The sequence below is a fragment of the Acidovorax sp. GW835-FHT14G06 genome (assembly GCF_058793595.1).
This window is the reverse complement of the sequence record NZ_JBXAGA010000008.1, coordinates 1-57,105: the sequence shown is the minus strand read 5'-3', so window position 1 is coordinate 57,105 and position 57,105 is coordinate 1. Positions and strand designations below refer to the sequence as shown.

The window sequence follows — 57,105 nt, the reverse complement described above, 5'->3', positions numbered from 1 at the left end:
CCGCCTGCCTGTCTGCCCTGATGCTGGCCGGGTGCGGCGGCAGTGATAGCGCACCCGCACAACCGCAGGTCATCGCGCACCGTGGCGCCAGCGGCTACCTGCCGGAGCACACGCTGGGCGGCTACGAGCTGGCCATTCGCATGGGGGCCGACTACATCGAGCCCGACTTGCAGATCACCAAGGACGGCGCGCTGGTCGCCATCCACGACGACACACTGACCCGCACCACCAACGTGGCCGCGCTGTTCGCGCAGCGCAACGGCGGCTACAAAGTGTCGGACTTCACACTGGCCGAGATCAAGACACTGACCGTAGTGCCCACCGGCACGGGCAAGACAAGCTACCCGGGCTTCACGCCCAGCTCTGCCAACGCGTTCGCCGTGCCCACATTCCAGGAAGTGGTGGACCTGGCCAAAAAGCAAAGCAGCGCCGTTGGACGCGAAGTGGGCATCTACCCCGAGGCTAAGCAGGCAGACCCCGCCATGGAAGACGGCATCCTCAAGACCCTGGCAGCCAATGGCTACAACGCCAATAGCAAGGTCTTCATCCAGTCGTTCAGCGATGCCACGCTGCGCAGCCTGCGGGCCAAGCAGATCGCGCAGAACAACAAGATGCCGCTGATCCTGCTGGGCGTGGCCACCACTGCACCCGACGGCACCGCACGCATGGGGGTCACAGGCGCCACCGGCGTGCAGGCACTCACGCTCAAGGATGTGGCCGCCTTCAACGAGGGCGTGGGCGTGCTCATCAACAACACTACATACCCAGTCACCAAGTCCTTCATCGACCAGGCCCACGCCGCAGGCCTGAAGGTGCACGGCTGGACGTTCGCACAGGCCGATGCCGCCCCTGCGGCCACAGAGTTCCGCAAGTACCTGGACATGGGCATGGACGGTATGTTCGCCAACTACCCCGACTTGGCCGTGATCGCCCGCAACGCCTACGTGCAGGGCAAGTAAGCACGGCGGAGCAAAAAGGGGGCCGTCCCACACACGGCGTGCCAGTGATCTGGATAGCCCCCATGCGACAACCGGGCGGGCGCATCTGGGCTAGTCTTGCGGCAACGCCCTGTGCTTGAGCCTCTCGACCATGTCCACTTCTGCCCCCACCCGATCCCTGCCCATGCGCGGCGCCACCAACTTCCGCGACCTGGGCGGCTACACCGGCCACGGTGGCCGCCCGGTGAAATGGCGCCGCATCTTCCGCTCCGACCACCTGGCGGGCCTGACGCCCGAGGACCAGGCCCTGCTGGCAGACCTGGGCGTGGCCCGCGCGGTGGACTTTCGGGGCCAGGCCGAAAGCGCCGCGTATGCCTACGCACTGCCCGGCGTGGCCTACCACCCACTGCACATCGAACCCACCGTGGTGCAGCGCGCGCTGGAGCTGCAACGCACCGGCCGCCAGCTCACGGCGCAAGACGCCGTGGCCCTGATGCAGGACACCTACCGGGGTTTTGTGCACGACAACGCCCCACGTTTTGCCGAGCTGTTTCGCCTGCTGCTCGCCAGCGATGCACCCACCGTGTTCCACTGCACCGCGGGCAAAGACCGCACCGGCTTTGCCGCCGCCCTCATCCTGCTGACCCTGGGCGTGCCGCGCGACGTGGTCATGCACGACTACCTGCTCACCAACACGCTCTACCAGCGCCCGCCGGGCATGGGCAGTCACGCACCAGAGGAAGTGCTGCGGGTGCTGTGGCGCGTGCAAGAGGAGTTTCTGGACGCCGCCCTGCACATGGTGGACAACGACTATGGCGGCCTGCAGCCGTATCTGGTGGACGTGCTGGGCATGGACGCCGCGGCGCAGAAAGAATTGGCAGGGCGCTACCTGCAGACGGCCTAAATCGCCGATGGTGCCCGCTGGCAGCGCCTGCCCGGCTTACCCCGGGCTGTGCTGCGGCCGCGCTGGCACCGCGCGCTGCTGGCGCACGCGCCAGAACAGCCAGCCCACGATCGACAGGTTCAGCAGATTCCACCCCATGCCGTTCACGAACGCCGCGCGGTAGCTGCCCGTCAGGTCAAAGATCCAGCCCGACATCCAGCCCCCCAGCGCCATGCCGATCAGCGTGGCCATGATCACCGCGCCCACCCGCGCCCCGGCCTCCTGCGGGGCGAAATACTCGCGGATGATGATGGCGTAAGCGGGCACGATGCCGCCCTGGAACAGCCCGAACATGGCCGAGATGACATACAGCGGCACCAGCCCGTCAAACGGCAAAAACAGCGCCAGCCCCACGCCCTGCAACGCCGAGCCCAGCAGCAGCGTGCGCACACCACCAATGCGGTCGCAGATCACGCCCGACACCAGGCGGCTGACGATGCCACAGGCCAGCATCAGCGATAGCATCTCGGCCCCGCGCGCTGCGCCAAAACCCAGGTCCGTGCAATACGCCACGATGTGCACCTGCGGCATCGCCATGGCCACGCAGCACGCGACGCCCGCCACACACAGCAATAGCTGTGCATGCAGCGGTCGCAGGCCGAACGGGCGGCTGCGGTCCAACGGCAGCGCCGTGGGCGCCACACCGTATGCCGCACCGTGCGCCGATGCGACGGGTGCGGCGGGTGGGGGTGCTGCATCCGTCTGCGCCAACGGCGCGCGCTGACGCATGCGCATCGCCAGCAGCAGCATGCCCACCCCACACACCAGGCCCAACATCACATAGGTGTGGCGCCAGCCGATCAGCTCGATGCCGCGCTGCACGATGGGCGGCCACAGCGCGCCCGCAATGTAGTTGCCACTGGCGCAGATCGCCACCGCAATGCCGCGCCGCCGGTTCCACCACAGCGCCGTGTCGGCCATCAAAGGCGCAAACGTGGCCGAGCTGCCAATCAGCCCCATCAGCCCGTGCGCCAGCCCAAACCCCCAGATGCTGCCCGACAGCCCCGCCCACACAAACCCGCCACACACGGCCACCGCGCCCACGCACAGCACCGGCATCAGCCCATGCCGGTCGGCCATGCGCCCGGTCCAGATCCCGCCCAGCCCCAGGCACACCATCATCAGCGTGTAGGGCAGGGAGGCATCCGCACGGCCCACGCCAAACTCGGCCTGCACAGCGGGCAGCACCACCGACACCACATACATGCTGCTGTTGCCCAGTACCACCAGGCCCAGCGTGGTCAGCAGGCGCCACGCGGCTTGGCGGGAGTCGATGAGGGATGCGGGGGCAGCGGCTGAGGTGGAGTCGGGGATATTGGGCATGCGGGGCAATTTAACTGAAGGGGCGGAAAGGCTGCACTTGGTGCAAGCTCACCGTCATTACGCCGCGCGCATCAGCAGACTCGGGCAGTCCGCAGATGCGTACTTGGCGGTCGGCGCGTGAATGGGACCCTTAGCGCTGATCTGCCATCCCAAAGCGCATCTCCTGCCCGCTATGCTCCCCACCCAATGAAACAAGACACACGGTGACCGCCATGCACGACATCATCTGCCCCCACTGCAACAAAGCCTTCAAGGTAGACGAAACCGGGTATGCCGACATCCTCAAACAGGTGCGCGACGCGGATTTCGCCACGCAGTTGCACGAACGGCTGGAGCTGGCCGAGCAGGACAAGCGCAATGCGGTGGCGCTGGCGCAGGCCCAGGTGGCCAATGAGCTGCAGAAGGCGGCAGCAGCCAAAGACGCGCAGATTCAAGCTCTGAAGGCGCAGCTGGATGCGGGCGCGGTGGAGCGCGACCTGGCGGTAGCGCAGGCCCTGAGCGCGGTAGAGAAGCAGCGCGATGCGCTGGCCAATGAGCTGGAGCGTGCGCGGCAGGCGCAGCAGGCAGCGGACCAGTTGGCCCAAGCACGGCTGGCGCAGCAGCTGCAGGGCGTGGCCGCCCAAAAAGACGCGGAGATTCAGCAGCTCAAATCACAGCTGGACGCTGCCGAGGTGGCGCGCAGGCTGGCGGTGTCCGAGGCAGTCACCGTGGTGGCGCGAGAGCGCGACGAACTCAAGAACGACCTGAACCTGGTGGTGGTGAAAAAGCAGCTGGAGGAAAACGCCATCAAGGAGCAGTACGCCTTGCAGCTGCGCGACCGCGACGGCGAGATTGCGCGGCTGCGGGACATGAAGGCGCGCCTGTCCACCAAGATGGTGGGCGAGACGCTGGAGCAGCACTGCGAGACGGAGTTCAACCGCATCCGCGCCACGGCGTTTCCCCGCGCGTACTTTGAGAAGGACAACGACGCGCGCAGCGGCAGCAAGGGCGACTACATCTTTCGCGACGCTGACGAGGCGGGCAACGAGATCGTCTCGATCATGTTCGAGATGAAGAACGAGAGCGACGAGACGGCCACGAAGAAGCGCAACGAAGACTTCTTGAAAGAGCTGGACAAGGACCGCAACGAAAAAGGCTGCGAGTACGCGGTGCTGGTGTCGCTGCTGGAGCCCGAGAGCGAGCTGTACAACACCGGCATCGTGGATATGTTCTACCGCTACCCCAAGATGTATGTGGTGCGGCCGCAGTTTTTCATTCCCATCATCACACTGCTGCGCAACGCTGCGATGAAGTCGCTGCAATACAAATCAGAGCTGGCGCTGGTGAAGGCGCAGAACCTGGACATCACCAGGTTCGAATCGCAGCTGGAGGAGTTCAAGGGCGCCTTTGGGCGCAACTGGCGCCTTGCGTCGGACGGGTTTGAGGAGGCAGTGCGGCGCATTGATGAGGCCATCAAGGACCTGGAGAAGACCAAGGAGGCGCTGCACAAGTCGGCCAACAACCTGCGCCTTGCCAACGACAAGGCCGAAGACCTCACGATCAAGAAGCTCACACGTGGCAACCCCACGATGGCGGCCAAATTTGCGGAGCTCAAGCAGGTGGGGCTTTTGGACGGGGAATGATGCAGCGCAAGGCAGGGCCTGCTGGGCTGAAACCATGGCTCAGCGATATGGTTGCTCATGTTTTTATAGCTTGCAGTGCATACAAAACCAGCGCCTGTGGCCAATTTGGCTGGATACGTTGCAAACCCCAGAGCTATCGCTTTAGCTGTTTGCACTGAGCCTGACGGAGCGAAGGCGTGCCGGCTCACACCTTCACCGCCACCCCCGTCGCATAAAACTGCCCGCCCGCCACATAGTGCAGCGTGCGCAGGTCATCCGGCGCGGTGTCGAACTCCCAGTGCCCATGGCGGAACACGCGGTCGTCCGCCCAGGCGGCCACCACTTCGCCGATGAAGAGGTCATAGGCCTGCTGGTTGTGCGGCTCGGGGATCACGCGGCACAGCAGCCAGGCGGCGCAGCCTTGCACCAGCGGGGGCGTGCTCTGCGCAGGGTAGCCGGGCGCTTCAAACAGCTGCACGCCATGGCGCTGTAGCTTGTCGGGCGTGGTCTTGGCGCTGTCGGTGCCCAGCGCGACGGTCAGCGCGGCCAGGGGCACGGTGGGCAGCTGCAGCGCAAAGCAGCCACTGGCCTCCACCAGCTCGCGCGTGCGCGTGGCCTTGTCGAGCACCACCGTGACCTTGGGCGGCGCAAAGTCCAGTGCGCAGGCCCACGATGCCGCCATGACGTTGTGCTGGCCTGCGTGTGCGGCCGACACCAGGACCGTGGGGCCGTGGTTGAGCAGGCGGTAGGCCTTGTCGAGGGGAACGGGCGCGAAGTGGGGTGGGGAGGCAGTGGGCAGCATGGGGGTGAGGGCCTGTTCAAAGAGCGATACCGAGCAGTGGGGCGCGGGGCGCAGAGCCAGTTTGCCTTGTGGATTTTTGCTATCAATTAGATAGCAATTCAGGCATGTTGTACTGGCGCCATGGCGCATTCTGGCTCCAAACCGGCCTCCACACAGCCTGTATGGCCGCTGCGGGGCCGTGGGGTGCTGCCCCTCAATGACGCTGATGTCCAGAGTGCCGCAGAGGGGCTTGTGCCACGCTCATGTGATGGCGATAGCCACCCGCTAACATGCCACCGCCAGTCCGTTGGCCACAACCCGCCCCCAGAGGGGCTTACAGGAGACGATGAATGTTCAGTCATGTGATGGTCGGTGTGAACGACCTGGAGCGGTCCAAGAAGTTTTATGACGCGCTGCTGGGGGCGCTGGGCGTACCGCCCGGCGTGGCCAACAAGAACCGCTATTTCTATCGCGGCCCCACCGGTACCTTTGGCATCACCACCCCCATCAACGGCGAGCCCGCCACCTTTGCCAATGGCGGCACCATCGGGTTTGCCATGCAGTCGCCCGAACAGGCCGATGCCTTCCACGCGGCCGGTGTCGCCAACGGCGGCACCACCTGCGAAGACCCACCCGGCTGGCGCGAAGGCCCTGGCGGCAAGCTGTACCTGGCATACCTGCGCGACCCGGACGGCAACAAGATCTGCGCGCTGCACCGCCCGGCCAAGTAAGTCAACGCGAACGCTGGCAACGCCCAGGAGGCGTTGTCCGTTGCGCGACGCGCCACATCACCAGAGCCTGTTGCAAGTCTTTGTGGCATGGCGCCACTGCCGCTGGGCCATACTCCCCGCCATAGACAAGTGGCCGGTGCCCTGCACGTGCAGGGGTGGCAGTGGCAGAAGGACTCCTCAGTGAAACCAGTGAGCGGCAGCGCGGACGCGGCCATTTTTGACGAGGCGTACTACCAGCGCTTTTACTTCGACAAGAAGACCAGCGTGGTGGACCCCGCGCACACCGAACGCCTGGGCGCGTTTGTGTGCAGCTACCTGCAATACCTGCGCGTACCCGTGCGGCGGGTGCTCGACGTGGGCTGCGGCATTGGTCTGTGGCGCGATGTGATCGCGCGGCATTTTCCGCAGGCGCAGTTCCATGGCGTGGAGTTCAGCGAATACCTGTGCGAGCGGTTTGGCTGGGAGCGCGGCTCGGTGGTGGACTACAAAGCCCGCACGCCGTATGACCTGGTGATCTGCCAGGGCGTGCTGCCCTACCTGAGCGAGGCCGACGTACAAAAGGCCATGCGCAACCTGGCGCGCCTGAGCCGGGGCGCACTGTATGTGGAAGCCGTCGCGCGCGAGGACTGGGAACAGGACGTGGTGGACGAGCAGGTGACCGACCCGCGCATGTTCCGCCACCCCGCGCAGCTGTACCGCCGCACCCTGGGTGAAGGCTTTACCGAGCTGGGCGGCGGCGTGTGGCTGAGCCCGCAGGCCGAGCTGCCGCTGTTTGCACTGGAACGCGCGGGCGGCCGGTGACCCATCCCACTGCGCCATGGACGACCGGCACGGCTACCACCGCCACACCGTCCGCCACACCACCTGCCCCACCGCATGCGGTGGCACGCCTGCGCGCCGAGCGCCTGGCCCGCAGTGCCAAGCCCTTTCTGGCCCGGGGCGGCCCCAAGGGCGAGCGCTGCGCGGGCTGCCGCCTGGTGCCCAGCCACTGCATCTGCGCGCTGCGGCCCGTGCTGCCCACGCGCGCAGGCATGTGCCTGCTGATGGCGGACATCGAGCCCCTCAAGCCCAGCAACACCGGCTGGCTGATCGCCGATGTGGTGGCCGACACCTATGCGTTTGGCTGGGCGCGCACCGAAGTGCACCCCGACCTGCTGGCGCTGCTGGCCAACCCGCAGTGGCAGCCGTATGTGGTCTTCCCCGGCGAGTTCGTGGCGCCCGAGCGCGTGGTCACGCAGGTTGCCACGGCTGAGGGCAAACGCCCGCTGTTCGTGCTGCTCGACGCCACCTGGCCCGAGGCGCGCAAGATGTTCCGCAAGAGCCCCTACCTCAACCAACTGCCCGTGCTGAGCCTGCAACCCGAGCAGCTCTCGCGCTACCACCTGCGCAGATCCACCCGCATGGACCACTTCTGTACCTCCGAGGTCGGTGCGCTGTGCCTGGAGCTGGCGGGTGAACTGCGCGCCGCGCAGGCGCTGGAGGCATACCTGGATGTGTTCACCCACCACTATCTGCAGGCCAAGCACCAGTTGCCGGTGGCTGCGGACGATGCCACGCACCTGCGGCTGCGCGCTGTGTGCAGCGCGGGCTGAGCAAAACGACATTTGGCACCCGGCTTGGTAGGGGGATTGCGACACACGGGCAAAATGCACCGATGAAAGCTCCCCCCCGCCTGCAGTCCCTCATCGAGGAAGGCCTGATCGACACCGTGGTCCGGCAACTCATGAGCGGCAAGGAGGCCATGGTCTATGTGGTGCGCTGTGGTGACGAAACCCGCTGCGCCAAGATCTACAAAGAAGCGAACAACCGCAGCTTTCGCCAAGCCGTGGACTACACCGAAAACCGCAAGGTCAAGAACTCGCGCTCGGCCCGTGCCATGGCCAAGGGCAGCAAGTTTGGCCGGCAAGAACAAGAAGCCGCCTGGCAAAGCGCCGAGGTCGATGCGCTTTACCGCCTGGCCGCAGCCGGCGTGCGTGTGCCGCAGCCTTACAACTTTCACGACGGCGTGCTGCTGATGGAGCTGGTGACCGACGCCCACGGCGATGCGGCCCCGCGCCTGAACGATGTGAGCTTTACGCCCGAAGACGCGCGCACCCACCACGCCACGCTGGTGGCCGAGGTGGTGCGCATGCTGTGTGCGGGCGTGGTGCATGGGGACTTGTCGGAGTTCAACATCCTGCTGGCCCACCTGCATGGCACAGAAGGTGAAGAGGCGGGCTACGACGGCCCCGTCATCATCGACCTGCCCCAGGCCGTGGACGCTGCGGGGAACAACCACGCGCAGCGCATGCTGCTGCGCGACGTGGCCAACCTGCGAGACTTCTTCGGCCAGTTTGCCCCCGAGCTGCGCACCACCCAATACGGCCCCGAGATCTGGAGCCTGTACCAGAGCGGGCTGCTGAGCAACGAGACGCCGCTCACCGGCATCTATGCACCCACGCATGCCGATGTGGACATGCAGGCCGTGCTGCGCGAGATTGACGACGCGCGCGACGAAGATGCCGCACGCAGGCTGCGCATGGCATCGGCTTGACGCGTTTGGGCCAAAGGAGGCGATGCGCTTTGGACAAGCCAGTGCGCCCTTGCTTTACAGTAGCCGCCCCGCACACACAAACCCACCCACATACCAGCCCACGACGGCTGCCACCCCATGACCAAAGACCTGGCCCGACAGAACGAACTCAAACCCATGGCCCTCTGCGAGCCCTGCCAGGGCATCCAGCGCAACTGGCGCAAGGCGCCGGGCCATGCCGAGCTGGTGCAGCGCGGCAACCGCAAGGAAGACCGTGAGGACGGCACCGTCACCATCACCCGCTATGTGTGCGACCGCTGCGGCACCGCGTGGGAGTACGAGAACGACAAGAACAACCAGCGGGCGGGCTGGTCGGTGGTGGGGCGCTGAGCGCGGCGGTTGTCGCACCGGTGGCGGTCGAGCCCCGCCATTGCCATCCCGCAGCCCCATGCAAATGCACCTATTTTGATAGCACCCAAGGCATATAACACCTGCGCTATCGCCCCAAAACCCGCAAACTTCTGGTAACAACGCCTCCAGCAAGCCTTGGGGCACCTTTTCACCGCCACGGTGTCACAACGGGTTTGACGGAGAGCGCCCATGCTGCATCGCAGACGATTCCTGACCCACACCACCCGGGGCCTCGCCCTGGGCAGTGCGGCGCTGCTGGTGGCGCGGGGCGCACTGGCCCAGCCCAGTTACACCGTGCCCCTGGCGCAACTGCAGGCCATGGTGGACCCCAAGTTCCCGCGCAACGTGCCCGTGCAAGGCCTGTTCAACCTGAGCGTGCAGGCGCCCCGCCTGCGCCTGCTGCCCGAGGTGAACCGGCTGGGTGCAGCCATGGCGCTGGATGTGGCCGGCCCAGCGCTGCGGCGCAGCCACCAGGGCAGCCTGGATGTGGAGTTTGCGCTGCGCTACGAGGCCAGCGACCGCACGCTGCGCGCCCACCAGATTCAGCTGGGGCATATGGAATTTCCCAGCCTGCGCCCGGCGGTGACAGACTTGCTTAACGCCTACGGCCCCCTGCTGGCCGAGCAGTCGCTGCGCGAGATTACGCTGCACCAACTTCGCCCGCAAGACACCGCTGTGTTTGACGGCCTGGGCCTGCAGCCTGGGCCCATCACCGTGACGGCCAAGGGGCTGACCGTGGCGTTTGTGAGCAAGATGCCCTGACGGACAGCTACGCTCAGGCGGGCGATGTTTTCAGGTAGGGCGCCAGATACCGCCCCGTATGGCTGGCCGGGTTGGCCGCCAGCTCCTCGGGCGTGCCCACGCCCACCACGGTGCCACCGCCTGCACCGCCCTCGGGGCCCATGTCGATAAGCCAGTCGGCGGTTTTGATGACGTCGAGGTTGTGCTCAATGATGACGATGGTGTTGCCCGCGTCGCGCAGCTGGTGCAGCACCTTCAGCAGCAGATCGATGTCGGCAAAGTGCAACCCCGTGGTGGGCTCGTCCAGGATGTAGAGCGTGCGGCCGGTGTCGCGCTTGCTCAGCTCCTGCGCCAGCTTCACGCGCTGCGCCTCGCCGCCCGAGAGCGTGGTGGCGGCTTGGCCCAGGCGGATGTAGCTCAAACCCACATCCAGCAGCGTCTGCAGCTTGCGCGCAATGGTCGGCACGTCCTTGAAGTACGCCGCCGCGTCCTCCACCGTCAGCTCCAGGATCTGCGCAATGTTCTTGCCCTTCCACTGCACCTCCAGCGTCTCGCGGTTGTAACGTTGGCCGTGGCAGATGTCGCAGGGCACGTACACGTCGGGCAGAAAGTGCATCTCCACCTTCACCACGCCGTCACCCTGGCAGGCCTCGCAGCGGCCGCCGCCCGAAGACTGCGACACGTTGAAGCTGAAGCGCCCCGGGCCGTAGCCGCGTTCCTTGGCGGTGTTGGTCTCGGCCATCAGCTCGCGGATGGGGGTGAACAGGCCGGTGTAGGTGGCGGGGTTGCTGCGCGGCGTGCGGCCAATGGGGCTCTGGTCCACGTTGATGACCTTGTCGAAGTATTCGATGCCCACGATCTCTTCGTGTTCGGCCGGTTCTTCGTGCGCACGGTGCACCTGCCGCGCCACGGCGGCATACAGCGTGTCATTCACCAGCGTGCTCTTGCCCGAGCCCGACACACCTGTCACGCAGGTGAGCAGCCCCACCGGGAAGTCCACCGTCACCCCCTTCAAATTGTTACCCGTGGCACCCACCACGCGCAGCGCCTGCACGGCACCCTGGCGCGCATGGTGCTCGGCCATGCGCTCGGCGCGGCGCTTGCTCGCCTCGGTTTGCGGAAAGCGCGATTTGGCCTTGGCCTCCACCACCGGCGCGGGCTGGTCCAGCACCGGCAGCCAGGGAGTGCGGCGCTGGGGCACGGCAATGGTGCGCGTGCCCGAGAGGTACTGGCCAGTGAGCGACTGGGCATTGGCGCGCACTTCGTCGTACGTGCCCTGCGCCATCACCCGCCCGCCGTGCACGCCCGCTCCGGGGCCCATGTCGATCACGTGGTCGGCGGCACGCATCATGTCCTCGTCGTGCTCCACCACAATCACGCTGTTGCCGATGTCGCGCAGATGCTGCAGCGTGGCAATCAGCCGGTCGTTGTCACGCTGGTGCAGGCCGATGCTGGGCTCGTCCAGCACGTACATCACGCCCGTCAGGCCCGAACCGATTTGCGAGGCCAGGCGGATGCGCTGGGCCTCGCCGCCGGAGAGCGTCTCGGCACTGCGGTCCAGGCTCAGATAGCTCAGGCCCACGTCGTTCAAAAACTGCAGGCGCGTGGCGATCTCGCGCACCACCTTGTCGGCAATCTCGGCCTTGGCACCGGTAAGCTGCAGGGCGTGGAACCATGCGTGCGCGTCGCTCAACGTGGCGTGGCTGACTTCGTAGATGGCGCGTGCCTGTTCACCCTCGCCCACCTTCACATGGCGGGCCTCGCGGCGCAGGCGCATGCCGTGGCATTCGGGGCAGGGCTGGGTGCTGCGAAAGCGCGCCAGGTCCTCGCGCACCACCACCGAATCGGTCTCGCGGTAGCGGCGTGCCATGTTTGGGATGATGCCCTCGAACGGGTGCTTCTTGGTGTGCGCCTTGCCCTTGGAGGCCCCGCTGTCCATGATGTAGCTGAAGGCGATTTCTTCCTCGCCCGAGCCTTGCAGGATGGCGTGCTGCACCGGTGCGGGCAGCGATTCAAACGGCGCCTCGATGTCAAACACGTAGTGCTTGGCCAGGCTCTCCAGCATCGCAAAGTAGTACCCATTGCGCCGGTCCCAGCCCTTGATGGCACCGCTGGCCAGGCTCAGCGTGGGGAAGGCCACCACGCGCGCGGGGTCGAACACTTCACGCTGGCCAATGCCGTCGCACGCGGGGCACGCGCCCATGGGCGAGTTGAACGAGAACAGCCGGGGCTCCAGCTCGGCCAGCGAATAGCTGCACACCGGGCAGGCAAACTTGCTGCTGAACAGGTGCTCCTGGCCCGTGTCCATCTCCAGCGCCAGCACGCGGCCGTTGCCCTCGTTGCCACCCACGCGCAGGGCCGCCTCGATGCTCTCGGCCAGGCGCTGCTGCAGGTCGGCACGCACCTTGACGCGGTCGATCACCACATCAATGTTGTGCTTCTCGGTCTTCTTGAGCTGTGGCAGGGCCTCATGCTCGTAGATCTGCCCGTCCACCCGAAAGCGGATGTAGCCCAGCGCCTGCATCTGCGCAAACAGCTCGGTGAACTCGCCCTTCTTCTCGCGCGCCACGGGGGCCAGGATCATGAGCTTGGTGTCCTCGGGCAGGGCCAGCACGGCGTCCACCATCTGGCTCACCGTTTGCGCGGCCAGCGGCAGGCCGTGGTCGGGGCAAAACGGCGTGCCCGCACGGGCATACAAAAGGCGCAGGTAATCGTGGATCTCGGTCACCGTACCCACGGTGGAGCGCGGGTTGTGGCTGGTGGCCTTCTGCTCGATGGAAATCGCAGGCGACAGGCCCTCGATCAGGTCCACATCGGGCTTGTCCAGTCGCCCCAGAAACTGCCGCGCATAGGCCGACAGACTCTCCACATACCGCCGCTGGCCTTCCGCATAGAGCGTGTCGAACGCCAGGCTGGACTTGCCCGAGCCCGACAGCCCGGTGATCACCACCAGCTGGTTGCGCGGAATATCCAGGTCAATGTTCTTGAGGTTGTGCGTGCGCGCCCCCCGGATGCTGATGCGCTGCTCGCGCAGGGCGCGGGCGAGGTACACACCATCGGCGGATCGGTCGTCGGCAACAGGGGGAGGGGTCACGGGCGGGCTCGGTGCAGGAAAACCCACCATGATAGGACACCCAAGCTTTGTCGCGCAGCCCCCCAGAATTGCCCCGCCATGCCTGCACCGCAGTCCCTACCCTCCACGCTCTTCATGACCGACCCACCGGCCAGTGAGGCCATGCCCCGAGCTGGCTTGCGACCTGCGGAGAGAACGAAACAAAGGCAAGGTGGAGCCCAACCTTCGCGCTATCGGTTTGCATCCCTCTGAGCAGGCACGCGTCCAATCGGCGAAAATCCCGGTTTTGCTTCTTCGGGCCTTAGCGCACCACCGTGCCGGATTCTCCTTCCTTGTCAGCCACCGCCGCCTCCCGGCACCCCACACCCAGTAGCCAGATGACCCCCCTGGAGCGCCGCTCCAGCGTCAGCCTGGCACTGATCTTTGCGCTGCGCATGCTGGGGCTGTTCCTGGTGCTGCCCGTGTTTGCCCTGGAGGCACGCAAGTACCCCGGTGGCGACGACCCTGCACTGGTGGGTCTGGCCATGGGTATCTACGGACTCACGCAGGCGGTGTTGCAGCTGCCTCTGGGCATGGCGTCCGACCGGTTCGGGCGCAAGCGCGTCATCGTGCTCGGCCTGCTCGTGTTCGCGGCTGGCAGTCTGCTGGCCGCGCTGGCGGATTCTCTGACCGGACTGCTGCTGGGCCGGGCACTGCAAGGTGCGGGGGCCGTGTCGGCCGCCGTGACCGCGCTGCTGGCCGACCAGACACGCGACGCCGTGCGCACCAAGGCCATGGCGCTGGTGGGTGGCAGCATTGGGCTGATGTTTGCAGTGGCGCTGGTGGCAGCCCCGGTGCTCACCGCTCACATCGGTCTGGCTGGGCTGTTTGGCCTGACCTGTGCTCTGGCACTGGCCGGTGTGGCCGTGGTGGTGTGGTGGGTGCCGCCCGAACCTGCGCTGCACCACAACGCATCCCGGGGCCGCCTGGCCGATGTGTGGGCCCACCCCGATCTGCTGCGCCTGAACCTGGGTGTGTTTGTGCTGCACACCGTGCAACTGTCCATGTGGGTTGCCGTGCCTGCGATGCTGGTACAGGCGGGCCTCACCAAGGACCACCACTGGCAGGTGTACCTGCCCGCCGTGGTGCTGTCGTTTGCCGCCATGGGCGGGCTGTTTGCGCTGGAGCGTGTGGGCAAACTGCGCGCCGCCCTGCTCGGAGCCATTGCCCTGGTGCTGGTGGTGCAGGCCGGGCTTGGCCTGCTTGCGGCCAGCGGTGTGCCTGCCACGCTGTGGATGCTGGGGCCGTTGCTGTTCGTCTTTTTCTGCGGATTCAATGCGCTGGAGGCCAGCCAGCCCAGCCTGGTATCGCGCATGGCGCCAGCCCAGCTGCGCGGCGCCGCGCTGGGCAGCTACAACACCCTGCAGTCGCTGGGCCTGTTTGCGGGCGGCGCGCTGGGCGGCGCGCTGGTGAAATGGGCCGGCGCTCCGGGCCTGTTTGCCGTGACCACGGCGCTCACGGCCCTGTGGCTGGTGCTGACCTGGCCGCTGCGGCCCGTGGGGCGCGGCGGGCACTGAGCGACAGGCCGTGCCACGCCGCCCGGGGTTCCATTGCCCCCCGGTTGCGGCACAATGGCGCGTTTGGCGCCTGGAATCTCTCTCCAAATCCGGCGCTTTTATCCCTTAAAGGCAAAGACAGCACCATGGCATCCGTAAACAAAGTCATCATCGTCGGCAACCTGGGCCGCGACCCTGAAATGCGCACCTTCCCCAGTGGCGACCAGGTGGCCAACGTGACGATTGCCACCACCGACAAGTGGAAAGACAAGCAGTCTGGCGAAATGAAGGAAGCCACCGAGTGGCACCGCGTGGTCTTCAATGGCCGCCTCGCCGAAATCGCCGGCCAGTACCTGCGCAAAGGCTCGCAGGTGTATGTGGAAGGCAGCTTGCGCACCCGCAAGTGGACCGACCAGAGCGGCGTTGAAAAGTACAGCACCGAGATCCGCGCCGACCAGATGCAGATGCTGGGCAGCCGCCAAGGCATGGGCGGTGGCGGACAGCAAGGCGGTGGATACGACGACGGTTACGGTGGCGACCAGGGTGGCTACGACCAGGCCCCGCGCCGCGCCGCCCCACCGCCGCGCCCTATGGCTGCGCCCGCACAGCGCCCTGCACCCGCTCCCGTGGCACAGGCACCGCGCGCGGCCTCCGGCTTTGACGACATGGATGACGACATTCCGTTCTAACGCCTTCCGGCTCCGAATTCAATCAATGGCCCGCGCCGCAAGGTGCGGGCCATTTTTTTCGCCTGCGGACAAGGCACGTCCAGACCTCCAGGAGATGTGCCCTGGCGGCGTCAAAACGTAGCAACTCGCAACAAGAAGTGGTGCCGCAAACCCGAAAGCTACGGCGCCCCTGCGGCTTCTAGTGCGTGCCTTGTACAACGGCACGCAGGCCCGCTGCTTCTCAGTTTTGTCCAGTTCGGCATCGCCGCGACGAAACAACAATTCCTTACATCCGATACGGAAATATCAAAGATCATCGCGGCCTTGCTCGTCAAAGAGGCGCAAAGCCCGGCGGCAAGCAGTTACCAAAAATCACTATTCCGACTGAAAAGAGAGAGGGTTGCGATGCCAGGGTTCGTCCGCAAGATTTTGATATTTGTCACCGGCTACGCGTGGCTCCTGCTGCTGGCTGGGCCCGGCCTGATTGGCCTGACGGTGTACAGCGGCTGGAAAGCGGAAGGCGACCACGCTTACGCTGCACGCGAGAGCCTGCAAACCGTGACCGGCGCCGTGACGCAAGCCTCCGAAGTGACCGTCAAGCGCAAGCGTCGCACCACCAAGAAGTACTACGAGATCACGGTCCAGCCCGACACCGCAGGTGCCGAGGTACGCAAGTTGCGCATCGACTACAGCACGCCGCAGCAACTGGTGGGCAACCTGATCGACGAAAAAGTTACCGCCTTGGTAGACAGCAGCGACAGCGACTTGGTCTATGAAGTCTCGGCGGGTGGCGCAGCCGTCATCAGCTATGAAACCACCAAGCAGCGGCTGCAGTCCGAAGCCACCTCCTCCGCGCAGTCCTTCAGCGGTGCGGGCACCTGGATCTTTGCCATTTTGCTCACGCTGGTAGGTGCGGCAGGCGTTTGGTCCAACCGCAAGCTGCGTGCGGCCGACGAAGCACAGCAGCTGGCCGCCGCCTGACGGCCACACCCCATAAAAAGAGAGAGGGAGGGAGGAGCAGCGCCCGGGGCGCGCTCACTACGGAGGACCACACCATGAACCCCAACGCACTTTCGCCACAAACCCCTGCGGGCGCTCCGATGGAGCGGCGCGATTTCATCGTCTCCACCTACAAGCACCTGGGCGTGGCCATTCTGGCCTTTGTCGTGCTGTCGGCGGTGCTGATGGTGAGCGGACTTTCCACCGCCGCGGCCAAGATGCTCATGGCCAGCGGCAACAAGTTCCTCTGGCTGGGGGTCATGGGCGCCTTCATGCTGGTGGGCTGGCTCGCGTCGCACCTGGCAGACAACTCCGACAACCCCCAGACGCAGCTGATGGGCCTGGGGCTCTACGTGCTGGCGGAAGGGCTGATCTTTGCCCCCATGTTCGGCATTGCCCAGCTGCTGGTGCCCGGCGCCATTGGCGCTGCCGCCTTCATCACGCTGCTGCTGGTGGCGGCGCTCACCTGGACGGCGTTCAGCAGCAAGACCGATTTTTCGTTCCTGGGCGGCATCCTGAAGGTGGCGGGCCTGGTGGCACTGGGCACCATCATCGCGGGCGCCATCTTCGGCTTCAAGCTGGGCATCTGGTTCTCAGGGCTCATGGTGCTGTTTGCGGGCGCCTGTGTGCTGTACGACACCTCGCGCATCATCCACGACTACCCCGCTGACCGCCCCGCTGGTGCGGCGCTGCACCTGTTTGCGTCGATTGCGCTCATGCTCTGGTATGTGCTGCGCATCCTGATCAGCCTGGCCACGAACGACGACTGACACGCCGAGGCACTCCCCGACACCAAAAAGCCGGAGCGACCACCGCTCCGGCTTTTTTGCATTTTCAGGAGGAATCTGAAAAGAAATCAGGCGCTAGCGCTTGATTTGAATACCCTGATAGCTATCAATTTTCTAGCAATCAACGTGCAGCGGCCGTCTGAACGGCTGGCGCACCGCTGGTTTGCTGCGGCAACCCTTCCACCGCTGCAATCACGCCGCCCCCCAGGCACACCTCACCGTCGTACAGCACCGCACTCTGCCCAGGCGTCACGGCCCATTGGGCCTCTGGGAACTGCAGCGCAAAGCCATCAGGCACGGCCTCCAGCGCGCAAGCGGCGTCCTGCTGGCGGTAGCGTGTCTTGGCAGCGTACGCGCCGGGCGCAGGTGCATGGCCAGCGCACCAGCTCACGTCCTGCGCCTGCAGGCGATGCGACAGCAGCCAAGGGTGATCGTGCCCCTGCACCACCCGCAGCGTGTTCTTTTCCAGGTCCTTGCGGGCCACGAACCAGGGCTCGTGCGCGCCGCCACCGCGCTGGGCGCCTTTTTCCTTCACGCCCCCAATGCCCAGGCCCTGGCGCTGGCCCAGCGTGTAGAAACTCAGGCCCACATGCTGGCCCAGCTTGCGTCCCCGGTCGTCCAGAATGGGCCCGGGCGCATGGCTGATGTAGCGGTTGAGAAACTCGCGGAACGGCCGCTCACCGATGAAGCAGATGCCGGTGGAATCCTTCTTCTTGGCATTGGGCAGGCCGATCTCCTCGGCAATGCGGCGCACCTCGGTCTTGTGCAACTCGCCCACGGGGAACAGGGTCTTGGACAGCTGCGCCTGGTTCAGGCGGTGCAGAAAGTAGCTCTGGTCCTTGCTCGGGTCCAGGCCCTTGAGCAGTTCGTGCAGGCCCGTGGCCAGGTTGTGCCGCACGCGGGCATAGTGGCCGGTGGCGATCTTTTCGGCACCCAGGCGCATCGCGTGGTCCAGGAAGGCCTTGAACTTGATCTCGGCGTTGCACAGCACATCGGGGTTGGGAGTGCGGCCGGCCTGGTACTCGCGCAGGAACTCGGCAAACACCCGGTCCTTGTAGTCGGCCGCGAAGTTCACATGCTCGATCTCGATGCCGATCACATCGGCCACAGCGGCTGCATCCACGAAGTCGATGTTGGACGAGCAGTACTCGCTGTCGTCATCGTCTTCCCAGTTTTTCATGAAGATGCCGACCACCTCATGGCCCTGCTTTTTGAGCAGGTAGGCGGTCACGGCCGAGTCCACGCCGCCGGAAAGGCCGACGACAACGCGCTGTTTGGTAGGGGAAGTCATTGCCCCGATTGTATTTTTGATGCCGCCGGAGCACTGCGCGGGCGCGCAGAACGCGTAGCCACCAGCAGGTCATACAGCTGCTGCGCGGCAGGCGACAGGGTTTTGCCTCGGCGCTTGATCAGCCCCATCTGCCGCGTGACGATGGGCTCCACCAGCGGAATGCTGACCAGCGTGGGGTGGTCCTTGCCCGGCATGGCCAGGCTGGGCACGGCCGCCACGCCCAGGCCCGCCTCCACCAGGCCGAGCAGCGTGGTCACATGCTTGGCCTCGTACAGGCACTGGGGGCGGTCGGGCACATTGGCCAGCGCCAGGTCCATGAGCAGGCGGTTGCCCGAGGTCTTGCCCACCGACATGAAGTCGTGCTGGCCCAGCTCGGCCCAGGTCACCTTCTTGCGGCGCGCCAGCACATGGTCGCGCCGGCAGGCGGCCACAAAACGCTCGGCCAGCACGGGTTTGAACTCGATCTCGGCCTCCTGGCTGCCGATGAAGTTCAGGCCGAAGTCCGCATCGCCCTGCGCCACGGCCACCAGCACCTCGTTGGCGCTGGCGTCGTGCACCTTGACGCGGATTTTCGGGAACCGCTCGTGGTAACGCTTGACCACCTGCGGCAGAAAGTAATACACGGCCGATGGCACGCAGGCAATCGTGACCTCGCCCATGCGGCGTGCGGCCACGTCGCCCAGGCCCATGAGCATGCCGTCCAGATCGTCCAGCCACACGCGGGTCTTGCGTGCAAAGTCGCGGCCCACGGCCGTGAGCGTGACGCGGCGCGTGGTGCGGTCAAGCAGGCGCACACCCAGCGCTTCTTCCAGCTTGTCGATGCGACGGCTGAACGCCGGCTGCGACAGGTGGATGGCCTCGGCAGCGGCACGAAAGCTCTGCAGCTCGGCCACGGCAGCAAAGGCCTGGATGTCGGCAAGGTCGAACTTGTTGTTCATCGGGCGTCCTCAATGTGCGATTCGGGGTGTTTGCAGCGTTGCAAGCCGTGCATCAAACGATCAGAACATTGCAATTCACGGCCGTGATTGGAGCATGTACAAGCCACTACAGCCTATTGCACAGCATGCATCAATCGTTGCCAACAATGCAATTCACAGATCATCGTGGGCGTCGCACCATGCCGACCCATGAGCACCAACATTCCTTGCGTTCTGATGCGTGGCGGCACTTCCCGGGGGCCGTTCTTCCTGGCCGACTGGCTGCCGCGCGACCCCGAAGCCCGCGACCGCACGCTGATTGCAGCCCTGGGATCGCCCCATGAGCTGCAGATCGACGGCCTGGGCGGAGGCAACTCGCTGACCAGCAAGGTCGCCATCGTCTCGCGCTCCACGCAGCCCGACTGCGATGTGGACTACCTGTTTGCCCAGGTCAGCGTGCAGGAGGCCCGCGTGGACACACGCCCCAACTGCGGCAATATGCTGGCCGGTGTGGGGCCCTTTGCCATCGAGCAGGGGCTGGTCCCCGCAGACCGCGAAGGCCAGACCACCACCGTGCGGGTCTACAACGTCAACACCCACTCCCGCATCGACGTGCAGGTGTGCACGGCGGGCGGCCAGGTGCACTACGACGGCGATGTGCGCATCGACGGCGTGCAGGGCACGGCAGCCCCCGTGCTGATGAACTTCCTGGACGCCTGGGGCGCCGTCACCGGGCAGATCTTTCCCACCGGCCAGCGCATCGACACCATTCAGGGCCTGCAGGTCACCTGCATCGACGCGGCGCAGGTGATGGTGCTATTGCGCGCCGCCGACCTGGGCCTGCGCGGCGACGAGACACCTGCCGAGCTGGACGCCAGCACCGCCTTGCTCACCCGCATCGAGGCCCTGCGCCTCGAAGCAGGCCAGCGCATGGGCATGGGCGATGTGACACACAGCGTGCTGCCCAAGCCGGTGATCGTGTCACCGGGTGCGCAACCGGGCAGCGTGGTGTCGCGCTACTTCACCCCCCACCAGTGCCACCGCTCGCATGCCGTCACGGGCGCGATTGGCGTGGCTGCGGCCTCGGTACTGCCGGGCACCGTGGCCACCGACGACCGGCATGCACCCGCCGCCGGGCTGCGCCGCGTGGAAGTGCAGCACCCGGCAGGCCGCATCCAGGTGGAGGTGGAACTCAGCGAGGTGGATGGCCAGTTCAAGCTGATGCAGGCCGCGCTGGTACGCACCGCCCGAAAGATCCTGGAAGGCACGCTGTTCGTTCCCGAAACCGCCCCCACGCACTGAGCGCTCTTCAGGGCGCCGCTTGCGCAGCGCCCTTCCAACGATTTCAACCATTACGACAGGAGACAAACCATGACCCGTTCCATTCACTCCACCACGCGCCGTACGGCGCTGGCCACGGCTGCGCTAGCGCTCGCGTCCAGCGCCTTCTGGGCCGCCGGCACCGCCCACGCCGCCTACCCCGACAAACCCATCACCCTGGTCGTACCCACCGCCGCGGGTGGCGGCAACGACGGCATGGCACGCGTGGTGGCGATCAAGCTCTCCACCCTGCTGGGCCAGCAGGTCATTGTGGAAAACAAGGCCGGGGCCAATGGCGCCATTGCGGCCGAATACGTGGCCCGTGCGGCACCCGACGGGCACACCATTTTGTTCGGCTACATCGGCACCCACGGCATGAGCCCCGCGCTGCAGAAGCTGCGCTACGACCCCATCACGCAGTTCGAGCCCATAGGCATGGTGAGCTACTCGCCCACGCTGATGGTGGTGAACCCCAAGGTGCCGGCCAAGACGGTGAGCGAACTGGTGGCGCTGAGCAAGGCCAAACCCCACGACTTCAACTACGCATCGGCCGGCAACGGCACGGCCCCACACTTCTCGGCGGAAATCTTCAAGCTCGAAAGTGGCGCCCAGATGGCCCATGTGCCCTACCGGGGCGCAGCCCCCGCCATGAACGACACCATGGCCGGGCAGACGCAGGTGATGTTCCCCAGCCTGTTCTCGGCCTACCCCCACGTCAAGAGCGGCAAGCTGCGCGCCCTGGCGCTGGCCGGGCCCAAGCGCTCGTCGCTGCTGCCCGATGTGCCCACGCTGGAGGAGGCGGGTATCAAGGGTGTGGAGATCACCCAGTGGTACGCCCTGTTCGCACCCGGCAAGACGCCCCGCCCGGTGATCGACCTGCTCAACAAGACCCTCAACACCGCACTGGCCGACAAGGACGTGGTGCGCCGCATCGAGGAGCAAGGCGCGGTGGTGGACACCAGCACGCCCGAGCAACTGGCTCTGACGGTGAAGCAGGAACTCGCCAAGTGGAAGGGTGTGGTGGTCAAGGCCCAGCTCACACCCGATTGAGCCCCTGCGAAGACGGCTCGGGGAGGCAGACGGGCGCCACCGCCCCTGCGCGGCACGCCCACATTTCAACAAGAGGAGACACAGATGAGAACAAGGATGGCAGCGGCCTGCGCTGCATTGATCGGCCACGGCGCGATGGCACAAGGCACTGATGTGACGCTGTACGGCGTGGTGGACCTGGGCCTGCGCAACGGCAGCGGCCTCACCGCATCCAACGCGCCCACGGCCGGCTCCAGCCGCAGCCTGGGCAGTGGCATCCACACCACCAGCCGCTGGGGCCTGCGGGGCAGTGAAGACCTGGGCGGCGGCGCCAAGGCGCTGTTCAACCTGGAGAGCGGCCTCAACGCCGACACGGGTGCACCAGCCAACGCCACCAAATACTTCGACCGCGCATCCTGGGTGGGCCTGCAGGGCGGCTGGGGCACGCTGGCTCTGGGCCGCCAGACCACAACGCTGGCCGACGCCATCTCGCCCGTGGACCCGCTGGCCATGCGCTTTGCCAGCTTCAACCCCAACATCGGCGTGACGGCGCTGAGCCAGCATGGCCTGGGCATCGAATACGGCAGCGCAGGCGCCAACTCGGGCTCGTACCGGCTGGACAATTCGCTCAAGTACACGGGCCGCTTCGGCGGCTTCACGGCACGCGCCATGTGGGGCATTGGCGAAGTCGCATCGCAGGCCTCGGCACTGTCATCACGCGGCGTGGGCCTGGCCTGGGCTGCGGATGGCTTCGTGGTATCCGGCGCCTACCAGAGCTTCAACGACACCAACAAGCGCTCACTGGACGGCACCACGCTGGGCGCCGCCTACCAGTGGGGCAGTGTGCGCCTGGCCGCCAATGCAGGCCGCAACAAGGCCGAGACCGCCGCCAACCGCTTCACCGTGCAGCGCGTGCTGTCAGCCGGCGGCACCTGGGCGGCCACCCCGTGGGTGGACCTCACAGCGGCCTACTACAAGGTGGACCGCTCACGCACCGGCGCGGCCGACGACGGCTACGGCCGCCTGGTGGCGTTTGCCGAGTACAAGCTATCGCGCCGCACCAAGGTGTATGCCGAGCTGGACAACACCCGCTGGCGCGACGGCTTCCAGGGTGCAGCCAACAAAGCGACCGCCACAGGCATTTCCGCAGGCGTTGTGCATACCTTCTGACGCGAACCACCGGGCGCAATCGCACCGGTACTGGTGGGACTGTGCGACCATCGCCCCATGGAGTTGCGTCAGCTTCGTTACTTTGTCCGCGTGGTCGAGCTTGGCTCCATGGGCCGGGCCGCGCTCGACTTGGAGATGGTTCAGTCCGCCCTGAGCCAGCAGATCAGCCGGCTGGAAGGCGAGCTGAGCACCCGGTTGCTGCAGCGCACCAGCAAGGGCACCGTGCCCACCGAGGCCGGGCTGGCCTTTTTCCGCGAGGCGCAACTCACCCTGCGCCATGCCGACCAGGCAGCGCGCGTGGCGCGGCAAGCCCGTCTTTCGGGCACCGTGACCGTTGGCCTGGCGCCCACCACCGCATCGGTTCTGGGCTTACCGCTGATGCGGGCGATGCGCGAACGCTACCCGGATGTGCGGCTGCACATGGTCGAAAGCCTGTCGGGCCACCTCTCCAACATGCTCAACGCCCGCCAGCTGGATCTGGCCGTGCTGTTCGACACCCAGCCCGCCCGCCGCTGGAGCGTGCTGCCGCTGCTGGAGGAGCGCCTGTTCCTCATCCGCAGCGCCCATCGCAGCACCAGCAGCTTGCCTGCGCGGCTACCCCGGCGCCTGCACCTGGCCAAGCTGAAGGACGAGCCGCTGATTCTGCCCACGGGCCCCCACGGACTGCGTAGCCGCATCGATGCCGCCTTTGCCACGGCCAAGGTGGCACCTCACGTGGCGATGGAGATCGATTCGCTGGCCATGCTGATGGACGCCGTGAACGAGGGTCTGGGCAGCACCTTGCAACCTTGGGCGGCCGTGGGGCGCTATCCCGACGCCGCTACGCGCTTTGGCCTCGCCGAACTGGCTGACGCGCCCGCAAGCCGGCCTGCCGCACTGTGCAGCCTGTCCGACGACGAGCTTTCACCTGCCGCGCTGGCCACACGCGTGGTTCTGGCGGATTGCACACGCACTTTGGTGCAGTCGGGCGCGTGGACAGGCGCCACGCTCGCGCGCCCCCTGTAGTACCCGTTCAACACGGCGCCAAGCCATCACGATCCGTGATGGCCCCTTGCGCATTCGGGCCTGCCCACGCCGGGGCGAAATTCCTACAGTGGTGTCCAAACCCATGAACGAAAGCTCCCGGTGCCCCTCCATCCCACTCCATCGGTCCACGCGCCGCCCAGCATTGATGTGCTCGTCATCGGCGGCGGCAACGCCGCCCTGTGCGCGGCCCTGATGGCGCGCGAGGCAGGCGCCAGCGTGCTGCTGCTCGAATCCGCCCCGCGCGCCTGGCGCGGCGGCAACTCGGCCCACACGCGCAACCTGCGCTGCATGCACGATGCGCCGCAGGACGTGCTGGTCGATGCCTACCCCGAGGAAGAATTCTGGCAGGACCTGCTCAAGGTGACGGGCGGCCTCACCAACGAACACCTGGCGCGCCTGGTGATCCGCGCGTCGAGCACCTGCCGGCCCTGGATGCGCCGCCACGGCGTGCACTTCCAGCCCGCGCTGGCGGGCACGCTGCATGTTGCGCGCACCAACGCGTTCTTCATGGGCGGCGGCAAGGCGCTGGTCAATGCGTACTACCGCAGCGCGGAGCAGCTGGGCGTGCAGATCCGCTACGAAGCGCCCGTGGAGCGCATCGAGATGGAGGGCCCCCGCTTCGTCGCCGCCCACCTGGCCAACGGCGAGCGCATTGCCGCCGAGAGCTGCGTGCTGGCCGCAGGCGGCTTTGAATCGAACCGCGAATGGCTGCGCGAGGCCTGGGGCCAGAACGAGCGTGGCGAGTGGCCGGCCGACAACTTCCTGATCCGTGGCACGGCCTACAACAAGGGGGTGCTGCTCAAGCACCTGCTCGAAGACCACGGCGCCGACCGCATCGGCGACCCCACGCAGGCGCACATGGTGGCCATCGACGCGCGCGCGCCGCTGTACGACGGCGGCATCTGCACGCGCATCGACTGCGTGTCGCTGGGCGTGGTGGTCAACCGCAACGGCGAGCGTTTTTACGACGAGGGCGAGGACTTCTGGCCCAAGCGCTATGCCATCTGGGGCCGCCTGGTGGCGCAGCAGCCGGGGCAGATCGGCTACTCCATCATCGACAGCAAGGCCATTGGCCGCTTCATGCCGCCCGTGTTCCCGGGCGTGAAGGCAGACACCTTGCCCGAGCTGGCGCAAAAGCTCGGCCTGCCCGTGGACACCTTCATGCGCACGCTCGATACCTACAACGCCGCCTGCCGCGTGGGCCAGTTCGACCACACCACGCTGGACGACTGCCACACCGAAGGCGTCGCGCCCGCCAAAACGCACTGGGCGCGGCCCATCGACACCGGCCCGTTCTACGGCTACGCGCTCAAGCCTGGCGTCACCTTCACCTACCTCGGCCTGCACACCGACGACACGGCGGCCGTACGCTTTAACAACCAGCCCAGCCCCAACCTGTTTGTGGCCGGCGAAATGATGGCCGGCAACGTGCTGGGCAAGGGCTACACCGCCGGCGTGGGCATGAGCATTGGCACCGCGTTTGGCCGCATTGCGGGCACACAGGCGGCTTTGGCCTCCAAACGGCCGGTAGCGCTAGTCGAACCTGCTTCAAACGCTACAAAACAAGGAGCAAACCATGCAAACGCTTGAGGCCCTGACGCGCGACGCCCGGGCGCTGGCGAATGGCGGCATTGTGCTGTCAGCCCCCGAAACCGAGGTGGCGCGCCAGCTGCAGATCTGCAACGCCTGCCGCTATTGCGAAGGTTTTTGCGCCGTGTTCCCCGCCATGACGCGGCGGCTGGAATTTGGCAAGGCCGACATCCACTTCATCGCCAACCTGTGCCACAACTGCGGCGCCTGCCTGCACGCCTGCCAGTACGCGCCACCGCATGAGTTTGCGGTGAACATTCCGCAGGCCATGGCCCAGGTGCGCGGCCAGACCTATGCCGACTACGCCTGGCCGCCTGCGCTGGGCCAGCTGTACCAGCGCAACGGCTTGACCCTGGCCCTGGCGCTGGTGGCCGGGCTCACGCTGTTCCTGCTGCTGGCCGTGGTGCTGCATGGCCAGGGCATCGCCGCGCTGTGGCGGGCCCCTGTGGGCGGCTTCTACGGCATCTTCCCGCACAACCTGCTGGTGGGTCTGTTTGCGCCCGTGTTCCTGTTCGCCGTGCTGGCGCTGGGCCTGGGCGTGCGCCGCTTCTGGCGCGACGTGACGCCCGCCACCAGCGGCGCGCCGCTGAGCGCGCCCGCCACGGCCGAGGCCACCGATGCCGTGCTGCGCCTCAAGTACCTGGACGGCGGCCATGGCGATGGCTGCCACAACGAGGACGATGCCTACACCTTGTCGCGCAGGCGCATGCACCACCTCACGTTCTACGGCTTCATGCTGTGTTTTGCGGCCACCAGCGTGGCGACGCTGTACCACTACCTGCTGGCCTTGCCTGCACCGTACGACCTGCCCAGTCTGCCCAAGCTGCTGGGCGGGCTGGGCGGCATCAGCCTGGCGATTGGCACGGCCGGCCTCTGGCGGCTGAACCTGCGCCGCCACCCGCAACACGGCGATGCCGCGCAAAAGCCCATGGACCGCGCCTTCATCGCCCTGCTGTTCCTCACCGCCACCAGCGGCCTGGCCTTGTGGGCCGCGCGTGGCACCGCAGGCCTGCCGCTGCTGCTGTGCCTGCACCTGGGCGCGGTGATGGCGCTGTTCGCCACCATGCCCTACGGCAAGTTTGCGCACGGCATCTTCCGCACCGCCTCGCTGCTGCGCCATGCGGTGGAGAAGCGACAGCCCAACCCCATCGGTTTAGGCGCGGACTGACCCCACGATCACCACAGCATCCACGATGAAGGAGACCCCCATGAAAAAACGCACCCTCTTGATGAGCGCGCTGGCACTTGCCACCGCTGCCGCGACACTGTCCGGCGCAGCCCACGCGCAGGATTTCCCGCCCAAGAAACCCGTCACGCTGGTCGTGGGCTTTGCCGCAGGCGGCGCGGCCGATGCGGCGGCACGGCTCATCGCCAAGAAGCTGGGCGAGAACATCGGCCAGTCGGTGGTGGTGGACAACAAGGGTGGCGCAGGCGGCAACATCGCGCACCAGTTTGTGGCCAATGCGCCCGCCGATGGCTCGGTGCTGCTGCTCGGGTCGGTGGGACCGCTCACCATTGCCCCGCACCTGATGAAGGTGGCCTACGACCCCTTCAAGGATCTGGCCGCCGTGTCGGGCGGGGTGAACTTTCCGAACGTGCTGGTGGTGCACAAGGGCGCGGGCGTGAAGACGCTGGCCGAGTTTGTGCAGCTGTCCAAGAAGAAGCCCGGCAGCGTGGACTTTGCCTCCACCGGCGCGGGCTCGGCATCGCACCTGGCGGGTGAACTGTTCAACCAGCGCGCCGGCATCGACATGACGCATGTGCCCTACAAGGGCGGCGCCCCCGCGCTGCAGGACCTGCTGGGCGAGCGCGTGACCTCGTACTTTGCCGCGCCCCCCACTGCGCTGCCGCATGTGGAGACGGGCAAACTCATACCGCTGGCCACCACCGGCCTCACGCGTCCGGCCTACCTGCCCAACATCCCTACCGTGGCGGAGTCGGGCTATCCGGGCTTTGAGGCGCTCAACTGGTACGCCTTTGTGGCGCCGGGCAAAACGCCCGCACCGCTGCTGGACCGCTGGAACCAGGAGATCGTGAAGGTACTGAACGACCCGGGCGTGAAAGAGGCGCTGAACAAGCACGGCCTCACGCCGCAGCCCACCACACGCGCCGAGCTGACGGCCTTCATGAAGAAGGAATCGACCCAGTGGGCCACCATCATCAAGGAACGCAAGCTGACGGCGGACTGATGGGAGTGGGCGCAGGAGCTGCGGCAGCGGGGGCAGTGGCGCCCGCCCGCCATCCTCGTTTTCCCGGAGGCCGTCACACAGCCGACACCCGCCGCCGCGCCGGGTGCGCAACACTGTGGCAAACCTCCCAGGAGTCCTGTCGATGCATGCCCGCATTTCCTCCCTTTTGACCGTTTTGCTCGGTGCCTTTGCGGTCGCCCCCGCGCTGGCCCAGCCCGCTGCCGCCGCCGCCAACTACGACGCGCCGGATACCTGGCTGTGCCGCCCCGGCCGCGCCGACCTGTGCAGCACCGACCAGACGGTCACCACGCTAGCCGCCGACGGCCAACGCACGGTGCAGGTGATCAAGCCGCAGGCCGATGCGCCCATCGACTGCTTTTACGTGTACCCCACGATCTCGCAGGACCCCAACCCGCACAGCACGCTGCAACCTGGCCCGGGTGAGCAGCGGGCGGTGGCGCAGCAGTTTGCCCCCTTTGCCTCGGTGTGCCGACCGTTTGCACCCATGTACCGGCAGATCACGCTGGCGGGGCTGCGCGCGGCCATGTCGGGCAACACGGCGGGCGTGAACCCGGAGATGGCCATCGAGGACGTGCGTGCCGCGTGGCGGCACTATCTGGCCAATGACAACAAGGGCCGGGGCGTGGTGCTGGTGGGGCATTCCCAGGGCAGCCGCATGCTGCTGGAGTTGCTCAAGCGCGATGTGGACGGCCAGCCGGTGCAGCAGCGCCTGGTGTCGGCCCTGCTGATCGGCTTCAACGTGATGGTCCCTGCGGGTGCGGACACCGGAGGATCGCTGCCCACGCTGCCCCTGTGCCGTACCGGCGCGCAAACCGGGTGTGTGGTGACCTACGCCACGTTCCGCGAAACATCGCCGCCGCCCGCAAACTCCCGCTTTGGCCGCAGCAATGCGGCGGGCGCAGAGGTAGCCTGCACCGACCCGGTCCGCCTGAGCGGCCAGCCGCTGCGCAGCATGCTGGCCCGCGAGGCCAACCTGCTGGGGCAGCCCGTGTTGCGTGCGCAATGGGCCCAGGGTCTGGAGGGCGTGAGCACCCCGTTTGTGAGCCTGCCGGGCCTGATGCGTGCAAGCTGTGTGAAGGACGACCCCGCACACTACCTGGCGCTGGGCCTGGACAGCAATGGGCGTGGCAGCCTGCCCAGCGATGTGCCGGGCAATATTGTGGTCAATGACCGCACTCTGGACGACTGGGGCCTGCACCTGATCGACATGAACGTGGTGATGGGCAACCTGCTGGACCTGGTGCGCCAGCAGGGCGCTGCCTGGAAGGCCAAGGCGAACTAGCGCCTGTTCACACGGGTGCGGTGCGCCGCCCCGTGCGGCACCAAGGCTTATCGCGCGGTCACGCCGTCCGGCTCGGTCACCGAGATATCGGTGTGCACCAGCGTCAGCGGAAAGCGCTGGCCCGCCAGGTAGTCCTCCAGGCCGCGCAGCAGCAGCGGGCTGCGGTGGCGCTCGGGGCAGGCACGGATCTCGTCGGCCGTGAGCCACAGCGTGCGCACGATGCCAGTGTCGAGCGTGCGCCAGTCATGGTGCGTGCCCAGCGTGCCCGCAAACGCAAAACGCATGTAGGTGATGTCGTCCCCCGTGCGCGTCTTGGTGAAGCGGTTGAGGTACACGCCAATCAACGCTGTGGGCTCGAAGTCGTGGGCGGTTTCTTCCAGCACCTCGCGCGCGCAGGCCTGGATGGGCGACTCGCCCGGGTCCAGGTGGCCGGCAGGGTTGTTGAGCTTGAGGCCGTCGGTGGTTTCTTCCTCGACCAGCAGAAAGCGGCCGTCGCGCTCGATGAGGGCGGCCACGGTGACGTTGGGTTTCCAGCGGTGGGGCATGGCGGGCATTATGACGAGGGCGGGTGACACTGCGCCTACAAGGTCTACAGCGCTCGCGCCATGTACACCGCGCCTTCGCCGTAGCTGGCCAAGCGGGCCTGCTGGGTGGCGTCCTGCAAGGGGTACAGCGCATAGCCCTGCCGCTGCCAGTAGGCCTGCGAGCCCTGCACCGAGACCAGCCCACTGTGCCGCAGCCCTTCTGCGCGGGCCTGCGCCCACAGGGGCTGCAGCAACGCATGGGCCAGGCCTTGCCCCGCATGGGCAGGCAGCACGGCCATGTCGTGCAGGTACAGCGTGTCGGGCTGGGCAGTGGCTTCAAAGTCGCCATGCAGCGGGGTGACCTTGCCGCGCACGCTGCGGTAGGCCGCCAGGTAGGCACACACCGTGCCGCCCTGCTCCAGCACCAGCGAACAATTGGCGGGGCTGGCGAGGCGGCGGGCAAACACCTCGCCGCTCTCCACAAACCCTTCGCCATAACAGGCCAGTTGCACGGCCAGCAGGTCGGCCAGATCGCTCAGCGCCAGCGGGCGCACCACCACGGACATGGGGGAACTTCGCTGGGTCAGTGCGGCAGCACGGGGGCCTGCACAAAGTCGTCCAGCGACAGGCCCTTTTCTTTCAGCAGCGCCTCCAGCACGGGCTGCAGGCGGCCCAGGCTCTCCTGCACGGCCTCGCGCACGGTGTCCACCACCACCTGGGTGCTGCGCTCGATCTCGATATTCAGGCGGTCGCCCACCTTCTTGGCCTCAAACACCGTGGCGCGGCGGGTCTCGGGGATCATCCAGATCTCGAACCAGCCCTCTTGCCGGTTCACCTCGGCCACCGTGAGGCTGGCGCCGTGGATGGCGATGTAGCCCTTGGCGAAGATGTAGCGGCGAAACGCCTCGGGCACGGCCACGCGCCACACCAGGTTGTTGTCAAACTCGCGCCGCTCGATGAGCGTGCCGGTGAAGTCCACATGGCCCGACAGCGGATGGCCGCCAATCTCGGCGCCGTCCTTGGCCGCGCGCTCCACGTTCACGCGGTCGCCCTGGCCGTAGCTGCCCAGCGTGGTGATGTTCAGGCTCTGCAGCATCACATCGAAGTTGGCCTGCGTGGGCGACAGGATCTCGGTGACCGTGAGGCACACGCCATCGGTGGCCACGCTGGCGCCAATGGTCAGGTCCTGGCAGAAGCCCTCAGGGAAATCGAGCGTGAAGGTGCGCAGCCCTGCGCGGTCGTGGATGGCGGCAATGCCTGCCGTGGCTTGGACGATGCCTGTGAACATGGTGGCGCGGCTTGTGGAGCGTTGGAAGGGGAACCGGGAATTCTGCCACCCGGCCCCCACCACGCGCTGGCGCCGGGTTACTTGGCTTGCAGTAGCCCGCCCACCTCCAGCAGCACCAGCTCGTTGTCATCCGCCTTGTTGGGGTCGCGGCTGCTGCTGAACGGCAGGTTGTTGTCGTTGCCCACCACGATGTGCGTACTGTCCACGATGTCCACGTTCTCGATGGTGAAGAACGGGAAGGTGAGCACACCGCTGTTCAGCGGCTTGCGCGCCAGGCGCTTGGGGTCCTGGATGTTCATGAGGTCGATGTAGCCCACTTTGCGGATCTCGCCGCCCACGTTGGCGTCGCTCATCTCCACCTTGTAGACGCGCTTGAACTTGGCGAGGTCGTGGAAGCAGTCCGTGCGCTTGGTGCCTTCGGGGCAGGCCTTGTCGGCCGTGCCTTCGCCGTTGTCGCGCTCGATGATCAAACCGGTCGTGCCGTCGATCATGTTGAAGTCGCCAATCGCGTGGTGGTTGGCCTCCAGCACGTACTTCCAGTGGCGGCCGGTCCATTGCTCGGTTTTCACGTCAAATTCGAGCACACGCAGGTACTGCTTGCCGCCCACGTTTTCGTACGCCTTCGCGCTGTCGTTCCACAGCGCGCCTTCGAGCAGTGCATAGAGCTTGCTGCCGTCCTTGCTGGAGGCCATGCCTTCGTAGCCCTTGGAGCGCTTGACTTCAAACGGCGTGGGCTTGGCGTCGGGGGCACCGGGCATCAGCACACCGGGCGCATCGGGCGAGCGCACGACCTTGCCGTCCACCTGCGTCTCGAACACGGCCAGCACCTTTCCGTTCAGGTCGGCCTTGATGAGGAAGGGGCCAAACTCTTCGCCGATCCACAGTGCGCCACCGGCGAACTGGAAGCTCTCGGGGTCGAAGTCGGCGCCCGTCAGGTAGCGCTTGTCGGTGCCTTCGTGGGTGATCCGAAACGGCACCTTCTTGTCGGGGTCGTGCAGGAAAACAGTCTTGAGGCGGTTGAACTGGCCGCTCTTGAAGTCCACGGTGTAGTGGCTCAGGTGCAGCATGAAGTCGGGCGAGTTGGCCTTGGAGCCCGCGCCGTTGTCGGTCAGGATCCAGAACGAGCCGTCGGCCATGCGCTTGATGCCCGAGTGGCCCTGGAGGGGCTGGCCCTGGAAGGGCAGCGACACGCCTGTGTCGCGGCCGCCCGACTGGCCCATCACGCTGCCCACGGCGTCCACGCGGCGGGGGGTGGTGAACTTGCCAGCCACCTGCAGGTCTTGCGGCGCGTCCTTGGGCGCGGCAATCACGGTGAGGGCGGGCAGCACGGCGTGGCCGGCCAGGGTGGCCGGGTAGGCCTGCTGGGCGATGGCGGGGGTGGCAGCAGCGCACAGCAGCGCTGCGCAGGCGGCAATCAGGGACAGTCGGGACATGGTGGTCAAGGTGAAAAGAGCCAAAACCGTGAACGATGCCGCCGCCCTGTGACACCGCCATGAAAGGCCGTTCTCCAACGCCCCCCACCAGGCAACGCCGAATCGGGCACACACCAGGGACCTTTTTCCGCTGGCAGAAGTCACACCCACCTCACACCACCCGCACAGCCTGCGCCCCCGCCATGGAAACCCTCTCTGCATTGCAATCCCTCGGCCTGGAGCTGCCCAGCCCGGCCTACATCGTGGGCGCAATCCTGTTTGGCCTGATCGGCATGGCGGCGTACTGGCACGGCAAGCGTGCGCAGCAGCCGCGCACCCGCTGGTGGGGCGTGGCGTTGATGTTTTATCCCTACGTGGTCTCGGCCACCTGGCTGCTGTACGCCGTGGGCGTCGCGCTGTGCCTGGGGCTGTGGTGGGACGGGCAGCGCGGCTAGGGATCCTCCGCACCAAGGAATCAACCGGCGGCGGCCACCAGCCCTGCGCCGTGCCCGCGCGTGAAGGCTTCTTCAAACACCGAATACCCCGACCAGTCGGCATGCGCAAACGCCAGCCGTGCGGTGGTGGGCGTGGGCAGCCAGGCGGCACGCTCACCATTTGATAGCACCTTGGGCATGAAAGACTTGCGCTCCAGGCCGATTTGGCTCAAAAACTGCTGCAAACCCGGTGTGGGGATGGACATGGCGTGCCCGTAGCGGGTGATGTCCACGCGCGTGGCGCGCTGGCGCAGGTCGGGGTGGGGCACGGCGAGAGCGGCCAGGGCGGCTTCGGCCCAGTGCTGCCAGGGCTGGGTGGCCAGTTGCTGGCGGCCGTCCGCCCGGTCGCCCAGCGCCTGGTAGTAGGTGAGCACGGTGGGGCCGGCCAGCGTGGCGCGGGTGTCCAGGCGCTGGTGGCCGGCGTTCACATAGCCCAGGCCCCCCGCCGTGGGGTCGGCATACAGGACGTTGTCCCAGGCCGGCGCAGCGCCGGGGCGGTCGGTGAGAGGGCTGTGGATGTGGATGTTGGCCACCAGCCAGGGCGCCCACGACAGACGCTGGGCCGCCCCGGTGAGGAAGGCAGGCGGGTTCTGCACCACGCGCGCCGCCACGAAGACGGGCAGGGCCACGATGCAGCGTGGCGCCTGCCAGCGCTCCACGCTGTCGGTGGCGTGATTGAACGCATCCACCTCCACGCCGTGGCGGCCTTCGGTGATGCGCAGCACGCTGGTGCCGGTGCGCAGCTGGCCGCCGCCGTGGGACGTGTTGGCCAGCGGCTCGGCCAGACGCCGGGTGATCCAGCCATTGCCCTCGGGCCAGGTGAGCACGCTTTCGCGGGCTTCGTCCACAGCCTCGCCGGGCGCGTGAAAACCGTGGCGGCTGGCAAAGTAGTGGATGCCCGCCCAGGCCGAGACACGGTCGGCCCCGGCGCCGTAGTCGTCGCGGCAGCAGTAGTCCAGGTACCAGCGCAGGTGGGCATCGTCCAGCCCTTCCTGCGCCAGCCAGGCGGCAAACGTCATCGCGTCCAGCGCCTGCTGGCTGGGCGCCAGTGGGCGCTTGGCGGTCCACAGCTTGAGTGCGGGCATGGCAAACCGGGCGGCGCGGGCCTGCGCGTCCACGGCCTGGGCAAAGCGGCGGTACTGCGCCAGCGTGGCCTCGCCCACACCCTGCACGGGCAGCAGACCGTCCTGCCACTCGCCATCGAAGTACAGGCGCTCCTGCGGGCTGTGGCACAGGTGGCGTTCGTCGTACTGCCAGCGCCCGGACACGCGGCGGCGCAGGCCCAGTTCTTCGAGCAGGTCCTGCACCTCGCGCGCATCGTCGCCGGGCACGGGCAGGTAGTGCGCACCCTGCGGGCAGGCCATGCCCTTGACGGTAGTGCCCCGGCTGTTGCCGCCCGGGGTGTCTTCCAGCTCCAGCAGCGCAAAGTCCTGCACCCCCGCCAGGCGCAGCGCACGCGCCGCTGCCAGCCCGGCCACACCACCGCCGGCAATGATGACCTGCGCACGCCGCACGACGGCTGGCTCGGGCCAGGTGCCTGTGGCGAGCCAGTCACGCAGCTGATGGCCACGCGCCATGTCGATGCCGGTGAAGCCGCCCTCCAGCGGCGGCGTAGCGCGGTCGCACCCACCCAGGGCGGCTGCGGCCAGGGCGGCGGCGCCCGCCACAAACTGGCGGCGCTGCAGGGTCCATGCGGTCATGCGGTCACACCTCAATCGGCCCAGCGGGCGCGGATCTCCAGCAGCTGCGGCAGCAGCGGGGCAAACAGCGCCACCAGGGTCGGGTCAAAATGTTTGCCGGCCTGCGCTGCAATGTGGTCCAGCGCCTCCTGCACGGGCCAGGGCTCCTTGTAGGGGCGGCGGGTGGTGAGCGCATCGAACACGTCGGCCACCGCCACAATGCGTGCCGACAGCGGAATGGCCTCGCCCGCAAGGCCGCGCGGGTAGCCGCTGCCGTCCCACTTTTCGTGGTGGGCCAGCGCAATCTCGCGGGCCAGCTGCAGCACGCCCGACGGGTGCTCGCCAATGATCTCGGCCCCGATCTCGGGATGGCGGCGCATGGTGTCCCACTCCTGGGCGTCCAGTGGGCCGGGCTTGCGCAGCACGGCGTCGGGGATACCGATCTTGCCCACGTCGTGCATGGGCGCGGCGTTGAGCAGGTCTTCGGCCCAGGCCGGGCTGTGGCCTGCGGCCAGCGCCAGCAGCTGGGCAAAGTGGCTCATGCGGATGACGTGCATGCCGGTTTCGTTGTCCTTGTACTCGGCCGCGCGGCCCAGGCGCTGCACGATCTGCAGGCGGGTTTCGCGCAGCTCGTCCAAACGCACCAGCGACAGGTGGGTGCGCACCCGCGCGCGCACCACGGGCGGGCTGACGGGCTTGGTGATGTAGTCCACCGCGCCCGCGTCAAACCCGGCGGTTTCGTCCTGGCTGTCGGTGAGGGCGGTGATGAAGATCACCGGGATGGAGGCCGTGGCAGCATTGGCCTTGAGCGCGCGGCACACGGCATAGCCGTCCAGGTTCGGCATCATGATGTCGAGCAGCACCAGGTCGGGCCGCTGCTCGCGCGCCACCTGCAGAGCACGCTCACCGTCGGTGGCAAACAGCAGGCGATAGTCGGCCTGCAGGATGTGGCGCAGCACCTGCAGGTTGGTGGGCTCATCGTCCACCAGCAACAGGCGGGGCCGCTGGTCAGGGGCCGGGGTCATGCGGGGTTCTCCAGGGGTTCGTCCAGCCAGTGCATGCGCAGTTGCTGCAGCTGCACCACGGCCTGGTCAAAGTCAAAGCGGTCGATGGCCTCTTGCAGCCGCTCGGTGGCGTCTGCGGGCAGCAGCTGCACCAGCACGTCCAGTGGCGGCTGGGCCAGCTCGGACTGTGCCAGGGCCTGCTGCAGCGCCTGGGCGGCAGCCTGTCCCTGCTGGCGTTGGTCCTGGGTCAGAGGCGGGTGCTGGCCCACGCCGGGAGCAGGCGCGGCGGCGGCCTCGGCCTCGTGGGCCAGGGCCTGCTGCACGGCCTGCAACGCGGCAGGCAAGGCTGCCACCAGCGGCTGCAGTGCCGTGCGGTCCAGGCTGTGGGCGGCTTCCTCGATGCGCTGTGCCAGCGTTTGCAACGGGCCCAGCGCCAGGTTGCCCGCAGCACCGCGCAGGCGGTGGGCCAGCGCGCGGGCGGCATCCATGTCGGGCTGCGCCACCATGGCCTGCAAGGTGGCTGGGGTGGCGGCATGGTCAGCCAGCAGGCGCGCCACGGCGTCGCGCAGCAGCGCACGCTGGCCCCACAGGCGGGTGCCACGCTCCCAGTCCACCGCGGCGATAGTGGTGTGGGGGGCCGGGGGCCTGTCGGGGGAGCGCGTCAAGGTTTGCAGGCTGCTCCAGCCTGAAGTGGGGGCATCGGGCTGCAGGTGCAGCACGCGGGCGATCTCGCGGAACAGGCGGGCGGGCTCCAGCGGCTTGCTGGCAAAACCGTCCATGCCGGCAGCGCGTGCGTTGCGCCGGTCCTGCTCCAGCACACTGGCCGACAGAGCGATCACCGGCACCGGCTTGCGGCGCTGGGCCTGCTCGAACGCACGGATGCGGCGTGTGGCCTCCAGACCGTCCATGCCGGGCATCTGCAGGTCCATCAGCACCACATCAAAGCGCCCGCCTTCGTAGGCGGCGACAGCGCCCTCACCATCGCGCGCCACGGTGACCTGGTGGCGGCCCCGGTCCAGGTGGATCTGCAGCAGCTCGATGTTGGCCGGCACATCGTCCACCACCAGCATGCGCAGCGGTGGCAGCTGCACGGCCTGGCTGACGGTGGCCACCGCCGCCGTGGCCTGGCCCACAGGCAGCGGCACACACACCGTGAACGTGGTCCCCACGCCCAGCGTGCTGCGCACGCTGATGCTGCCGCCCATCAGCTCCACCAACTGGCGCGAGATGGTGGTGCCCAGGCCCGTGCCGCCAAACTGCCGGGTGGTGGAGGCGTCGGCCTGTGCGAAGGGGTCGAAGATGCGCTCCAGGTTCTGCGCGGCGATGCCGATGCCGGTGTCTTCCACCTCCATCACCAGCGTGCCGTCGTGGTAGTCCAGCCGCAGCAGCACGTGGCCGCGCTCGGTGAACTTGAGCGCGTTGCCCAGCAGGTTGAGCAGCACCTGCTGCAGGCGCAGCGCATCGCCCTGCAGATACGGCGGTACCCGTTCGTCTGTCACGCACTGCAGCGCGAGCCCCTTCTTGCCGGCGTGGATGCGCAGCGAGGCCAGGATCTGGTCGCACACCTCCTGCAGAGAGAAGTCGGCAATCTCCAGTTCCACTGCGCCTTTTTCCAGTTTGGCGGTGTCCAGGATGTCGTTGAGCAGGCGCAGCATGGAGCGCGCTGCATGCTGCACGGTGCCCAGGTGGCGACGCTGCTGCGCGTCCATGGGGGTGTCGAGCAGTGCCTCAGTGAAGCCGATGATGGCGTTCATGGGCGTGCGGATCTCGTGGCTCATGTTGGCCAGAAAGGTGCTGCGCGCCGCGGCGGCCTGCTCGGCGCGGTCCTTGGAGGCGCGCAGTTCTTGCTCCATGGTTCGGCGCTGGGTCAGGTCGGTCGCAAACTTCACGACCTTGAACGGCTGACCCATCGCGTCGAAGATGGGGTTGTAGGTGGCCTGGATCCAGATGCGCCGCCCGTCCTTGCCAAGGCGCAGGTACTCGCCGCCATCGAGCTGGCCGGAGCGCAGCTGCTCCCAGAACTGTGCATAGGCTTCGGTCTGCGCATAGGCCGGCTCGCAGAACATGCGGTGGTTCTGGCCTACGATCTCATCGAGCCGGTAGCCCATGAGTTCACGGAAGTTGGCATTGGCATTGAGCACGTGGCCCTGCATGTCGAACTCCACCACCGCGAGCGCGCGATTGATGGCGCGCACCGTGCTTTCGAACTCGGCATTGCGCTCGCGAAAGAAGGTCATGTCCATGATGACGCCGTCGATCCACTGCACCTGCCCGTCATCGCCGGCCACAGGGCGCCCGCTTTCCGAAACCCATCGCAGGCGCCCACTGCGATCCCGCAGGCCGAACTCGACGTGGTAAGGGCGGTGCTCCTGAATGGCGGTGGAGACTTCCGTCCAGAGGCGATCCACTTCTTCAGGCAGCGTAAGCTGGGTGAAGTTGACGCGACCTTCCAGAAAATCCTGTGGCAACCAGCCCGTGAGAGCGGTCACCGCATCGCTGATGAACAGCATGGTCCAGTCGGCATCGTAGCGGCAGCGGAAGGTGACGCCCGGAATGTTGGCCATGAGTGAGCGCAGCCGTTGCTCACTGGCCTGGAGCTCCTGCTCCATGGCGCGGCGCTGGGTCAGGTCGCTGATGAAGCCCACAAACACCGGCGCGCCGTCAAGCGGCACGCGCCCCACGGAAATGCGAATGGGCACCGTGCTGCCGTCGGGCCGCTGGGCCAGCACCTCGCGGCTGTTTGCTCCAACGACGCTGCCGCCCTGGCCTTGCAGGTAGCGCTGCAGGTAGGTGTCGTGGCGGGAGCGGTCGGGCTCGGGCATGAGCATGGACACGTTCTGGCCCACCACTTGTTCGGGACGCCAGCCCAGGATGCGCTCGGCCGCCGCGTTGAAGGACTGCACGCGTCCCTGCGCATCAATCATCACCATGCCGTCCACAGCCGTATCAGCAATGGCGCGCAGGCGGGACTCGCTCTGGCGCATCTGCAGGAACATCTGCCGGTAACGCAAGCCTGCGTTGATGGCGATCACTAGCAGCCCGATACCCGACGCCACTGCAGCGACGGCCAGCGCCAAGGGCGCGCCATCGGCCGCAGCCAGCAGTTCCAGCTCGTCGGGTGCGTCAATGAAACGCAAGGCCGCCATGCCGGTGTAGTGCATGCCCGCAATCGCCAGCCCCATGACGACACCCGCCACCGCATTGAGCCACCGGGCACGCCAGCGCACCACGCGCTCCAGCCCAAACCGCACCCACAGGGCCACGATGGCCAGCAATACGGCCACCAGCACCGAGGCGGCAAACCCCCAGGGGTCGTACCGCATGACAGGCGCCCACTGCGATGCCGCCATGCCAATGTAGTGCATGGCGCCAATGCCAGCGCCCACCAGCACCCCACCCACCACCAGGGCGGAGCGGCTGATCTCGCGGCGCATCAGCAAGCCCAGCGCCACCCACGACGCGCCCACGCTGGGCAGCAGGGACAGCACGGTGGTCCACGCATCAAACTGGCCACGCGAGCACACCGTGAAGGCCAGCATGCCGATAAAGTGCATGGACCAGATGCCGCCGCCCAGAGCCATTGCGCCCGACCCCCGGGCCATCTGGCGCATGAAGCGGGTGTCAGCACGCCGGGCCAGGCCCGCCATCTGCAGCGCCAGCACGGAGGCCAGCACCGCCATCCCCACCGACAGCGTCACCAGCCAGGGGTCGTGCTGCGCCCAAAGCAGCGGATAGGGCTGTGCGTCAGAAAGGAAAAAGAGGTCCAGCATCAGGGGCGCCCAGGGCGATCAGGTCATGGCAGATTTGTATCCGATTGTGGCGCCCCTGCCAGCGGGCAGAACCCCTGCAAATCGCTCGGCGAATGCCCGCAGTTCCCAGGCCACCGGCGGCTCAATGCGCCACCACCTTGCCCCACTCGCGCTCATAGCTGTGCACCAGCGCCTGGTTGGACAACCGGTTCACATCGGCCGGCACCCGCGCCATGTCGAGCGGAAAGTCGAACAGCAGGGGCAGCGATGGTGTGCTCAAAAACCGAAGCCCTGAAGGCAAGGCGTCGGGCAGGCGCCAGGGTCTGCGGCTCGCAATGACATAGCCCCATTCGCCAAAGCTGGGCACATGGGCGTGGTACGGCGCCGTTTGCAGCCCCACCGATTCGATGGTCTGGACCACCGTCCAGAAGCTCTGGCGCGCCACCAGCGGCGAGGTGGTCTGCACCACAGCGTAGCCACTGGCGGCCACCCGCTTGTCCAGCAGCGCATAAAAGCTGTTGGTGTAGAGCTTGCCGATGGAGAAGTTGGTGGGATCGGGAAAGTCCACCACGATGACATCGAACGTGTCTGTCCCTTCCTGCAACCAGCCAAAAGCATCGGCGTTGACGATCTTCACCTTGGGGTTTTGCAAGGCATGGCCATTCAGGCGTGCGAGGGTCGGGTTGTCGGTGAAGATCCTGGTCATTGCCGGGTCCAGCTCGACCAGCGTGACGGACTCGACCGAGGCGTACTTGAGGATCTCGCGCACCGCCATGCCGTCGCCACCGCCCAGCACCGCCACCCGCTTGGGCGCACCGTGGGCGGCCATGGCCGGGTGCACCAAGGCCTCGTGGTAGCGGTATTCGTCGGACTCGGAGAACTGCAGGTTGCCGTTGAGGTACAGCCGGTGGCCATAGCGCCCCTGCGTGACCACGATGCGCTGGTAGGGCGTGGCCGTGGTGAAGATGATGCGGTCCTGGTAGAACTTGTCTTCGGCAAAACTCGTGATCTGCTCGGCCCCCGCCAGCCCGGCCAGCAACAGGCCCACCACCATCAGGCAGGCGAACAAATGGGCTTTGAGGCGCCGCAGCTCATGCCGGAACAGCCACACCGCCCACAGCGCCACGGCGGCATTCATCAGCCCGAACAGCAGCCCGGTGCGGATGAGCCCCAGGTGTGGCACCAGCAGCAGCGGAAACGCCAGCGACACCGCCAGCGCGCCCAGGTAGTCGAACGTGAGCACCTGCGAGACCAGGTCCTTGAGCACCACGTTGCGTTTGAGGATGCGCATGACCAGCGGAATCTCCAACCCCACCAGCGTGCCCACCATCAGCACCATGCCGTACAGCAGAAACCGGAACGCGCCCGGCGCATACGCATTGGCGAGGAACAGCGTGGCTGGCAGCGCGCCGCCGATCAGCGCCACCAGCAGCTCGATGCGCAGGAAGTGCGCGGGCAGCTGCCGCTCAAAGTAGCGCGACAACCACGAGCCCAGACCCATGGCGAACAGGTAGGTGCCGATGATGGTGCTGAACTGCAGCACCGAGTCGCCCAGGACATAGGACGCCAGCGCCCCCGCCGCCAGCTCGTACAAAAGGCCGCAGGCAGCCACGACGAACACGCTGATGAGCAGCGCGATATCAATGGGGCGTGGGCCGGGGGATCGGGGCAGCGCCGCGGGCGCTGGCTCGGTAGGGGACAAGGTGGGAGGCGACAAGGCGGCTGTCAGCGCACCCTGCGGGGTGCGCTGCTACGTTCATTCAGGCAATGGAGGCAAACAGGCGCGTCAATGAATGGCGGCCGCCACGATGATGCTGATGCCCAGGCACATCGCCGCCACCACCATGCCCAGGGCCTTGTTTTGCTTTTCCACAATTTCGCGCCACAGGTCGTAGGGCGTGATCTTGTCGATGATGATGAAGGCCGCCCAGAAGATGATGATGCCCATCAGGGCATACAGCAGCGTGCCGCCGATGGACAGGGGGTGAAGCCATTCGAATTTGGTCATGCTGTTCTCCGGTGAAGTTCGGGTTGTTGCGAGGTTACTTGTGGCTGCCGCCCGACGAATATCCGCCGTACGAGCCCCCAGAGCTGCGGTAGCTGGAGGACGAAGAACAGTTTTCGACCCGGGGGTCGCAGCTGGAGCAGCGGCTCAGCAAGATGAGCAGGATCAGGATCACCACAGCGATCAGGATGATGGTGCCGCAGCCCAGACCGGATTTGGCCACGAACGGGCCGGGGTCGTCGCGCTGGAGCGCATCTTTCTTGTCGTCCAGCTTGAACGCCTTGGCCACCGTGTCGCTGGACAGCTTGTCCCCCGCCGACCAGGTGATCTCGTTCGGGCTCTGCTCCATCGACAGCAGGCCCTTGCTGCTGGCGAAGTCGCGGTTGGTGGTCTTCTGGCCGCGCGTGACCTGCCAGTAAAACTCGCCCAGCACATAGGTGGTCTCGGCCTCGTAGGTGTACTTGAGGTCGTACTTGGTGCCCATGTACGTGGCGGAGCGGCCCGTGGCAGCCATCTGCGGCGCGCCGGTGGTGGGGCGCACCATGCTCCAGCCTTCTTCGGAATCGACCAGGAAGGCAAAGCCGCGCTTCTGGTTGTAGAGCAGGTATTCACTCCAGCCAAAGTGTTCGTCGTCGCCGGGCTCCACGCCCATGCGGTGCTGAAAGCCCACCACCTGCCAGTGCACACCCTGCAGCTGCCCCTTGCTGCCCAGCGGTATGAGGGGCTGCACAGGTTCGTCCTGCTCGGCCGAGCGCAGCTCGCCGCCCACACCACTGTCCAGGCTGATGATGCTGGCGCACGATCCACAGGTAATGCTCTTGGAGGTGGACAGCTGCACCTGCACCGGCGCGCCGCAGTGGGGGCAGTTGAACTGACGGCCTTTTTCTTCCTTGGCCGATTCGTCCTTGAGGCCCTGCAGTTGCAGGTCTTCCAGCAGCACGGCCTTGCCGCGCTCGACGTTGGGAGGGGTGTGGCCATAGTCGATGCTGACCACCTCGCCATCGGCACTGCGCAACTCGACCATGCCGAAGGGCTGGCCTAACGGCGGCAGTTTGGGCAGCTCGCCCTGGGCCGAGATCAGCTGTGCCTGGCCGGTGTAGGCCACGCTGTAGGGCTTGCCATTGATGGCCGTGGTGGTGCCGATGCGAAAGCGCTCGGGCGCTGGCATCTCGCGGCCGGGGTCGATGGGCCGGGTGAAGACGTAGGCGCCGTTGTCCTCGCCCAGCGTGGCCAGCGTGCCGTCGTTCAGAAAGGCCGCCCATTCGGTCCACACGCCCGCGTCGCCCTTGTATTGCAGGCGGCCGATGAGGGTGAAGGGTACGTCCTTGCCGTCGAGCTGGATGCGCCCGCTGGCCATGAGCTGCAGCGGGCTGTGGTCGTCGAACAGCTCGGCCATCTTGCCCAGGCGCGTGAGCACGTCGCCACTGCGCACCACGGTGCTCTGGCAGTAGCCGCAGACGGCATGGGTGGACTGCGCGCTCTTGAACTCCACCGGCGCGCCACAGCCGGGGCAGGGCGCGCGGTAATAGCGCTGGGTGGGGTCGGTGGCCATCGTAGGGAGTGTTCTGCCCGCGCCGCATTACGCGGCTTTGAGGCCTTTTTGGCCTCTAGCGCCTATCCCTCATGCGCAAGCAGCTATTTTTATGATAGCAATCGATCCGATCGATCAGACGAGCTTCTTGAGCAGTTCGGCCTTCTTGGCGTCGAACTCTTCCTGCGTGAGGATGCCCTTGGACTTGAGTTCGCCCAGCTTCTCCAGCGTGGCCATCACGTCCTCAGGCTTGACGCCCACCGCTGCAGCGGCGGCAGGTGCAGCCTGCGCGGCAGCGCCGCCACCTTGCAGGCCTTGCTGCAGGTTCTGGGCCAGCACCTGGCCCAGCGCCACACCCGCGCCCAGGCCCATGGCATCGCCCGCAATACCACCACCATTGCCAGCGCCTTCGGCGAACTTGGGGATGGCCTGCGCGGTCTGGTACTGCATGAACTTGGCCATGTCGTTGCCGACCATGCCCATGCCGATCTTCTGGTCGAGGATCTTTTGCAGCTCCTCGGGCAGCGAGACGTTCTGTACCGTGAGGGACTCGATCAGGATGCCCAGCTTGGCGAAGATGGGCGCGAGTTCCTTGGTCAGCGCGTCGGCAAACATGACCTGGTTGGCCGCCAGGTCCAGGAAAGGCAGGCCGCTGCCCGCAATGGCGTTGCTGATGTTCTGCAGAACCAGGCCACGCAGCTGACCTTCCAGGTCGGCCACGGGGTAGGACTCGCGCGTGCCCGAGATTTCGGTATGGAACAGCTTGGGGTCAGCGATGCGGAAGGCGTAGTTGCCGAACGCGCGCAGGCGCACGGCGCCGAAGTCCTTGTCGCGGATCGTGATGGGCTGGGGCGTGCCCCACTTCTGGTCGATCTGCTGGCGCGTGCTGAAGAAGTACACATCGCTCTTGAAGGGGGACTCGAAGAGCTTGTCCCAGTTCTTCAGGTACGTGAGCACCGGTAGCGTCTGCGTGGTGAGCTTGTAGGTGCCGGGGCCGAACACGTCGGCCACTTGGCCTTCGTTGACGAAGATCGCCATTTGCGATTCGCGCACCACCAGCGTGCCGCCGTTCTGGATTTCCATGTCGCGCATGGGGAAGCGCCAGGCCAGCGTGCCGTCCCCCTCTTCGGTCCACTGAATGATGTCAATGAACTGTTTCTTGATGAAGTCCATGAGGGCCATGTGTGCTCCCAAAGCAAAAGAGGGGGTTGAGAAGAGCGGCCATCATAGCAACGGGGGCTTTGGTGGCAGCGGCTTTTTTCAGTGGCGGAACGTGAACTAGTTCACGCGCAGAACCAGTCTGTTTGGGATAAGCGCTGTGGCGCTTCGCAAAGCGTCATTGAATAGCGGCTATCTGCGCTTTAGCGACGATCAATTGGCTTTCGCTATTGAGAATCACTACCATTCAACCATCCCTGCTGCACCGCCGCAGGCTCTGTTGAACCTAAGAAGCCAGGAGTCCGCCATGTCCCGCATCCGCCGCGTCGCCCGCCAAAATCAAACCATGCTGATGAAGACGGGAAGCTACTACCTGATCCACATCTGTGTGGCCGCGCTGGTGGCCTATGCCGTGACCGGCAACCTTTGGGCCTCGCTCACGCTGAGCCTGCTGGAGCCCACGGTGCAGGCGGTGGCCTTCTTCTTCCATGAAAAGGCGTGGGACCGGGCCGGCCGGCGCGTTGCACGCCAAAGCGCCACCCCATCGCCCAGCAGCAGCCCCGCCGTTCAGGGCGCCTGAACACCACCTCCAGGAGCATCACCATGTACACCATTCCACTGCGCAGCCGCACCGCCACTGGGTTGGCCTTTCAACGTTGGCTGGTCCACCGCCTGGCAGGGCTGGCCCATACCGGTTGAGCACGCTGCACCTTGGTGCTGGCTCCAGAAACAACCATGCCCCGACCAGTGGGGCACGCGGAGTTAGGGGGCGCAAAGAAACCCTGTCCGGCAGCGTTCACAGGGTGCGAATGAATCCGGCGTGGCCGAGCGCGCATGGCGGGCTCGTTCACACCTTCTCAGGCCTTCACATCCAGCAAGGAGCCCATCATTTCGTCCTGGGTCTTGATGGTCTGCAGATTGGCCTTGAACGCGTAGGTGGCCGACATCTGCTCCACCGCCTCCTGTTCCAGCGCCACGCCCTTGGCGTCCTGCTCGCGCTGCACGGTGGCTCGCACACCTGCGCTTTCGGCCGCTTCCTCTTGTGCAACCACCTCGCGGCGGTAACCGGGGGTGTTCATGTTGGCCACGTTGTTGGCCGACGCGTCCAGCCGCAACTGGGCGGCCTGCAGGCCTGAACTGCCGATGGAGGAAATACTGGCCATGGGCGCTGCTCCCGATGTCACACAATGTTGCAAAGAAGGTGAATTGTCCGCCCCGCCACGGCCGCTGGCAAGCAGCGGCCCCGCAATACCCCTGTCAGCGACCGGGCCGGTGCGCGTCCTCCAGGCATTGCGCAAACGCCTGGGCCGCGCGGGCGGGGGCGGGGGAGCGGCGCATCAGGCTCACAAACTGGCAGTGGTAGTGGAACAGCGAAGGGTTCACCGCCTGCATGCGGCCCTGGCGCTCGAAGGCTTCGGCGTAGTGGTCGGGCAGGAACCCCAGAAAACGGCCCGACAGGATCAGCGTGGCGATGGACTCCTGGTCAAACCCTGTGGCCGCGCGCTGCAGCCGGGCTTGGTGGCTCAGCTCCATGTTGGGCGAGTGGTAGCCCAGCCCCGCAAACTGGTAGCCGCGCACCGCGTGCCAGTCGGCCGGCGGCGCAGGCGCCCCGAACAGCGGATGGCCCTTGCCGCAATACAGCAGCATGGTCTCGCCAAACAGGTCCGCGTAGGCCAGGCTTTGCGAACTGCGGTGCGCGGGGATGATGCCCACCTGGTAGCTGCCGTCGATCACGCCGCGCTCAATGGCGTTGATGGAGCCCACATGCAGTTGCAACTGCACATCGGGCGCCTGGGCGGTAAAGGCGGCAATCGCCTCGCCAATGCGAGCCGCCGGGTTGCTGGCGGTCTTGTCGAACACCGCCACCGCCAGCTGCCCGCCCATGCGCGAGTGGATGTCGTCAATGCTGTCACGAAAGCTGCGCACCGAGGCCAGCAGCCGCAGGGTTTCTTCGTACACCCGCTGGCCCTCGGCCGTGAGGGCAAATCCTGCACGCCCCCGGCGGCACAGCGTCAGGCCCAGGCGGGCTTCCAGGTCCTTGATGTGGCGGCTGACGGTGCTGGTGCCGATGTTCAGCTCCAGCTCTGCCGCCGACATGCCACCGCACTCCACGACGCTCTTGAACACCTGCAGCAGGCGCAAGTCCATGTCGCTGAGCTGGCCCAGCACAGCGCGGTGTTTGCCCGAGGCAGCAGGTGCCGGAACAAGGAGTGGTGAAGTGGCGTCTTTTACTTGCATAAATCGTCAAGTAAACATTGATATTGGATTATTTGAGAGATTAACAGGCGGCGCAACAATGCTTCAGAACCTGTCCAAGGTCAAGCCTCAGCCCGCTGGGGCCGCCTGTCCTTTTGTCGCCGCCTTTGCACTGGAGAACCCCATGAGCTTCGTCAACATCGAAAAACCCGCCGCCGGTGCCGAAGGCCCCCGCATGGACGCCGAGTGGCTGGACGCGCACTGGATGCCCTACACAGCCAACCGCCAGTTCAAGGCCAATCCGCGCATGATCGTGGAGGGCAGCGGCGCTTACTACACCGACTCCGAAGGTCGCAAGATTTTTGATGGCCTTTCGGGCCTGTGGTGTGCGGGCCTGGGCCATGGCCGCCGCGAGATCGCCGAGGCCATCGGCAAACAGGCGATGAAGCTCGATTACGCGCCCGCCTTCCAGTTTGGCCATCCGCTGTCGTTCGAGCTGGCCAACCGCGTGAAAGAACTCACGCCTGCGGGCCTGGACTACGTGTTCTTCACAGGCTCGGGCTCCGAGTCTGCTGACACTTCGCTCAAGATGGCGCGCGCCTACTGGCGCGCCAAGGGCCAGGCCAGCAAGACGCGCCTGATCGGCCGCGAAAAGGGCTACCACGGCGTGAACTTTGGCGGCATCTCGGTAGGCGGCATCGTGGCCAACCGCAAGCTGTTTGGCCAGGGCATTGAGGCCGACCATCTGCCCCACACGCAGCCGCCCGCAGGCTCGTTCCACAAGGGCATGCCGCCCACGGGCAAGGAGCTGGCCGACCGCCTGCTGGAAGTGATTGCGCTGCACGATGCATCGAACATCGCCGCCGTGATCGTCGAGCCCTTCTCGGGCTCGGCCGGTGTGGTGATCCCGCCGGTGGGCTACCTGCAGCGCCTGCGCGAGATCTGCACCCAAAACAACATCTTGCTGATTTTTGACGAAGTGATCAGCGGTTTTGGCCGCAGCGGCGCCTGGACGGGTGCCGAAGCCTTCGGCGTGACGCCCGACATCCTGAACTTTGCCAAGCAAGTGACCAACGGCGCGCAGCCGCTGGGCGGCGTGGTGGCCACCAAGGAGATCTACGACACCTTCATGGCTGCAGGCGGCCCCGAGTACATGCTGGAGTTCCCGCACGGCTACACCTATTCGGCCCACCCCGTGGCCTGCGCTGCCGGCATTGCGGCGCTCGACATCCTGCAAAACGAAGACATGATCGGCCGCGTGAAGGCGCTGGCACCCTACTTCGAGCAGGCCGTGCACAGCCTCAAGGGCGCCAAGCATGTGGCCGACATCCGCAACTTTGGCCTGGCCGCTGGCTTCACCATTGCGGCCGTACCCGGCGAGCCTGCCAAGCGCCCGTACGAGATCGCCATGAACTGCTGGAAGAAGGGCTTTTACGTGCGCTACGGTGGCGACACCATCCAGCTGGCGCCGCCCTTCATCAGTACCCAGGCTGAAATTGACCGCCTGGTCAGCGCCCTGGGCGACGCCCTGCACGAAACTGCCTGAGGCTCACGCCCTTCCTGACCCTCCATGCGCATTGCCATCCTCACCTTCGACGCCTTCAACGACCTCGACTCGCTAGTGGCGTTCGGCATGCTCAATCGCATTGCGCTGCTGGGCGACACGGACTGGCAGGTGCGCATTGCCAGCCCTACGCCCAGCGTCACGTCCATGAACGGCCTGACCATTGACGCGCATGAGGACCTCAGCCATTTGGCTGAGGCCGATGCGGTGCTGGTGGGCAGCGGCATGAAGACGCGTGAGGTGGCCAACACCCCCGCGCTGATGGAACCGCTGCGCGTGTTGAATCCTGCACGCCAGCTGCTGGCGGCGCAGTGCTCCGGCACCTACCTGCTGGGCCGCCTGGGCCTGCTGGGCGGTACGCCCGCCTGCACCGACCTGACCAGCAAGCCCTGGGTGGTGGAGTCGGGCGTGGATGTGGTGCCGCGCGCGTTTGCAGCCCACGGCAACGTGGCCACGGCCGGCGGATGCCTGGCCTCGCAGTACCTGGTGGCGTGGCTGATCGCCCGTCTGAAGGGGCTGGACGCCGCGCGCGAGGTGCTGCACTACTTTGCCCCGGTAGGCGAGAAGCAGGAGTTCATCGACCGCGCGATGGCCCATGTTGTGCCCGTGTTGGAGCCCCAGGCCATAGAGGACTGATCACTATTAATTTGATAGCTGCTTGCGCATATTGCACTAGCGCTATTGGCACTTTTTACCTGAAATCACCATGAACCACGACAAAAACGTCACCACCACCGTCGGCCACCTCATCGACGGCCAAATCGTTGCGGACACCGAGCGCACGCAACCCGTGTTCAACCCCGCCACCGGCCAATCGACCACCAACGTGGCGCTGGCGAGCAAGGCCACCGTCGAAGCCGCCATCGCCTCCGCCGAAGCGGCCTTCCCGGCCTGGCGCAATACGCCACCTTTGAAGCGCGCGCGCGTTATGAGCAAGCTCAAGGTGCTGCTCGAAGAGAACGCCGACAAGATCGCCGCCCTGATCACAGCCGAACACGGCAAGGTGCTGGCCGATGCGCACGGCGAGCTGCAGCGCGGCATCGAGAACGTGGAATACGCCAGCTACGCGCCCGAGCTGCTCAAGGGCGAGCACAGCCGCAACGTGGGCCCCAGCATCGACTCGTGGAGTGAGTTCCAGGCGCTGGGCGTCACGGCTGGCATCACCCCGTTCAACTTCCCGGCCATGGTGCCGCTGTGGATGTGGCCCATGGCCGTGGCCTGCGGTAACACCTTCGTACTCAAGCCGTCGGAACGCGACCCGAGCAGCACGCTGTTCATCGCCCAACTGGCACTGGAAGCGGGCCTGCCGCCCGGCGTGCTGAACGTGGTCAACGGCGACAAGCTGGCCGTGGACACTCTGCTGCAAGACCCCCGCGTCAAGGCGGTGAGCTTTGTGGGCTCCACCCCCATTGCCGAATACATCTACAGCGAAGGCTGCAAGCACGGCAAGCGCGTGCAGGCCCTGGGTGGCGCCAAGAACCATGCGGTGCTGATGCCCGACGCCGATGTGGGCAACGCCGTGAGCGCGCTGATGGGCGCGGCCTATGGATCGTGCGGCGAACGCTGCATGGCCATTCCGCTGCTGGTGGCGGTGGGCGACGAGGTGGGTGACGCCGTGATCGCGGGCCTCAAGACTGAAATCGCCAAGATGAAGGTCGGCCCCGGCACCGATAACAGCAACGACATGGGCCCGCTGGTGACCAAGCCACACTTCGAAAAAGTGAAGGCCTATGTGGACAGCGGTGTGGCCGAAGGCGCCACGCTGGTGGTCGATGGCCGTGGCGTGAAGGTCGCGGGCCATGAGGAAGGCTACTTCCTGGGCGCCTGCCTGTTTGACAACGTCAAGCCCGGCATGAAGATCTACCAGGAAGAAATCTTCGGCCCCGTGCTCGGCGTGGTGCGCGTGAAAACGCTGCAAGAAGCCATGCAGCTCATCAACGACCACGAATACGGCAACGGCACCTGCATCTTCACGCGCGACGGCGAGGCCGCCCGCTACTTCACCGACCACATCCAGGTGGGCATGGTGGGCGTGAACGTGCCCCTGCCCGTGCCGGTGGCGTACCACTCGTTTGGCGGCTGGAAGCGCAGCCTGTTTGGCGACCTGCACGCCTACGGCCCCGACGCCGTGCGCTTTTACACCAAGCGTAAGACCATTACCCAGCGTTGGCCGAGTGCCGGTGTGCGTGAGGGCGCGGTGTTCAGCTTCCCGAGCAGCCGCTGAGCACAGCCGCCATGGCTGCCTGAACGTATTCACTTGCTTGCCCCTGCATCGCCATACTAACGGGAATTTTTCATGCGGCGACGGAAAGCGTTGCCGCACCCAGAGACGCGGTGTGTGTTGGGCTCAGGGCGTCTTGAGCAGCGCATTGACAGCAGCGATGCTGCTGTCCCGATCCCCTCCGGCCAGAGCCTGCAGGCGCACACAGGACACCAAGTAGGTGTAGCGCGCTCGGGCCAGGTCACGAAGGGCCAGTTCCTTTTGCTGCTCCGCGTTCAGGATGTCCACCAAGGTTCTGGCCCCACCCTCAAACGAGCGGCGGCTCGACACCACGAGCTGTGTAGCAGACCGCGCAGCCTGTTCCAGCGCCCGGATGCGCAGGCGGCCTTCGCTGACGCCCCGAAATTCGGTGTGGATGCGAAGGCTGAGGTCACGGCGCGCGGCCTCCAGCAGTTCGCGGGCCTGCACCTGCTCCGCAACCGCCTGACGTACCGTGGAGCTGACATAACCGCCCGCAAACAGTGGCATGTTCAGCTGCAGGCCGATCACACGGTTGGTATAGCTGGAACTGGGGGTAGTAACGTTCTCGCTGCCACTGCGCGTCCATTGGGCCACTGCATCCAGTGTGGGAAGGTGCCCAGTGCGGGCTTTCTCGATCTCCAAACGTGCCACATCCAGCCGTGCCTTCTGTTGCCGAATCTCAGGACTGTTGTCCTCTGCCAGGGCCAGCCAGTCCTGCACGCTGCGCTGTTCAGGCGTCCAGGCTGCGAACTTGGCTTCATCCAGCGGGCTGAGCGCCGCCACCGGCTGGTTGACCAGTGTCTCCAGCTGGTGGCGCGCATAGTCAAGCTGCTGCCGTATCTCAAGCTCCTGCGCCACGGCCATGTCAAGCCGGGCCTGGGCTTCGTCGATGTCGGTGCGCGTGCCACTGCCCGCCACCAGCAGTTTGCGCGCGGCGTCCAGCTGGGTGGTGGTGGTGTTCTTCTGCGCACGCGCCAGGGCAAGCTGGTCTTGCGCCAGCAACAGCTGCAGGTAGGCGTCGGTCACGCGCACACCCAGGTTCTGTAGCTCCCGGTCCAGCTGCGCGCCCACTTCAGCGCGCATCTGATGGGCCTGTTCCAGCCCTACCGACAGTGACTTGCGGTAGACAGGTTGGCGCAAGGTCAAGGTAGCGTTGTGGCTGGTGTAGTTTTCATCCACGGTCACCGACCGGCCCAGGATGTTGCGTTGCGTGTTGCTCAGGTCGTTGCGGTTGCGAGCTGCACTGAATGCCACATTGGGGTAGCGCATGGCCTTGGCCTGCTCCACACGCTCATCCCCCACATCGGCAGCCGCGCGGGCGGCTCGAATGGTAGCGTCCTGCTGCAAGGCCGCCTGGTAGGCCTGCTGGAGGTCCATGGACCAGACAGGTCCTGCGCATACCACCAAGACGGAGAGCGAGACCGCCCGCAAGGCGTTCGACGGCGTGGAAAAAAAAGCCGCCATGCTCACTCTTCCTTCAGGGAACCTGACACACGCTTGAGCAAGGGGCCCAGCAGATAGGTCAGCATGGTGCGCTCCCCGGTCTTGATGACCACCTCGGCCGGCATGCCTGGCTGCAAGTGGCGTTCGCCCAGCGTCTTCATGCCATCCGGCGTGACCTTGACCCGCGCGAGGTAATAGGTCTGGTTGCTTTGTGCATCCGTCAGCAGATCCCCAGAGACCGACGCCAGTTCTCCCTGCACGACAAGTTGCGGCGAGTGGGCGAACGCACTGAAACGCACATCGGCATGCAAGCCCGGGCGCACCTTGTCGATCAGGTGGGGAGCAATACGGGCCTCCAGCACCAAAGGCTCATTAGGAGGGACGATGCCCATCAGCTGCTGCCCCGCCTGGACCACAGCGCCCACGGTCTGCACCGCAAGGCCCACCACCTGGCCAGTAGCGGGCGCACGGATTTCCGTGCGGTCTAGATCGGCCTTCAGCGCGGTGAACTTGTCGGCATCCGACTGCACCTCCCGCGTGATGTCTGCGAGGTTCGTCTCCACCTCCTTGCGGTATTCCTGCTGCCGGGCCAGGGCCCGCTGGCGCATTTCTCCGACCGTGCGCTGCGTGCGCGCCGTGTTGCCCAGCAACTCCGTGATGGCCAGGCTGGAGTCGGCTACCATGCGTTCGAGTTCCAGTTGTCGATTACGCGGGGAGTAGCCCTCCTTGACCAGCTCGCGCGTATGGCGCAGCTCTTCTTCGAGCGATGCCTGTTGCCCACGCCGGCTGGTCAGCATGCCCGCATAGGCCTGCAGCAGAGCGTTCTGGCCCTGAATGCTTTCTTCGATGCCCTGCAGGTCCGCACGCAGTGCCGCGCGCCGCGATTGAATCAGTTGCTCCTGGTTCTTCATCTGCTGCTGAATCAGCGGGTCTGCCGCCGCAACCTGCAAATCCGAGTGGAACACAATGGTGGCAGCGCCCGACTGCTCGGCCAGCAACCGCCCCTGGACCGCACGCAAACCCAGGTACCGCTGGCGGACCGCCTCGTAGTTGGCCTTGGCCACCGCATCATCCAGAGATATCAACGGTTGCCCCGCCTGCACCACGTCACCTTCGCGCACGAAGACCTGCTTGACGATGCCTCCGCTGAGGTGCTGCACCGCTTTGCGTTTGGTGTCGATCGCAACCACGCCCTGGCTGGGCACCCCTTCGTCCAGGGGAGCAACAGCCGCCCACAGCAAAAATCCCCCAAGGCCCAGGCCCAGCACCCAAAGCCCAGTGCGTGCCGCGCGTCCGGTGTCCGATGGAGGCTGGGGAGCCGATCGGACTCCCGGCAGTGAGGAGATCGAGGGTGCTTGTTTCAAGGGTTCAGTGTGGGCCATGGGCGGGTGTTCAGAAAATGTTCGCTCGTCTCGAATGTGCGCGACGCGTTCAGGCGGGCAGCGGCTGCGGAGCAGGCAAAGAACCAGCAGCTGAAGCGGAGGGGGCTTGGCGTGCCGCCTGCAGCTGTGCCAAGACTTCATCGCGCGGGCCCTTCAGCTGTACCTGACCGTCCTGCAGAACGAGCACCTGATCTGCAAGCGCAAGCACCCCCGCCCGATGCGTCACCATCACAATGGTCTTGCCGCGCTCCTTGAGCTGGCGCATGGCCCCGAGCAAGGCCGCTTCGCCCACATCGTCCAGGTGGGCGTTGGGCTCATCCAGTACCAAGAGCGCTGGATCACCATACAGGGCGCGAGCTAGTCCGATGCGTTGGCGTTGTCCCCCCGAAAGCAAGCGCCCAGCCTCTCCAATCGGCGTGTCATAGCCTTTGGGAAATCTAAGCACCATCTCATGTAGGCCTGCGCATTGGGCCGCTGCAATGACCTTGGCAGAATCCACCGCAGCAAAACGTGCGATGTTGTCAGCAATCGTCCCACCGAACAGGACCGTATCCTGTGGCAGGTAGCCTACCTGAGGGCCCAAGGTCTCGTGGCTCCAGGCGGTAAGGGGCTGACCATCAAACAACAACTCGCCCTGCGATACGGGCCAGACGCCCACCAGCACGCGCGCCAGCGTGGATTTTCCGGAACCCGAGGGGCCCAACACCACTGTCAGCGAACCCGGCGGAGCATGCAGGTCCACCTGCTGAAGAATCGGAGTCACCCGCCCCGGCGCAGTGGCGTGCACATTGCGCAGCTGAACATCCCCTTGCAGACGCGGGGCTGCGGAGACCTTGGGCAACGGTGGATGCTCTTGCAGCAGTTGCTCCAGCCGAAAGAAGGCCGCGCGGGCCCCCAAAAAGCCGCGCCATGCACTCACAACCTGGTCAATCGGAGCCAAGGCGCGGGTCATCAGCACGTTGGCAGCAATCATGGCTCCGGCCGATAGTTGGCCATCGATCACCAGCAAAGCACCCACCGCCAGCGACAGGGCCTGCTGCGCATAACGTACAGACTTGCTCCAGGCCGTGATGCGGTGCGTCAGGCCCTGGGCTGCCGCGTGCAGCTCGGCATAGCGCGCCTGCAACAATGCCCATCGGTGGTGCAAATGCTGCAACATGCCCATGGCCTCAACCGCCTCGGCATTGCGCAGCTTGCCATTCAGGTAGGCATGCGACCGGCCCTGCGCCTTGGCCAGGGATTCGGAAGGCACCACCGTGCGCTGGTGCCCCAGCCATGCCAAGGCGGCCTGGATCAGAGCAAAGGCCACGGCCACCGCGCCCAGCAGGGGGTGCAGCAAGAACAGCACCCCAATGTAGATAGGTGCCCATGGCAGATCGAAAAAGGCAAAAATGCTGGGGCCCGTGAGGAATTGGCGTACCTCCGTCAGATCCGTGAACAACTGGCCAGGGTTACCCCCTCCTTCACGGACACTGCGCGAGAAACCTGCCGAGAAGACACGCTCCCCCAGCAACCGGTCCAGGCGCACCCCGGCGCGCACGAGCAGCTGGGACCGCGCCCATTCGGCAAACGCCATGGCGGCAAACAGGAACAGGACAAGCAGCGAGACCACCAACAAGGTGAGCTCGTTGCGGCTGACCAGCACGCGGTCGTAGATCTGCAGCATGTACAGCGTGGGTGTCAGCATGAGCAGGTTGGCCACCATGCTGAATATTGCGATCACAACCCATTCACGCTGGAGGCTCCGCAGGGCCTGGGTGATTTCGCTGCGCGAGAAAAATCCGCTGATGGACATGGTGTCAGTTGAGTTGGAAGAGGGTGATCAGGCGGCACGCGGCGCGACGGCGGCCGCCGGAGTACCCGCAGAAGCATTTCGCAATGCCGCCAGCACATCATCTCGGGGGCCAAAGGCCTGCTGCCCCCCACCCTGCATGATGAGTAATTTATCCGCCACCGCCAGCACGCTGGGCAGATGGGTCATCACCACAAAAGTGGTGCCACGGGCCTTGAACTCCTGCAAGGCCCGGCCCAATGCAACATTGCCCACCTCGTCCAGGCTAGCGTTGGGCTCGTCCAGCACGACAAAAACCGGATTGCCATAGAGGGCACGTGCCAGCGCGATTCGCTGGCGCTGCCCGCCGGAGAGCATCACGCCGGCCGCCCCCACAGGGGTGGCATAACCTTGTGGGAGCGAAGTGATCCAGGTGTGCACACCCACCGCCTGTGCGGCATCCACCATGGCCTTTTCGTCCATCTCGCCAAAGCGAACGATGTTGTCGCCCAGCGTGCCCTCCAACAGTTCGACGTCCTGCGGCACATAGCCAACGTATGGCCCCAACTCCGCCTTGTTCCACACACTGACATCCACTCCATCCAGCCGGACACTGCCCGCCACAGGAGGCCACAGCCCCATCAGCATGCGTGCCAGGGTGGTCTTGCCCGCTGCAGACGCACCCAGAACCACCAGCACTTCCCCCGGTTGCAACGAGAAGGCCACACCTTTCACAAACGGCGGCGCCCCTGCAGAGGCTCCTGCGACCAGACTCTCAACCGTCACACGCCCCCTCGGCTTGGGCAAAGGCATCCCTTGCACAGAGGCAGGCAACCTCTCCAGAAGCTGCCCAAGCCGCCCCCAAGCGGCCTGCACCTGTACCACCGCTCGCCACTGGGACACCATTTGCACCAGAGGCGCCAGCACACGGCCGCCCAGCACTGATCCGACGATCAGCATTCCCGGCCCACCAGGCAACTGGTCATGCATCAAAAGCCAAGCCCCCAGGCCCAGAAGCGCCGACGACAAAGTCGTCTGCAGCATCTTGCCCAGCGCCTGCAACACCCCTGCGCGGTCCGACGCCAGCGACTGCAGTCCCAGACTCTCCTCGTGCTGCGCCAACCAGCGGCGGCGCATGTCTTTCTCCATGCCCATGGCCGCAATCACGTCGCTGTGGCGCAAGGTGCCATCCACATAGGCCCGCGCGCCAATGTCCGATTGATTGGCCCGCAGCAAGGCTGGACTGGTGCTGCGCTCGTTCAGCCACGAAAGTCCGACCTGCAGCGCAGCACCGGCGAGGGACACCCACCCCAGCAACGGATGGATCACAAACAGAAGCACCAGCATCACCAAGGCCACCGGCATTTCCATCGCAGCCCCAAGTGCAGGTCCGTGAAAAAAGTCACGCACCGATCGCAAATCCATCACGGGCTGGGCCCCCGCTGCGCCCCCCTGCCTCAGATGCGCAGCATGAATGGCTGTGAACACACGGGGGGCCAGCGCACGGTCCAGGGCCGCACCCGCCTCACGCAGGGTTTCCGAACGTGCCCACTCCAGCACCTCCATCACACCGATGGCCAACAGCACGGCCAGCGTCAGCATGGCGAGAGTCATGGCGTTGCGGCTGTTCACCACGCGGTCGTAAACCTCGAACATGTATAACGTGGGCGCCAGAACCAAAAGTCCTGCCAGCACACTCAGGCCGAGGGCCCACCAGAGACAGGGCGCGAGCTTTGCCAAAGCCTGCTTCAGTTCGTGTGGCGTTACAGATACGGACATGCGGAGAGGGTCGGGTGAATGTGAAGTCTGTGCACACAACGCAAGAGCCTGGCACTGCCGATGCAGGGCCAGGCTCCGGGTAGACGGTAAATGCTGTTCTACTTCGCCAAGAAGAGAGCAGCCCCGCGGGACTCGTCTGCGCTCGCCACCACCACCGTCAGCCCATTCTTGGCCGCATTGAGCGTACCCACACCGCCAAATGCAGTCTTGCTGCCGTCCGCGCAGCTTTCGTTGAAACTTACGCTATACGCAGCTGTGCTGGCTATCGCCGCCACACTACCAACGTAGGTGCACCCCGTTGTCGAGCTTCCGGTCAGGCCGCCTGTCGCCGCCAGACTCCATTGCACGGTCTGGGCATTACCACCCAATGTGGCACTCCAGCTGCCCTGCACTTCCGCCTGAACTGCAGGGGTAGCCAGTGCGTCGCTCTGGGTCAGCGTCCCCGTAGTGTTCAGACCCGTGAATGCAATCGTCTTGGGGCTGGCCGTCAGGGCCGCATTGACCTGGCCGGTCACCGCTTGGCCTATGGCATTGCCTTGCCCCAGAGCGTAAGTTTTCCCGTTGGCGCTGCTGTCGCTTCGCACCACCAGCTTGACCAGTCGACTGGCATCCTGCGCCAGCAGCCAGGCGTTGGCGGCTCCATTGACGTCGGGTACAACCACCGCTGTCATGGCCGGTGCCACACCTGCGGCAGTCACCCAGCGCCCTTTGAGCTGGGCGGGGTCAATGGTAGGGCCTGAGCCTCCACCACCGCCTCCACAGGCCGCCAGCAGCCCCCCCACGACCAGCGTGAGCGCTGTCGCAGCGAGTTTGCCCGCTATTGCAGTGGGCATTGGCGTTTGAGTCTGTTTTTTCGTTGTCATGAATAGTTCCAGTGTCATGTTGTCAACTCTGCAAGGATAGGGCTTAGCCGGCACGCGGGTGCCGCTCAGAACCAGAACCCGTGAGGCATATCCGGCGCCAGCCCCATGATCGACAGCGCCATGTGCCCCGGCGCTCCGGGGT

General features: G+C 66.0%; 49 protein-coding genes (1 of these 49 only partly in view). 26 read left to right on the top strand and 23 right to left on the bottom strand.

Annotated elements, in window-relative coordinates:
• Both AC1Q64_RS15395 and AC1Q64_RS15390 read left to right on the top strand, forming a co-directional pair.
• Positions 1-959, top strand: the 3' portion of a protein-coding gene (locus tag AC1Q64_RS15395; RefSeq protein ID WP_492251938.1) for a glycerophosphodiester phosphodiesterase family protein. 25 nt of this gene lie to the left of the window's left edge; the window shows 959 of its 984 coding nt (coding positions 26-984); its start codon lies off the left edge, out of view; its stop codon occupies positions 957-959.
• A gap of 130 nt (positions 960-1,089) precedes the next feature.
• Positions 1,090-1,842, top strand: a complete 753-nt coding sequence (locus AC1Q64_RS15390; RefSeq protein WP_492251937.1) for a tyrosine-protein phosphatase — start codon at positions 1,090-1,092, stop codon at positions 1,840-1,842.
• Positions 1,843-1,878: 36 nt separating this feature from the next.
• Here AC1Q64_RS15390 and AC1Q64_RS15385 read toward each other — a convergent pair whose 3' ends face one another.
• Positions 1,879-3,204: an MFS transporter gene (locus AC1Q64_RS15385; protein ID WP_492251936.1), complete on the bottom strand. Its 1,326-nt coding sequence runs from the start codon at positions 3,202-3,204 to the stop codon at positions 1,879-1,881.
• Positions 3,205-3,416: 212 nt separating this feature from the next.
• Between AC1Q64_RS15385 and AC1Q64_RS15380 the strand changes: the two genes are divergently transcribed.
• Positions 3,417-4,826: a DUF2130 domain-containing protein gene (locus AC1Q64_RS15380; RefSeq protein ID WP_492252091.1), complete on the top strand. Its 1,410-nt coding sequence runs from the start codon at positions 3,417-3,419 to the stop codon at positions 4,824-4,826.
• A gap of 184 nt (positions 4,827-5,010) precedes the next feature.
• On the opposite strand, the gene AC1Q64_RS15375 is transcribed toward AC1Q64_RS15380, so the two are convergent.
• A complete protein-coding gene (locus tag AC1Q64_RS15375; RefSeq protein WP_492251935.1) occupies positions 5,011-5,607 on the bottom strand; it encodes a flavin reductase family protein in 597 nt (198 codons plus the stop codon).
• Between the two features lie 329 nt (positions 5,608-5,936).
• Between AC1Q64_RS15375 and AC1Q64_RS15370 the strand changes: the two genes are divergently transcribed.
• The 6 genes from AC1Q64_RS15370 (at position 5,937) to AC1Q64_RS15345 (ending at position 10,002) form a co-directional block, all read left to right on the top strand.
• Positions 5,937-6,317 (top strand): VOC family protein, encoded by a 381-nt coding sequence (locus tag AC1Q64_RS15370; RefSeq protein ID WP_291438580.1) that lies wholly within the window; start codon positions 5,937-5,939, stop codon positions 6,315-6,317.
• Positions 6,318-6,497: 180 nt separating this feature from the next.
• Entirely contained in the window at positions 6,498-7,118 is a 621-nt protein-coding gene (locus tag AC1Q64_RS15365) for a class I SAM-dependent methyltransferase (RefSeq protein ID WP_010464449.1), read from the top strand.
• Positions 7,115-7,909 carry a tRNA-uridine aminocarboxypropyltransferase gene (locus AC1Q64_RS15360; protein ID WP_492251934.1) on the top strand — a complete coding sequence of 265 codons (795 nt, stop codon included), beginning with the start codon at positions 7,115-7,117 and terminating at the stop codon, positions 7,907-7,909. The genes AC1Q64_RS15365 and AC1Q64_RS15360 overlap by 4 nt, the downstream gene beginning before the upstream one ends.
• Before the next feature lie 62 nt (positions 7,910-7,971).
• The gene (locus tag AC1Q64_RS15355; RefSeq protein WP_492251933.1) at positions 7,972-8,850 is read left to right on the top strand and encodes a PA4780 family RIO1-like protein kinase; all 879 of its coding nucleotides are present in this window, start codon (positions 7,972-7,974) and stop codon (positions 8,848-8,850) included.
• Between the two features lie 117 nt (positions 8,851-8,967).
• Positions 8,968-9,219, top strand: a complete 252-nt coding sequence (locus AC1Q64_RS15350; protein ID WP_056056666.1) for a hypothetical protein — start codon at positions 8,968-8,970, stop codon at positions 9,217-9,219.
• Between the two features lie 210 nt (positions 9,220-9,429).
• A complete protein-coding gene (locus AC1Q64_RS15345; protein ID WP_492251932.1) occupies positions 9,430-10,002 on the top strand; it encodes a DUF1439 domain-containing protein in 573 nt (190 codons plus the stop codon).
• A 13-nt stretch (positions 10,003-10,015) separates the two neighbouring features.
• Here AC1Q64_RS15345 and uvrA read toward each other — a convergent pair whose 3' ends face one another.
• Positions 10,016-13,105: an excinuclease ABC subunit UvrA gene (gene uvrA, locus AC1Q64_RS15340; RefSeq protein ID WP_492251931.1), complete on the bottom strand. Its 3,090-nt coding sequence runs from the start codon at positions 13,103-13,105 to the stop codon at positions 10,016-10,018.
• A 326-nt stretch (positions 13,106-13,431) separates the two neighbouring features.
• Here uvrA and AC1Q64_RS15335 point away from each other — a divergent pair, with 326 nt between their 5' ends.
• From AC1Q64_RS15335 to AC1Q64_RS15320, 4 genes are all read left to right on the top strand, one after another.
• Positions 13,432-14,610 carry an MFS transporter gene (locus AC1Q64_RS15335; protein WP_492251930.1) on the top strand — a complete coding sequence of 393 codons (1,179 nt, stop codon included), beginning with the start codon at positions 13,432-13,434 and terminating at the stop codon, positions 14,608-14,610.
• Between the two features lie 125 nt (positions 14,611-14,735).
• Complete coding sequence (gene ssb, locus AC1Q64_RS15330) at positions 14,736-15,278, top strand: single-stranded DNA-binding protein (RefSeq protein WP_492251929.1); 543 nt, start codon at positions 14,736-14,738, stop codon at positions 15,276-15,278.
• A 384-nt stretch (positions 15,279-15,662) separates the two neighbouring features.
• A complete protein-coding gene (locus AC1Q64_RS15325; RefSeq protein ID WP_492251928.1) occupies positions 15,663-16,238 on the top strand; it encodes a hypothetical protein in 576 nt (191 codons plus the stop codon).
• A gap of 74 nt (positions 16,239-16,312) precedes the next feature.
• A complete protein-coding gene (locus tag AC1Q64_RS15320; protein WP_492251927.1) occupies positions 16,313-17,026 on the top strand; it encodes a Bax inhibitor-1/YccA family protein in 714 nt (237 codons plus the stop codon).
• A 139-nt stretch (positions 17,027-17,165) separates the two neighbouring features.
• Here the strand turns inward: AC1Q64_RS15320 and mnmA are convergent, their stop codons facing one another.
• Both mnmA and AC1Q64_RS15310 read right to left on the bottom strand, forming a co-directional pair.
• The gene (gene mnmA, locus AC1Q64_RS15315) at positions 17,166-18,335 is read right to left on the bottom strand and encodes a tRNA 2-thiouridine(34) synthase MnmA (protein ID WP_291434378.1); all 1,170 of its coding nucleotides are present in this window, start codon (positions 18,333-18,335) and stop codon (positions 17,166-17,168) included.
• Positions 18,332-19,273, bottom strand: coding sequence for a LysR family transcriptional regulator (locus AC1Q64_RS15310; protein WP_108499773.1), 942 nt, complete (start codon positions 19,271-19,273; stop codon positions 18,332-18,334). Before AC1Q64_RS15310 ends, mnmA begins: the two co-directional genes overlap by 4 nt.
• A gap of 189 nt (positions 19,274-19,462) precedes the next feature.
• On the opposite strand from AC1Q64_RS15310, the gene AC1Q64_RS15305 reads away from it, so the two are divergent.
• From AC1Q64_RS15305 to AC1Q64_RS15270, 8 genes are all read left to right on the top strand, one after another.
• Positions 19,463-20,554, top strand: a complete 1,092-nt coding sequence (locus AC1Q64_RS15305) for a 4-oxalomesaconate tautomerase (protein WP_492251926.1) — start codon at positions 19,463-19,465, stop codon at positions 20,552-20,554.
• 69 nt (positions 20,555-20,623) lie between these two features.
• Complete coding sequence (locus AC1Q64_RS15300; protein WP_291434373.1) at positions 20,624-21,622, top strand: Bug family tripartite tricarboxylate transporter substrate binding protein; 999 nt, start codon at positions 20,624-20,626, stop codon at positions 21,620-21,622.
• An 84-nt stretch (positions 21,623-21,706) separates the two neighbouring features.
• A complete protein-coding gene (locus AC1Q64_RS15295) occupies positions 21,707-22,771 on the top strand; it encodes a porin (RefSeq protein WP_492251925.1) in 1,065 nt (354 codons plus the stop codon).
• Between the two features lie 57 nt (positions 22,772-22,828).
• Positions 22,829-23,776: a LysR family transcriptional regulator gene (locus AC1Q64_RS15290; protein WP_492251924.1), complete on the top strand. Its 948-nt coding sequence runs from the start codon at positions 22,829-22,831 to the stop codon at positions 23,774-23,776.
• A 120-nt stretch (positions 23,777-23,896) separates the two neighbouring features.
• Positions 23,897-25,387, top strand: a complete 1,491-nt coding sequence (gene tcuA / locus AC1Q64_RS15285) for an FAD-dependent tricarballylate dehydrogenase TcuA (protein WP_492251923.1) — start codon at positions 23,897-23,899, stop codon at positions 25,385-25,387.
• Positions 25,374-26,555, top strand: a complete 1,182-nt coding sequence (tcuB, locus tag AC1Q64_RS15280; protein ID WP_492251922.1) for a tricarballylate utilization 4Fe-4S protein TcuB — start codon at positions 25,374-25,376, stop codon at positions 26,553-26,555. Before tcuA ends, tcuB begins: the two co-directional genes overlap by 14 nt.
• Positions 26,556-26,595: 40 nt before the next feature.
• The gene (locus AC1Q64_RS15275; RefSeq protein WP_488839466.1) at positions 26,596-27,576 is read left to right on the top strand and encodes a Bug family tripartite tricarboxylate transporter substrate binding protein; all 981 of its coding nucleotides are present in this window, start codon (positions 26,596-26,598) and stop codon (positions 27,574-27,576) included.
• 166 nt (positions 27,577-27,742) lie between these two features.
• Positions 27,743-28,879, top strand: a complete 1,137-nt coding sequence (locus AC1Q64_RS15270) for a DUF3089 domain-containing protein (protein WP_492251921.1) — start codon at positions 27,743-27,745, stop codon at positions 28,877-28,879.
• Positions 28,880-28,926: 47 nt separating this feature from the next.
• On the opposite strand, the gene AC1Q64_RS15265 is transcribed toward AC1Q64_RS15270, so the two are convergent.
• The 4 genes from AC1Q64_RS15265 to AC1Q64_RS15250 all read right to left on the bottom strand — a co-directional run bounded on the left by AC1Q64_RS15265 (position 28,927) and on the right by AC1Q64_RS15250 (position 32,124).
• Positions 28,927-29,424 carry an NUDIX hydrolase gene (locus AC1Q64_RS15265; RefSeq protein WP_056743200.1) on the bottom strand — a complete coding sequence of 166 codons (498 nt, stop codon included), beginning with the start codon at positions 29,422-29,424 and terminating at the stop codon, positions 28,927-28,929.
• Positions 29,425-29,468: 44 nt separating this feature from the next.
• The gene (locus AC1Q64_RS15260) at positions 29,469-29,969 is read right to left on the bottom strand and encodes a GNAT family N-acetyltransferase (protein ID WP_492251920.1); all 501 of its coding nucleotides are present in this window, start codon (positions 29,967-29,969) and stop codon (positions 29,469-29,471) included.
• Between the two features lie 17 nt (positions 29,970-29,986).
• Complete coding sequence (locus tag AC1Q64_RS15255) at positions 29,987-30,691, bottom strand: riboflavin synthase subunit alpha (RefSeq protein ID WP_492251919.1); 705 nt, start codon at positions 30,689-30,691, stop codon at positions 29,987-29,989.
• Between the two features lie 77 nt (positions 30,692-30,768).
• Positions 30,769-32,124, bottom strand: a complete 1,356-nt coding sequence (locus tag AC1Q64_RS15250; protein ID WP_492251918.1) for an esterase-like activity of phytase family protein — start codon at positions 32,122-32,124, stop codon at positions 30,769-30,771.
• 182 nt (positions 32,125-32,306) lie between these two features.
• Here AC1Q64_RS15250 and AC1Q64_RS15245 point away from each other — a divergent pair, with 182 nt between their 5' ends.
• Entirely contained in the window at positions 32,307-32,558 is a 252-nt protein-coding gene (locus AC1Q64_RS15245) for a hypothetical protein (RefSeq protein ID WP_056742705.1), read from the top strand.
• Positions 32,559-32,578: 20 nt separating this feature from the next.
• Here AC1Q64_RS15245 and AC1Q64_RS15240 read toward each other — a convergent pair whose 3' ends face one another.
• The 7 genes from AC1Q64_RS15240 to AC1Q64_RS15210 all read right to left on the bottom strand — a co-directional run bounded on the left by AC1Q64_RS15240 (position 32,579) and on the right by AC1Q64_RS15210 (position 43,747).
• Positions 32,579-34,297, bottom strand: coding sequence for an NAD(P)-binding protein (locus AC1Q64_RS15240; protein ID WP_492251917.1), 1,719 nt, complete (start codon positions 34,295-34,297; stop codon positions 32,579-32,581).
• Positions 34,298-34,308: 11 nt separating this feature from the next.
• On the bottom strand, positions 34,309-35,301 hold the full coding sequence (locus AC1Q64_RS15235; RefSeq protein WP_492251916.1) for a response regulator: 993 nt from the start codon (positions 35,299-35,301) through the stop codon (positions 34,309-34,311).
• Positions 35,298-39,050, bottom strand: a complete 3,753-nt coding sequence (locus AC1Q64_RS15230; protein ID WP_492251915.1) for a PAS domain S-box protein — start codon at positions 39,048-39,050, stop codon at positions 35,298-35,300. Before AC1Q64_RS15230 ends, AC1Q64_RS15235 begins: the two co-directional genes overlap by 4 nt.
• Positions 39,051-39,171: 121 nt before the next feature.
• Complete coding sequence (locus tag AC1Q64_RS15225; RefSeq protein ID WP_492251914.1) at positions 39,172-40,731, bottom strand: polyamine aminopropyltransferase; 1,560 nt, start codon at positions 40,729-40,731, stop codon at positions 39,172-39,174.
• Positions 40,732-40,815: 84 nt separating this feature from the next.
• Complete coding sequence (locus AC1Q64_RS15220) at positions 40,816-41,037, bottom strand: DUF350 domain-containing protein (protein WP_044396181.1); 222 nt, start codon at positions 41,035-41,037, stop codon at positions 40,816-40,818.
• Positions 41,038-41,071: 34 nt separating this feature from the next.
• Positions 41,072-42,586 carry a DUF4178 domain-containing protein gene (locus AC1Q64_RS15215; protein ID WP_291434339.1) on the bottom strand — a complete coding sequence of 505 codons (1,515 nt, stop codon included), beginning with the start codon at positions 42,584-42,586 and terminating at the stop codon, positions 41,072-41,074.
• Positions 42,587-42,700: 114 nt separating this feature from the next.
• The gene (locus AC1Q64_RS15210) at positions 42,701-43,747 is read right to left on the bottom strand and encodes an SPFH domain-containing protein (protein ID WP_291434337.1); all 1,047 of its coding nucleotides are present in this window, start codon (positions 43,745-43,747) and stop codon (positions 42,701-42,703) included.
• Positions 43,748-44,030: 283 nt separating this feature from the next.
• Between AC1Q64_RS15210 and AC1Q64_RS15205 the strand changes: the two genes are divergently transcribed.
• A complete protein-coding gene (locus tag AC1Q64_RS15205) occupies positions 44,031-44,303 on the top strand; it encodes a DUF2061 domain-containing protein (protein WP_291434335.1) in 273 nt (90 codons plus the stop codon).
• 277 nt (positions 44,304-44,580) lie between these two features.
• Here AC1Q64_RS15205 and AC1Q64_RS15200 read toward each other — a convergent pair whose 3' ends face one another.
• Positions 44,581-44,886, bottom strand: a complete 306-nt coding sequence (locus AC1Q64_RS15200) for a flagellar basal body protein (protein ID WP_209816765.1) — start codon at positions 44,884-44,886, stop codon at positions 44,581-44,583.
• A 94-nt stretch (positions 44,887-44,980) separates the two neighbouring features.
• Positions 44,981-45,961: a LysR family transcriptional regulator gene (locus AC1Q64_RS15195; protein ID WP_492251913.1), complete on the bottom strand. Its 981-nt coding sequence runs from the start codon at positions 45,959-45,961 to the stop codon at positions 44,981-44,983.
• A 142-nt stretch (positions 45,962-46,103) separates the two neighbouring features.
• Between AC1Q64_RS15195 and aptA the strand changes: the two genes are divergently transcribed.
• From aptA to AC1Q64_RS15180, 3 genes are all read left to right on the top strand, one after another.
• Positions 46,104-47,465, top strand: a complete 1,362-nt coding sequence (gene aptA / locus AC1Q64_RS15190; RefSeq protein ID WP_291434330.1) for an omega-aminotransferase AptA — start codon at positions 46,104-46,106, stop codon at positions 47,463-47,465.
• A 24-nt stretch (positions 47,466-47,489) separates the two neighbouring features.
• On the top strand, positions 47,490-48,119 hold the full coding sequence (locus AC1Q64_RS15185) for a DJ-1/PfpI family protein (protein ID WP_492251912.1): 630 nt from the start codon (positions 47,490-47,492) through the stop codon (positions 48,117-48,119).
• A 70-nt stretch (positions 48,120-48,189) separates the two neighbouring features.
• The gene (locus AC1Q64_RS15180; protein ID WP_291434326.1) at positions 48,190-49,707 is read left to right on the top strand and encodes a CoA-acylating methylmalonate-semialdehyde dehydrogenase; all 1,518 of its coding nucleotides are present in this window, start codon (positions 48,190-48,192) and stop codon (positions 49,705-49,707) included.
• A 123-nt stretch (positions 49,708-49,830) separates the two neighbouring features.
• On the opposite strand, the gene AC1Q64_RS15175 is transcribed toward AC1Q64_RS15180, so the two are convergent.
• The 5 genes from AC1Q64_RS15175 to AC1Q64_RS15155 form a co-directional block, all read right to left on the bottom strand.
• Positions 49,831-51,189, bottom strand: a complete 1,359-nt coding sequence (locus AC1Q64_RS15175) for a TolC family outer membrane protein (protein ID WP_492251911.1) — start codon at positions 51,187-51,189, stop codon at positions 49,831-49,833.
• A gap of 2 nt (positions 51,190-51,191) precedes the next feature.
• Positions 51,192-52,550 carry an HlyD family type I secretion periplasmic adaptor subunit gene (locus tag AC1Q64_RS15170; RefSeq protein WP_492251910.1) on the bottom strand — a complete coding sequence of 453 codons (1,359 nt, stop codon included), beginning with the start codon at positions 52,548-52,550 and terminating at the stop codon, positions 51,192-51,194.
• Positions 52,551-52,599: 49 nt separating this feature from the next.
• Positions 52,600-54,345 carry a type I secretion system permease/ATPase gene (locus tag AC1Q64_RS15165; protein WP_492251909.1) on the bottom strand — a complete coding sequence of 582 codons (1,746 nt, stop codon included), beginning with the start codon at positions 54,343-54,345 and terminating at the stop codon, positions 52,600-52,602.
• A gap of 27 nt (positions 54,346-54,372) precedes the next feature.
• On the bottom strand, positions 54,373-56,100 hold the full coding sequence (locus tag AC1Q64_RS15160; protein ID WP_291434320.1) for a type I secretion system permease/ATPase: 1,728 nt from the start codon (positions 56,098-56,100) through the stop codon (positions 54,373-54,375).
• Positions 56,101-56,198: 98 nt separating this feature from the next.
• Positions 56,199-56,963, bottom strand: coding sequence for a hypothetical protein (locus tag AC1Q64_RS15155; RefSeq protein WP_291434318.1), 765 nt, complete (start codon positions 56,961-56,963; stop codon positions 56,199-56,201).
• Positions 56,964-57,105: the final 142 nt, after the last annotated feature.

Bases quoted from the DNA above. Each gene is read 5' to 3' on its own strand.
- AC1Q64_RS15390 (WP_492251937.1), top strand. From the start codon at position 1,090: ATGTCCACTTCTGCCCCCACCCGATCCCTGCCCATGCGCGGCGCCACC.
- AC1Q64_RS15385 (WP_492251936.1), bottom strand. From the start codon at position 3,204: ATGCCCAATATCCCCGACTCCACCTCAGCCGCTGCCCCCGCATCCCTC.
- AC1Q64_RS15380 (WP_492252091.1), top strand. From the start codon at position 3,417: ATGCACGACATCATCTGCCCCCACTGCAACAAAGCCTTCAAGGTAGAC.
- AC1Q64_RS15375 (WP_492251935.1), bottom strand. From the start codon at position 5,607: ATGCTGCCCACTGCCTCCCCACCCCACTTCGCGCCCGTTCCCCTCGAC.
- AC1Q64_RS15370 (WP_291438580.1), top strand. From the start codon at position 5,937: ATGTTCAGTCATGTGATGGTCGGTGTGAACGACCTGGAGCGGTCCAAG.
- AC1Q64_RS15355 (WP_492251933.1), top strand. From the start codon at position 7,972: ATGAAAGCTCCCCCCCGCCTGCAGTCCCTCATCGAGGAAGGCCTGATC.
- AC1Q64_RS15350 (WP_056056666.1), top strand. From the start codon at position 8,968: ATGACCAAAGACCTGGCCCGACAGAACGAACTCAAACCCATGGCCCTC.
- AC1Q64_RS15345 (WP_492251932.1), top strand. From the start codon at position 9,430: ATGCTGCATCGCAGACGATTCCTGACCCACACCACCCGGGGCCTCGCC.
- uvrA (WP_492251931.1), bottom strand. From the start codon at position 13,105: ATGGTGGGTTTTCCTGCACCGAGCCCGCCCGTGACCCCTCCCCCTGTT.
- AC1Q64_RS15335 (WP_492251930.1), top strand. From the start codon at position 13,432: ATGACCCCCCTGGAGCGCCGCTCCAGCGTCAGCCTGGCACTGATCTTT.
- ssb (WP_492251929.1), top strand. From the start codon at position 14,736: ATGGCATCCGTAAACAAAGTCATCATCGTCGGCAACCTGGGCCGCGAC.
- AC1Q64_RS15325 (WP_492251928.1), top strand. From the start codon at position 15,663: ATGCCAGGGTTCGTCCGCAAGATTTTGATATTTGTCACCGGCTACGCG.
- AC1Q64_RS15320 (WP_492251927.1), top strand. From the start codon at position 16,313: ATGAACCCCAACGCACTTTCGCCACAAACCCCTGCGGGCGCTCCGATG.
- mnmA (WP_291434378.1), bottom strand. From the start codon at position 18,335: ATGACTTCCCCTACCAAACAGCGCGTTGTCGTCGGCCTTTCCGGCGGC.
- AC1Q64_RS15310 (WP_108499773.1), bottom strand. From the start codon at position 19,273: ATGAACAACAAGTTCGACCTTGCCGACATCCAGGCCTTTGCTGCCGTG.
- AC1Q64_RS15305 (WP_492251926.1), top strand. From the start codon at position 19,463: ATGAGCACCAACATTCCTTGCGTTCTGATGCGTGGCGGCACTTCCCGG.
- AC1Q64_RS15300 (WP_291434373.1), top strand. From the start codon at position 20,624: ATGACCCGTTCCATTCACTCCACCACGCGCCGTACGGCGCTGGCCACG.
- AC1Q64_RS15295 (WP_492251925.1), top strand. From the start codon at position 21,707: ATGAGAACAAGGATGGCAGCGGCCTGCGCTGCATTGATCGGCCACGGC.
- AC1Q64_RS15290 (WP_492251924.1), top strand. From the start codon at position 22,829: ATGGAGTTGCGTCAGCTTCGTTACTTTGTCCGCGTGGTCGAGCTTGGC.
- tcuB (WP_492251922.1), top strand. From the start codon at position 25,374: ATGCAAACGCTTGAGGCCCTGACGCGCGACGCCCGGGCGCTGGCGAAT.
- AC1Q64_RS15275 (WP_488839466.1), top strand. From the start codon at position 26,596: ATGAAAAAACGCACCCTCTTGATGAGCGCGCTGGCACTTGCCACCGCT.
- AC1Q64_RS15265 (WP_056743200.1), bottom strand. From the start codon at position 29,424: ATGCCCCACCGCTGGAAACCCAACGTCACCGTGGCCGCCCTCATCGAG.
- AC1Q64_RS15260 (WP_492251920.1), bottom strand. From the start codon at position 29,969: ATGTCCGTGGTGGTGCGCCCGCTGGCGCTGAGCGATCTGGCCGACCTG.
- AC1Q64_RS15255 (WP_492251919.1), bottom strand. From the start codon at position 30,691: ATGTTCACAGGCATCGTCCAAGCCACGGCAGGCATTGCCGCCATCCAC.
- AC1Q64_RS15250 (WP_492251918.1), bottom strand. From the start codon at position 32,124: ATGTCCCGACTGTCCCTGATTGCCGCCTGCGCAGCGCTGCTGTGCGCT.
- AC1Q64_RS15245 (WP_056742705.1), top strand. From the start codon at position 32,307: ATGGAAACCCTCTCTGCATTGCAATCCCTCGGCCTGGAGCTGCCCAGC.
- AC1Q64_RS15240 (WP_492251917.1), bottom strand. From the start codon at position 34,297: ATGACCGCATGGACCCTGCAGCGCCGCCAGTTTGTGGCGGGCGCCGCC.
- AC1Q64_RS15235 (WP_492251916.1), bottom strand. From the start codon at position 35,301: ATGACCCCGGCCCCTGACCAGCGGCCCCGCCTGTTGCTGGTGGACGAT.
- AC1Q64_RS15230 (WP_492251915.1), bottom strand. From the start codon at position 39,050: ATGCTGGACCTCTTTTTCCTTTCTGACGCACAGCCCTATCCGCTGCTT.
- AC1Q64_RS15220 (WP_044396181.1), bottom strand. From the start codon at position 41,037: ATGACCAAATTCGAATGGCTTCACCCCCTGTCCATCGGCGGCACGCTG.
- AC1Q64_RS15215 (WP_291434339.1), bottom strand. From the start codon at position 42,586: ATGGCCACCGACCCCACCCAGCGCTATTACCGCGCGCCCTGCCCCGGC.
- AC1Q64_RS15210 (WP_291434337.1), bottom strand. From the start codon at position 43,747: ATGGCCCTCATGGACTTCATCAAGAAACAGTTCATTGACATCATTCAG.
- AC1Q64_RS15205 (WP_291434335.1), top strand. From the start codon at position 44,031: ATGTCCCGCATCCGCCGCGTCGCCCGCCAAAATCAAACCATGCTGATG.
- AC1Q64_RS15200 (WP_209816765.1), bottom strand. From the start codon at position 44,886: ATGGCCAGTATTTCCTCCATCGGCAGTTCAGGCCTGCAGGCCGCCCAG.
- AC1Q64_RS15195 (WP_492251913.1), bottom strand. From the start codon at position 45,961: ATGCAAGTAAAAGACGCCACTTCACCACTCCTTGTTCCGGCACCTGCT.
- aptA (WP_291434330.1), top strand. From the start codon at position 46,104: ATGAGCTTCGTCAACATCGAAAAACCCGCCGCCGGTGCCGAAGGCCCC.
- AC1Q64_RS15185 (WP_492251912.1), top strand. From the start codon at position 47,490: ATGCGCATTGCCATCCTCACCTTCGACGCCTTCAACGACCTCGACTCG.
- AC1Q64_RS15180 (WP_291434326.1), top strand. From the start codon at position 48,190: ATGAACCACGACAAAAACGTCACCACCACCGTCGGCCACCTCATCGAC.
- AC1Q64_RS15175 (WP_492251911.1), bottom strand. From the start codon at position 51,189: ATGGCGGCTTTTTTTTCCACGCCGTCGAACGCCTTGCGGGCGGTCTCG.
- AC1Q64_RS15170 (WP_492251910.1), bottom strand. From the start codon at position 52,550: ATGGCCCACACTGAACCCTTGAAACAAGCACCCTCGATCTCCTCACTG.
- AC1Q64_RS15165 (WP_492251909.1), bottom strand. From the start codon at position 54,345: ATGTCCATCAGCGGATTTTTCTCGCGCAGCGAAATCACCCAGGCCCTG.
- AC1Q64_RS15160 (WP_291434320.1), bottom strand. From the start codon at position 56,100: ATGTCCGTATCTGTAACGCCACACGAACTGAAGCAGGCTTTGGCAAAG.
- AC1Q64_RS15155 (WP_291434318.1), bottom strand. From the start codon at position 56,963: ATGACAACGAAAAAACAGACTCAAACGCCAATGCCCACTGCAATAGCG.